At 44.4% G+C, this 48,907-nt stretch carries 50 protein-coding genes, 4 pseudogenes and 1 riboswitch (1 of these 55 running past the window's edge); of the genes and pseudogenes, 20 read left to right on the forward strand and 34 right to left on the reverse strand.

Features of this window, described 5'->3' with window-relative positions; all coding sequences use genetic code 11:
• The 5 genes from BpJC4_RS05290 to BpJC4_RS05310 form a co-directional block, all read left to right on the forward strand.
• Positions 1-381 carry the 3' portion of a DUF420 domain-containing protein gene (locus tag BpJC4_RS05290; protein WP_151680513.1) on the forward strand. 180 nt of this gene lie to the left of the window's left edge, so 381 of the gene's 561 nt are visible here — the last part of the coding sequence; its start codon lies off the left edge, out of view; it ends in the stop codon at positions 379-381.
• Between the two features lie 154 nt (positions 382-535).
• On the forward strand, positions 536-919 hold the full coding sequence (locus tag BpJC4_RS05295) for a hypothetical protein (RefSeq protein WP_151697606.1): 384 nt from the start codon (positions 536-538) through the stop codon (positions 917-919).
• Positions 912-1,394, forward strand: a complete 483-nt coding sequence (locus BpJC4_RS05300) for an aminodeoxychorismate lyase (RefSeq protein WP_151680559.1) — start codon at positions 912-914, stop codon at positions 1,392-1,394. Before BpJC4_RS05295 ends, BpJC4_RS05300 begins: the two co-directional genes overlap by 8 nt.
• 170 nt (positions 1,395-1,564) lie before the next feature.
• On the forward strand, positions 1,565-2,548 hold the full coding sequence (locus BpJC4_RS05305) for an L-lactate dehydrogenase (protein ID WP_151697607.1): 984 nt from the start codon (positions 1,565-1,567) through the stop codon (positions 2,546-2,548).
• 145 nt (positions 2,549-2,693) lie between these two features.
• Positions 2,694-3,518 carry a Cof-type HAD-IIB family hydrolase gene (locus BpJC4_RS05310; RefSeq protein WP_151680516.1) on the forward strand — a complete coding sequence of 275 codons (825 nt, stop codon included), beginning with the start codon at positions 2,694-2,696 and terminating at the stop codon, positions 3,516-3,518.
• 2 nt (positions 3,519-3,520) lie between these two features.
• Here BpJC4_RS05310 and BpJC4_RS05315 read toward each other — a convergent pair whose 3' ends face one another.
• Complete coding sequence (locus tag BpJC4_RS05315) at positions 3,521-4,489, reverse strand: LacI family DNA-binding transcriptional regulator (protein WP_151680517.1); 969 nt, start codon at positions 4,487-4,489, stop codon at positions 3,521-3,523.
• A 108-nt stretch (positions 4,490-4,597) separates the two neighbouring features.
• On the opposite strand from BpJC4_RS05315, the gene BpJC4_RS05320 reads away from it, so the two are divergent.
• On the forward strand, positions 4,598-5,938 hold the full coding sequence (locus BpJC4_RS05320) for a 6-phospho-beta-glucosidase (protein ID WP_151697608.1): 1,341 nt from the start codon (positions 4,598-4,600) through the stop codon (positions 5,936-5,938).
• Between the two features lie 104 nt (positions 5,939-6,042).
• On the opposite strand, the gene BpJC4_RS05325 is transcribed toward BpJC4_RS05320, so the two are convergent.
• On the reverse strand, positions 6,043-6,261 hold the full coding sequence (locus BpJC4_RS05325; protein ID WP_151680519.1) for a hypothetical protein: 219 nt from the start codon (positions 6,259-6,261) through the stop codon (positions 6,043-6,045).
• 492 nt (positions 6,262-6,753) lie between these two features.
• Between BpJC4_RS05325 and BpJC4_RS05330 the strand changes: the two genes are divergently transcribed.
• Entirely contained in the window at positions 6,754-7,128 is a 375-nt protein-coding gene (locus tag BpJC4_RS05330) for an ArsR/SmtB family transcription factor (protein WP_371862154.1), read from the forward strand.
• 23 nt (positions 7,129-7,151) lie between these two features.
• Complete coding sequence (locus BpJC4_RS05335; RefSeq protein WP_151697609.1) at positions 7,152-9,515, forward strand: heavy metal translocating P-type ATPase; 2,364 nt, start codon at positions 7,152-7,154, stop codon at positions 9,513-9,515.
• A 230-nt stretch (positions 9,516-9,745) separates the two neighbouring features.
• On the opposite strand, the pseudogene BpJC4_RS05340 reads toward BpJC4_RS05335, so the two are convergent.
• Positions 9,746-10,180 (reverse strand): annotated as a pseudogene (locus tag BpJC4_RS05340) (IS3 family transposase); the annotation flags it as partial.
• A pseudogene (locus BpJC4_RS05345) lies at positions 10,180-10,679 on the reverse strand (DUF4158 domain-containing protein); the annotation flags it as partial. The pseudogenes BpJC4_RS05340 and BpJC4_RS05345, both read right to left, overlap by 1 nt.
• A gap of 73 nt (positions 10,680-10,752) precedes the next feature.
• On the opposite strand from BpJC4_RS05345, the pseudogene BpJC4_RS05350 reads away from it, so the two are divergent.
• The 3 genes and pseudogenes from BpJC4_RS05350 to BpJC4_RS05360 all read left to right on the forward strand — a co-directional run bounded on the left by BpJC4_RS05350 (position 10,753) and on the right by BpJC4_RS05360 (position 12,224).
• A pseudogene (locus BpJC4_RS05350) lies at positions 10,753-11,328 on the forward strand (recombinase family protein).
• 166 nt (positions 11,329-11,494) lie between these two features.
• Positions 11,495-11,830, forward strand: coding sequence for an iron chaperone (locus BpJC4_RS05355; RefSeq protein ID WP_253724290.1), 336 nt, complete (start codon positions 11,495-11,497; stop codon positions 11,828-11,830).
• Positions 11,831-11,852: 22 nt separating this feature from the next.
• On the forward strand, positions 11,853-12,224 hold the full coding sequence (locus tag BpJC4_RS05360; protein WP_151680522.1) for an iron chaperone: 372 nt from the start codon (positions 11,853-11,855) through the stop codon (positions 12,222-12,224).
• Between the two features lie 404 nt (positions 12,225-12,628).
• Here the strand turns inward: BpJC4_RS05360 and BpJC4_RS05365 are convergent, their stop codons facing one another.
• The gene (locus BpJC4_RS05365) at positions 12,629-14,194 is read right to left on the reverse strand and encodes an alpha/beta hydrolase (protein WP_151697610.1); all 1,566 of its coding nucleotides are present in this window, start codon (positions 14,192-14,194) and stop codon (positions 12,629-12,631) included.
• 138 nt (positions 14,195-14,332) lie between these two features.
• Between BpJC4_RS05365 and BpJC4_RS16075 the strand changes: the two genes are divergently transcribed.
• From BpJC4_RS16075 to BpJC4_RS05375, 3 genes are all read left to right on the forward strand, one after another.
• The gene (locus tag BpJC4_RS16075) at positions 14,333-14,500 is read left to right on the forward strand and encodes a hypothetical protein (RefSeq protein WP_172967421.1); all 168 of its coding nucleotides are present in this window, start codon (positions 14,333-14,335) and stop codon (positions 14,498-14,500) included.
• A gap of 225 nt (positions 14,501-14,725) precedes the next feature.
• Complete coding sequence (locus BpJC4_RS05370; protein ID WP_151680524.1) at positions 14,726-15,472, forward strand: SDR family NAD(P)-dependent oxidoreductase; 747 nt, start codon at positions 14,726-14,728, stop codon at positions 15,470-15,472.
• A 401-nt stretch (positions 15,473-15,873) separates the two neighbouring features.
• Entirely contained in the window at positions 15,874-17,064 is a 1,191-nt protein-coding gene (locus BpJC4_RS05375) for an MFS transporter (RefSeq protein ID WP_151680525.1), read from the forward strand.
• Here the strand turns inward: BpJC4_RS05375 and BpJC4_RS05380 are convergent.
• Entirely contained in the window at positions 17,061-17,489 is a 429-nt protein-coding gene (locus tag BpJC4_RS05380; RefSeq protein ID WP_151680526.1) for a cell wall hydrolase, read from the reverse strand. The genes BpJC4_RS05375 and BpJC4_RS05380 overlap by 4 nt on opposite strands.
• Before the next feature lie 210 nt (positions 17,490-17,699).
• On the opposite strand from BpJC4_RS05380, the gene ade reads away from it, so the two are divergent.
• Positions 17,700-19,436, forward strand: coding sequence for an adenine deaminase (ade, locus tag BpJC4_RS05385; RefSeq protein ID WP_151680527.1), 1,737 nt, complete (start codon positions 17,700-17,702; stop codon positions 19,434-19,436).
• Between the two features lie 38 nt (positions 19,437-19,474).
• Here ade and BpJC4_RS05390 read toward each other — a convergent pair whose 3' ends face one another.
• From BpJC4_RS05390 to BpJC4_RS16080, 9 genes and pseudogenes are all read right to left on the reverse strand, one after another.
• Positions 19,475-20,230 carry an exodeoxyribonuclease III gene (locus tag BpJC4_RS05390; RefSeq protein WP_151680528.1) on the reverse strand — a complete coding sequence of 252 codons (756 nt, stop codon included), beginning with the start codon at positions 20,228-20,230 and terminating at the stop codon, positions 19,475-19,477.
• A 19-nt stretch (positions 20,231-20,249) separates the two neighbouring features.
• Positions 20,250-20,755, reverse strand: a pseudogene (locus BpJC4_RS05395) (mismatch-specific DNA-glycosylase).
• Between the two features lie 17 nt (positions 20,756-20,772).
• Entirely contained in the window at positions 20,773-21,687 is a 915-nt protein-coding gene (locus tag BpJC4_RS05400; protein ID WP_151697611.1) for an NAD(P)-dependent oxidoreductase, read from the reverse strand.
• A gap of 299 nt (positions 21,688-21,986) precedes the next feature.
• The gene (glgA, locus tag BpJC4_RS05405; protein ID WP_151697612.1) at positions 21,987-23,414 is read right to left on the reverse strand and encodes a glycogen synthase GlgA; all 1,428 of its coding nucleotides are present in this window, start codon (positions 23,412-23,414) and stop codon (positions 21,987-21,989) included.
• Between the two features lie 13 nt (positions 23,415-23,427).
• Entirely contained in the window at positions 23,428-24,537 is a 1,110-nt protein-coding gene (gene glgD / locus BpJC4_RS05410; protein WP_151680530.1) for a glucose-1-phosphate adenylyltransferase subunit GlgD, read from the reverse strand.
• 17 nt (positions 24,538-24,554) lie between these two features.
• Positions 24,555-25,712 (reverse strand): glucose-1-phosphate adenylyltransferase, encoded by a 1,158-nt coding sequence (locus tag BpJC4_RS05415; protein WP_151680531.1) that lies wholly within the window; start codon positions 25,710-25,712, stop codon positions 24,555-24,557.
• Complete coding sequence (gene glgB / locus BpJC4_RS05420) at positions 25,709-27,649, reverse strand: 1,4-alpha-glucan branching protein GlgB (protein ID WP_151680532.1); 1,941 nt, start codon at positions 27,647-27,649, stop codon at positions 25,709-25,711. The genes BpJC4_RS05415 and glgB overlap by 4 nt, the downstream gene beginning before the upstream one ends.
• Positions 27,650-27,909: 260 nt before the next feature.
• Complete coding sequence (locus BpJC4_RS05425) at positions 27,910-28,905, reverse strand: glycoside hydrolase family 15 protein (protein ID WP_151680533.1); 996 nt, start codon at positions 28,903-28,905, stop codon at positions 27,910-27,912.
• On the reverse strand, positions 28,883-29,035 hold the full coding sequence (locus BpJC4_RS16080; RefSeq protein WP_172968293.1) for a hypothetical protein: 153 nt from the start codon (positions 29,033-29,035) through the stop codon (positions 28,883-28,885). Before BpJC4_RS16080 ends, BpJC4_RS05425 begins: the two co-directional genes overlap by 23 nt.
• 483 nt (positions 29,036-29,518) lie before the next feature.
• Between BpJC4_RS16080 and BpJC4_RS05430 the strand changes: the two genes are divergently transcribed.
• Complete coding sequence (locus BpJC4_RS05430; protein WP_151680534.1) at positions 29,519-29,671, forward strand: YpzG family protein; 153 nt, start codon at positions 29,519-29,521, stop codon at positions 29,669-29,671.
• 243 nt (positions 29,672-29,914) lie between these two features.
• On the opposite strand, the gene BpJC4_RS05435 is transcribed toward BpJC4_RS05430, so the two are convergent.
• The 3 genes from BpJC4_RS05435 to BpJC4_RS05445 form a co-directional block, all read right to left on the reverse strand.
• Complete coding sequence (locus tag BpJC4_RS05435; protein WP_151680535.1) at positions 29,915-30,445, reverse strand: DsbA family oxidoreductase; 531 nt, start codon at positions 30,443-30,445, stop codon at positions 29,915-29,917.
• Between the two features lie 40 nt (positions 30,446-30,485).
• The gene (locus BpJC4_RS05440) at positions 30,486-30,986 is read right to left on the reverse strand and encodes a GNAT family N-acetyltransferase (RefSeq protein ID WP_151697613.1); all 501 of its coding nucleotides are present in this window, start codon (positions 30,984-30,986) and stop codon (positions 30,486-30,488) included.
• Positions 30,987-31,117: 131 nt separating this feature from the next.
• Positions 31,118-31,735, reverse strand: coding sequence for an NUDIX hydrolase (locus tag BpJC4_RS05445; RefSeq protein WP_151680537.1), 618 nt, complete (start codon positions 31,733-31,735; stop codon positions 31,118-31,120).
• Between the two features lie 340 nt (positions 31,736-32,075).
• Between BpJC4_RS05445 and BpJC4_RS05450 the strand changes: the two genes are divergently transcribed.
• Positions 32,076-33,371 carry an Nramp family divalent metal transporter gene (locus BpJC4_RS05450; protein ID WP_151680538.1) on the forward strand — a complete coding sequence of 432 codons (1,296 nt, stop codon included), beginning with the start codon at positions 32,076-32,078 and terminating at the stop codon, positions 33,369-33,371.
• Between the two features lie 208 nt (positions 33,372-33,579).
• Here BpJC4_RS05450 and BpJC4_RS05455 read toward each other — a convergent pair whose 3' ends face one another.
• The 3 genes from BpJC4_RS05455 to BpJC4_RS05465 form a co-directional block, all read right to left on the reverse strand.
• Positions 33,580-33,798, reverse strand: coding sequence for a spore germination protein (locus BpJC4_RS05455; protein WP_151680539.1), 219 nt, complete (start codon positions 33,796-33,798; stop codon positions 33,580-33,582).
• A gap of 255 nt (positions 33,799-34,053) precedes the next feature.
• Positions 34,054-34,146 (reverse strand): YjcZ family sporulation protein, encoded by a 93-nt coding sequence (locus tag BpJC4_RS05460; RefSeq protein WP_151680540.1) that lies wholly within the window; start codon positions 34,144-34,146, stop codon positions 34,054-34,056.
• Between the two features lie 108 nt (positions 34,147-34,254).
• A complete protein-coding gene (locus tag BpJC4_RS05465; protein WP_151680541.1) occupies positions 34,255-35,160 on the reverse strand; it encodes a Gfo/Idh/MocA family protein in 906 nt (301 codons plus the stop codon).
• Between the two features lie 171 nt (positions 35,161-35,331).
• Positions 35,332-35,433, forward strand: a riboswitch (purine riboswitch).
• A gap of 194 nt (positions 35,434-35,627) precedes the next feature.
• On the opposite strand from BpJC4_RS05465, the gene BpJC4_RS05470 reads away from it, so the two are divergent.
• Positions 35,628-36,923 carry an NCS2 family permease gene (locus tag BpJC4_RS05470; RefSeq protein WP_151697614.1) on the forward strand — a complete coding sequence of 432 codons (1,296 nt, stop codon included), beginning with the start codon at positions 35,628-35,630 and terminating at the stop codon, positions 36,921-36,923.
• Positions 36,924-36,939: 16 nt separating this feature from the next.
• On the opposite strand, the gene BpJC4_RS05475 is transcribed toward BpJC4_RS05470, so the two are convergent.
• From BpJC4_RS05475 to BpJC4_RS05500, 6 genes are all read right to left on the reverse strand, one after another.
• Positions 36,940-37,413, reverse strand: coding sequence for an NUDIX hydrolase (locus BpJC4_RS05475; protein WP_151680543.1), 474 nt, complete (start codon positions 37,411-37,413; stop codon positions 36,940-36,942).
• A gap of 83 nt (positions 37,414-37,496) precedes the next feature.
• On the reverse strand, positions 37,497-37,946 hold the full coding sequence (locus BpJC4_RS05480; RefSeq protein ID WP_151680544.1) for a Dps family protein: 450 nt from the start codon (positions 37,944-37,946) through the stop codon (positions 37,497-37,499).
• Between the two features lie 102 nt (positions 37,947-38,048).
• Positions 38,049-38,519 carry a VanZ family protein gene (locus tag BpJC4_RS05485; RefSeq protein WP_151680545.1) on the reverse strand — a complete coding sequence of 157 codons (471 nt, stop codon included), beginning with the start codon at positions 38,517-38,519 and terminating at the stop codon, positions 38,049-38,051.
• A 36-nt stretch (positions 38,520-38,555) separates the two neighbouring features.
• Entirely contained in the window at positions 38,556-39,776 is a 1,221-nt protein-coding gene (locus BpJC4_RS05490; RefSeq protein ID WP_151680546.1) for a cation:proton antiporter, read from the reverse strand.
• Positions 39,777-39,928: 152 nt separating this feature from the next.
• Positions 39,929-40,876, reverse strand: a complete 948-nt coding sequence (locus BpJC4_RS05495; RefSeq protein WP_151680547.1) for an ABC transporter permease — start codon at positions 40,874-40,876, stop codon at positions 39,929-39,931.
• Entirely contained in the window at positions 40,873-41,811 is a 939-nt protein-coding gene (locus BpJC4_RS05500) for an ABC transporter ATP-binding protein (RefSeq protein ID WP_151697615.1), read from the reverse strand. Before BpJC4_RS05500 ends, BpJC4_RS05495 begins: the two co-directional genes overlap by 4 nt.
• Before the next feature lie 194 nt (positions 41,812-42,005).
• Between BpJC4_RS05500 and BpJC4_RS05505 the strand changes: the two genes are divergently transcribed.
• Positions 42,006-42,347, forward strand: a complete 342-nt coding sequence (locus BpJC4_RS05505; RefSeq protein ID WP_151680549.1) for a hypothetical protein — start codon at positions 42,006-42,008, stop codon at positions 42,345-42,347.
• 42 nt (positions 42,348-42,389) lie between these two features.
• Here the strand turns inward: BpJC4_RS05505 and murB are convergent, their stop codons facing one another.
• The 3 genes from murB to BpJC4_RS05520 all read right to left on the reverse strand — a co-directional run bounded on the left by murB (position 42,390) and on the right by BpJC4_RS05520 (position 44,136).
• Positions 42,390-43,301, reverse strand: coding sequence for a UDP-N-acetylmuramate dehydrogenase (murB, locus tag BpJC4_RS05510; RefSeq protein WP_151680550.1), 912 nt, complete (start codon positions 43,299-43,301; stop codon positions 42,390-42,392).
• A 22-nt stretch (positions 43,302-43,323) separates the two neighbouring features.
• The gene (locus tag BpJC4_RS05515) at positions 43,324-43,824 is read right to left on the reverse strand and encodes a DUF1189 family protein (RefSeq protein WP_151680551.1); all 501 of its coding nucleotides are present in this window, start codon (positions 43,822-43,824) and stop codon (positions 43,324-43,326) included.
• Positions 43,825-43,890: 66 nt separating this feature from the next.
• Positions 43,891-44,136 (reverse strand): DUF1450 domain-containing protein, encoded by a 246-nt coding sequence (locus BpJC4_RS05520; protein ID WP_151680552.1) that lies wholly within the window; start codon positions 44,134-44,136, stop codon positions 43,891-43,893.
• A gap of 249 nt (positions 44,137-44,385) precedes the next feature.
• Between BpJC4_RS05520 and gnd the strand changes: the two genes are divergently transcribed.
• The gene (gene gnd / locus BpJC4_RS05525; protein WP_151680553.1) at positions 44,386-45,798 is read left to right on the forward strand and encodes an NADP-dependent phosphogluconate dehydrogenase; all 1,413 of its coding nucleotides are present in this window, start codon (positions 44,386-44,388) and stop codon (positions 45,796-45,798) included.
• Positions 45,799-45,836: 38 nt separating this feature from the next.
• Here the strand turns inward: gnd and BpJC4_RS05530 are convergent, their stop codons facing one another.
• From BpJC4_RS05530 to BpJC4_RS05545, 4 genes are all read right to left on the reverse strand, one after another.
• Positions 45,837-46,241 carry a MaoC/PaaZ C-terminal domain-containing protein gene (locus tag BpJC4_RS05530; RefSeq protein ID WP_151680554.1) on the reverse strand — a complete coding sequence of 135 codons (405 nt, stop codon included), beginning with the start codon at positions 46,239-46,241 and terminating at the stop codon, positions 45,837-45,839.
• Positions 46,238-46,687, reverse strand: a complete 450-nt coding sequence (locus BpJC4_RS05535; protein ID WP_151680555.1) for a MaoC family dehydratase N-terminal domain-containing protein — start codon at positions 46,685-46,687, stop codon at positions 46,238-46,240. The genes BpJC4_RS05530 and BpJC4_RS05535 overlap by 4 nt, the downstream gene beginning before the upstream one ends.
• A 20-nt stretch (positions 46,688-46,707) precedes the next feature.
• Entirely contained in the window at positions 46,708-47,469 is a 762-nt protein-coding gene (locus BpJC4_RS05540; RefSeq protein WP_151680556.1) for an SDR family NAD(P)-dependent oxidoreductase, read from the reverse strand.
• Positions 47,470-47,788: 319 nt separating this feature from the next.
• On the reverse strand, positions 47,789-48,508 hold the full coding sequence (locus BpJC4_RS05545; protein WP_151697616.1) for a metallophosphoesterase family protein: 720 nt from the start codon (positions 48,506-48,508) through the stop codon (positions 47,789-47,791).
• Between the last annotated feature and the right edge of the window lie 399 nt (positions 48,509-48,907).

Below are 48,907 nucleotides of genomic sequence, written 5' to 3' on the forward strand. Positions count from 1 at the left end.
AACAGCTTTACGTTTATTTTTCTCATCAGCGCTTTGTTTGCTATTAAACGTAAAAATATTCAAGTCCATAGGGGATTCATTTTAGCGGCGTTTACGTCTACTTTCCTGTTTTTGCTTTCTTATTTAACATTCCATTATTTTGCTCCTAAAGATATACACTATGGCGGTACAGGAGCCATCCGCACCATTTACTTTTTCATTTTGACCACACACAGCATCCTCGCTGCAATCATTGTGCCGCTAGCTTTGTTCGCACTTGTATGGGGATGGACAATGCAGGTGAAAAAGCATAAAAAAATTGTCCGCTGGGCGATGCCGATCTGGCTGTACGTCAGCATCACCGGTGTCATTGTTTATTTAATGATGGCGCCTTATTATTAATAGAAAAACACCAACCATTCCTTGCGGGTTGGTGTTTTTTAGGTGCGGATCCATACAACTTTCGTCACAAATCCTTGATTTTTATCGAAAATTAAGGATTGTACATGTATAATAGGAAACTGGGTGAAAACTTTTAAGAAGGAGGAATCAACTGATGGGATGGATATTGGCGATACTATTTGCAGTATCCGCGGTGTTGTTTATCATGTCGATGGCAAAAGCGCGCAGCCATGCTAAAGATGAGCATCGGGAAGTTGAAATGGTCCATTTATCCTTAATGGATGAAATCAATAGTTTAAAAGACAGCATCCGGAATGTTGAACTGGATATGGAAATTCTTGAAAAAGAATCCGGTATCCAGCTTTCTATGGCAGAAAAACAATTTAAGCGTGAAGTGCTGGATTTATATAGACGCAACTACTCCATTGAAAGCATTGCAGGGAAAAAACAAGTATCTGTAAGCCAAATCCAGGACATTTTGGCACCATATATGGCGGAGAAAAACGAAAGGAGCAAGGTTGCCGGTGGGAATGAATAAATTGAGCAGCTTTGCCGCTGGAATTTTGATCGCCACGGCCATTACAGGAGCCGTTTATTTTTCCGGAACAGGTGAAGCAGCGAACAAAACGACTGACAAAACAAAAACAACAGCAAGCACGCAGCTTACCGAAAAACAAATGAAGGATAAACTGGAAAGCGCCGGTTATATTGTGCAGACAAAAGCTGAATATGACAAAAACTTGGCAGATGCCAAATCATCTGCACAAAAATCTTCTGCTACAAATCATCACACAAAAACAGTAAACCGTGTCGTCTTCAAAGTGACGGACGGCATGACAAGCATTGATGTCGGCAGACTGCTTGAGAAAGCGAAAATTGTGGACGATGCTTTTAAATTCTCCAAAGATGTGGAAAAGAAGGGCGTTGAAAACAATTTGCGCCCGGGCACTTATGTTGTCGACAGTACAATGTCTTATAATGAAGTGATTTCAACAATTTTCAAAAATCGGTAAAATAGGCTGCCAAATGCCTGAAAAAAGGCTTATGGCAGCTTTTTTGTGCTTTGATGCCCTTAGCAAAAATGGTTTTTCGTAATCTTTCTCCTGATACTGCGGTTCACGAAATTTTCTTTACAATTTTATGGTTTAAAATGTTAAAATTAAATAAACAAGGAGGGGATACCATGAAAAAGAATAAATTAGCCATTGTCGGCGTCGGTCATGTTGGTTCATATGTACTGGCAGATGCCATGAAACTGGGTCTCTTTTCTGAGATTGCGGTGATCGATAAAGATGAAGGGGTGGCTTTTGGCGAAGCGCTCGACCAGCAACATGCCACAGCACTTACATATATGACCAATATAACCGTTAAAGCAGGGGATTACGCGGAATGTGGGGATGCTGACGTTATTATTTGCGCAGCAGGGCCGAGTGTGATCCCTTCGGATGAGGAGGAAATGCCGGACCGGGCAGGGCTTGCTGTGACAAATGCCGCAGTAATCCGCGAAGTGATGGCAGGCATTACGAAATATACAAAAGAAGCCGTCATTATTTTTATCACAAACCCGCTCGATACGGTTGTCTACATTGCCGAAAATGACTTCGGCTATCCTAAGGGACGGATTTTCGGCACAGGAACTATGCTTGACTCGGCCCGTCTCCGTCAAATTATTGCCGCTAATTACGGCATTGATCCGAAAAGCGTGACCGGTTATATGATGGGGGAACACGGGTTCACGGCTTTCCCGGTATTCAGCCGCTTAAATGTGCAAGGATTCGGAGAAAAAGAACTGGATAAGGTTTTTGGCGGAAAAGAACCGCTGGATAGGGAAACTTTCCGGCAAAAAGTCATCAAAACCGCTTTTGACGTCTTTAACGGAAAGGGCTGGACAAATGCCGGCGTTGCCCAAGCCGCTGTAACGCTGGCAAAAGCCGTCATGCTTGATGAAAAAAGCGTTTATCCGGTTTCAACAACCTTGCATGGCCAATACGGCTATAACGGGGATGTCGCCCTCAGCATCCCTTGTGTGATTGGCCGGAACGGGGTAGAACGGCAGCTCGAAATTGGGCTCGATGAGCAGGAAACAGCATGGCTGCATGAATCAGCAAAATCCATACAGGAAACGATGAAAACGGTGAAAACCGGAAAAGCCTTTATTGGCGCTTAATCCGGAACCAAATCCGCTGCTAGACAGGGCAGCGGATTTTACAGACCATTGCTTTTGTGAAAAATTTCATAAACTTTGTATCCTGCTCCGTTTTTATCGATTATAATAGATTTTATAAACCTATTTTCATAGAGGAGAAAAATACATGGCATTTAAACTGATCGCATTCGATATGGACGAAACACTTCTAAACGACAACCATGAAATTTGCCAACGAAACATTGAGGCTATCAAAAAAGCAAAAGAACAATACGGTATCAAATTTGTGCCGGCAACGGGAAGGGGCTATTTATCGATCCAGCACGATTTAAAAACGCTTGGCTTATATGATGAACCGGGAGAATATGTCATATCTTTTAACGGAGGTGCCATAACCGAAAACAAAGGAAACCGCCTGCTGCAGTTCAGGGGGCTTGATTTTTATAAAATGAAAGAAATTTTTGAGTTCGGCCTGAAAAAGGATGTATGCATGCACGTGTACACGAAAGATAAGCTTTATGTATACCAGTTGTCGGAGAGCGAAAAGTTACGCCTTTTAAACCACAAACTGGAATACACCGTGATGGAGGAAAACACCGTCGATTTTCTTGAGCACGAACCGATTTCAAAAATTTTATATCAAAATTTAAATATACCGTATCTTCGGTCTCTGGAACCGGAAATGGCCCATATTACGGACGGATATTGCACCGTCAGCTATTCCTCAAACCGCTATATGGAATTTAATGCGATTGGCGTGGACAAGGGGCAGGGGCTGAGAGATTTGGCAAAAATACTCGGGATCGATTTAAAAGATACCATCGCTGTCGGGGACAATTACAATGATTTGGCGATGCTCAAAACGGCCGGATTGCCGGTTGCCGCTGGAAATGCTGTCGAGGAAATCAAAAAGGTGTGCAGCTACACGACGAAAGCCGACAATAATGAAGGGGTTGTCGCGGAACTGATTGAGAAATTTATTTTCCGCTGAATTTATGTTGTCTTTCGCTCAATCAGTTCAAATTTTAAGCCCGTAAGTGGTATTGTTTTTCCTTCAAGCCGGTTTTGGATAATGGAAAAAGCATTTCTAGCCTGCCCGCCGATCGGGTAATTGATCGTGGTGATATCCAACAAACGGGCAATATCCGTATTATCAAATCCGCAGACGGCAAAATCCCCGGGCACGTTTAAGCCAAGCCTTTTCGCTTCGGATACAAGGCCGGCAGCAAAACGGTCGTTCGGCGCCATAAAAGCATCCGGTTTGTCGGCGGTATTTTTCCACCAGTGCGCCATCTCTTCGCCATCTCGGATTGATCCTTTATGATAAAAATGGGGAAGGGCGTGTTCATTTAAACAGTATTTCCGGCAGAAATCACGGAAAGCTTCCATTCTGCCTATTGTGTTTAAATGGCCGGGGTTTCCGTAAACATTTGAAATTTTGCGGTAACCTTTTGCATGGAGGTGTTCAAGGCCGAGCATATATCCTTCGTACTGATCCATAAAAACGGAAGGAATTTCTTTCATGATGACCCGCTGCCAGGTGACAATCGGCCCGTATTTTGAATACTGGGCAATCGTGTCCCAGTCATTTGCCCGAATGACGACCGCCAGCGCGTCTATTTGTCTGCGGCGGAGCGACTCAAGCGCATCCCGTTCTTTTTTTGGATCTGCGTTTGTCAAAAATAAAGTAATATTATAGCCTTTCTCCTGGGCTGCCTGCGCAAAATTGCCCAAAAAAGTATTAATCTCGTCTCCTAAATAAGGTGCTGCGATGCCGATTAGCTTCGTTGCGCCTTTTTTTAATGAAACGGCGTTCAGATTCGGGACATAATCCAATTTTTCCATAACCGCCTGCACTTTTTTTCTCGTTTCCCAACTGACATAGCCGCTGTTGTTCAGCACCCTTGAAACCGTGGAAGGTGATACCCCGGCAAGTTTGGCAATCTCTCTTATATTGGCCATCTGTTGCCACCCCTTTTTGTTTCTAGTATAGCAAAGAAAACGCTTGACATGGAATGCATTCCACCAATTAAGCTAAATTATGAAAAAACTTAACTGGAGGGTGCGCACATGAAAAAAGGAATTAAAATTGCAACGATCGGCGGCGGTTCCAGCTATACGCCGGAACTGGTAGAAGGTTTTATTAAACGCTATGATGAACTGCCTGTGAAAGAACTTTGGCTCGTTGATATAGAAGAGGGGAGGGAAAAACTTGAGATTGTCGGCAATATGGCGAAAAGAATGGTCAAGGCAGCAGGCATTGACTGCGAAGTTCATTTAACGCTAAACCGCCGTGAAGCGTTGAAAGATGTCGATTTTGTCACAACCCAATTCCGCGTCGGGTTGCTCGATGCTCGCATTAAAGATGAACGGATTCCGCTCAGCCACGGGATGATCGGCCAGGAAACAAACGGCGCCGGCGGAATGTTTAAAGCGTTCCGTACGATTCCAGTGATTTTGGATATTGTAAAAGACATGAAAGAACTTTGCCCGGATGCATGGTTGATCAATTTTACCAATCCATCAGGCATGGTGACGGAAGCTGTTCTTCGTTACGGAAAATGGGAAAAGGTGATCGGCTTGTGCAATGTGCCAGTTGGTGCCGTCAAAAGTGCGGCCGAGGTTTTAAATAAAAAAGAAGAAGACCTGTTCTTTAAATTTGCCGGGATCAACCATCTGCATTGGCACCGGGTATTTGACAAGGATGGAACGGAACTTACGGAGAAAGTCATTGACGCGCTGTACGGGCCGAATGTCGACCCGGCCGTAGTTGTCGAAAACATTAAAAACATGCGTTTCTTATACGAACAAGTGAAAAATTTAAAAATGCTGCCATGCCCGTATCACCGTTATTACTACATGACGGATAACATGCTGAAAGAGGAGCTGGAAGCCTTCCATAACGAAGGAACGCGCGGGGAAGTCGTTAAAAGGATAGAGGCCAAATTGTTTGAACTTTATAAAGATCCGAATCTCGACCATAAACCGGAAGAACTGTCCAAAAGGGGCGGGGCGCATTACAGCGATGCAGCATGTGAAATCATTAATTCCATCTACAATAATAAAGGGACCGTAATGGTCGTGTCGACAAGAAACAACGGTGCCATCGATGACCTTCCTTATGATTGTGCGGTCGAAGTTTCAAGCATTATCCGGGCACACGGGGCAGAACCAGTCAACTTCGGTAAATTTCCGCCGGCCCAGCGCGGTCTCCTGCAATTGATGAAAGCGATGGAGGAATTAACGATTGAAGCCGCTGTGACCGGAGATTACGCAACGGCATTGCAGGCGTTCACGCTCAATCCGCTCGTACCCAGCGGCGATATCGCCAAAACTGTTTTGGACGAAATGTTGGAAGCGCATAAAGATTACTTGCCGCAGTTTTTCCCGAAAGAAGCTGCCGTACATTGAGTTGAATCAAATCATGTAAAAGGGATGTCCTGCCTGGGTCATCCCTTTTACATGTCAAGCGTAAGAGGAGAAAAACCTTCCGCCGATTTAGGAAAGTTTTTGTTTTACCGCCTTTTCTTTTTATTGTCCGAAAGAAGCGCTTGTCTTTTCACTACCGGTTCGAATGTGACCTGAACATGAAAGATGTTTTCTCCTTTTTCTGATACACCGGCCACTTTTCCTTTCCGGCCTTTTATTTTAATATCCTGGCCAGCAGTGGGAATTTCATCCATCAGCCGGCTCAGCACAAGCAGCCGGCCTTCAAAATAATGCACGACAGCCATTAAAATCTCTCCCATAAACTGTTTCTTTATACATATGAATGAGACAACATTTTGATTCATGGAACAGCATTTTGTGATGGATAATTGAACAAGTGGTCAAAGCATGCTAATTTGAAAGAAGCCGGATCAGGACTTTGAAAGCAGGATTTTCGTGTCAAACCATAACTCATTATACTTGGTTATTTTGCTATAACTGATCCCAAATCTTATTCAGTATGGAATATGACATCAGATAAAGAACCTTTAATTAATTTATTGACTTTTTATCTAAAATCAATCTGCCTTCAGCAACTAAATATGAATGTAAATCAGTTGTATCTCGTTATCATTGTGATGTAAATGAGTAGATTGTTGATTTGTTCCCAAATATTTCCTCTGTAATAGCGGATATTTATTGACATTACGTAGATATGCTTCATATAATTAAAACAATCGTATGAACATATGAATTATTGTTCATATATAAAAGGGTGTGACAAAATGAAAAACAAAATGATAACAGTAGAAGTATGTGAAGAAACTTGTGGCAGAACGATTATTCATGCAGAAGTCGTAGCAAAAGTTAAAGAAAAGATCCCAAGTATAGAAATCTTAACTGAGATGGCGGATCTATTTAAAATACTTGGGGATCGAACAAGAACACGTATTCTATACGCTTTATTTGAATCGGAAATGTGTGTATGTGATTTAGCGTATTTACTCGGTATGTCGCAATCTTCTATTTCTCATCAGTTGCGGGTATTAAAGCAAGCCAAGCTAGTAAAAAATCGAAAAGAAGGAAAAGTAGTGTATTATTCACTTGCTGATAGTCATATCATTCAGATTTTTGATCAAATATTGCAACACGTTAATGAAGATAAAATATAAAAGGGAAGAGAGACGAGAAACGGATGGAAGAGCAAAAACAGAAGATAAAGCGAGAATTTACGTTAGAAGGATTGGATTGTGCGAATTGCGCCATGAATATTGAAAATGGTGTAAAAGGAATAGCAGGTGTTTCAGCTTGCTCTGTTAATTTTGCAACCAAAACACTTACGTTGGAAACAGAACAAACAAAAGAGGAAACTGTTGTATCCGAAGTAAAGAAAAAAGTAAAATTGTTAGAACCGCATATTAACCTACAAGAAAAAGGAAGCATTACTCGAACTTTATACTTAAAAGGATTAGATTGTACGAATTGTGCTGCAAAAATCGAACAAGAAGTGGGACAGCTAGAGGGTGTTACATCATCCATTGTTGATTTTGTTTCCAAAAAACTAATTTTTGTAAGTTCTAATCCATCTAACATAGATCGATTAGAAACAGAAGCGACAAAGATTATTAAACGATTAGAACCGGAAGTAGAAGTCTTGTCAGAATCGCACGATCATGAACGTGATCATTGCAATGATACCGGAAGTGAAGACACGAAAAAATTGTTAGTTCGATTAGGAATTAGTGCCATAATAGCCGGAATTGGGATGTTCGCACCTGTTTCCAGTACTGTACAGCTCGGATTGTTTCTTATTGCCTACATTATTATAGGGGGAGACATTGTTCTTAAAGCGGTTAAAAATATTCTGAGAGGGCAAGTGTTTGATGAGCACTTTCTAATGGCTCTAGCAACTATCGGAGCATTTGCCGTCAAGCAGTACCCAGAGGGAGTAGCTGTTATGCTATTCTATCAAGTAGGCGAATTATTTCAAGGGATCGCGGTTAATCGTTCCCGCAAGTCTATCAGTGCATTGATGGATATTTGGCCAGACTATGCTAATGTAAAGGTCGGTAATGATATTCAACGAGTGTCTCCAGAAGAAGTGAGAATTGGAGATCTCATTGTGGTAAAACCCGGTGAAAAAGTTCCATTAGACGGAAAAGTCGTAGAAGGTAGCTCTATGGTGGACACATCTGCTTTAACAGGAGAATCAGTCCCACGGGAAGTGGAAGCTGGAAGTGATGTGTTAAGTGGTTTCATTAATAAAAATGGAGTCTTAACGATTGAAGTTTCAAAAGGATTTGGAGAATCAACTGTATCTAAGATTTTAGACCTTTTCCAAAATGCAAGTAGTCGAAAAGCACCAACAGAAAACTTTATTACTAAATTTGCTCGTTATTATACACCTGTAGTTGTGATCGTTGCAGTTGCATTAGCCTTCATTCCACCACTTGTAATAAGTGGAGCGACGTTTTCAGATTGGGTGTATCGGGCATTGGTATTCTTGGTTATTTCGTGTCCATGTGCGCTTGTTGTTTCCATCCCACTCGGATTCTTCGGGGGAATTGGTGCTGCATCCAAAGCGGGTATCCTTGTAAAGGGTAGTAACTATTTAGAAGCTTTAAATGATGTGAAATATGTTGTATTCGACAAAACGGGTACGTTAACCAAAGGTGTATTTAACGTAACAAGTATCCATCCAACGGGTGCAATGTCTAAAGAAGAATTGTTGGAATATGCAGCGTTTGCAGAAGTTCATTCCGACCATCCGATTGCCCAATCTATTCGAAATGCATATGGACAAGTGATTAAAGAAGAAGCTATCCGAGGTTATAATGAGATCTCTGGACATGGGATTCAAGTAACAGTCAATGGAAAAGAAATCTTAGTTGGAAATGCAAAGCTCATGACAAAAGAACAAATCTCGTTCAAAGAGCCAAATGAAATTGGAACCATTGTTCATGTCGCAGTAGATAAACAATATGCGGGATACATTGTTATTTCAGATGAAGTAAAAGAAGATTCAGCACAAGCTATCCGTTCATTAAAGAAACTAGGTATTAAAAAGACAGTCATGTTGACGGGAGATGCCAAAACAGTCGGAGACATAGTAGGCAAAAAGTTAGGACTGGATGAAGTACATGCCGAATTGTTGCCGCAACATAAAGTAGCAGAAATTGAGAAGTTAGATGTACAAAAATCTCCAAAGGAAAAACTCGTGTTTGTCGGTGATGGTATTAATGACACACCTGTTCTGGCACGAGCAGACGTAGGCATAGCAATGGGGGGATTAGGTTCTGATGCAGCCATTGAGGCGGCAGACATCGTCATTATGACAGATGAACCTTCTAAGATCCCAACGGCCATTGGAATCGCAAGACAAACTCGTAAAATTGTCTGGCAAAATATTATGTTTGCTTTAGGAGTGAAGGGAATTTTCCTTCTATTAGGTGCTTTGGGGATTGCAACAATGTGGGAAGCTGTTTTCTCAGATGTAGGTGTCACAGTACTAGCCGTTCTAAATGCCATGCGGGTGTTACGAGTGAATCAAACTTTATAATAAAAAGCCAACCTGGTTTTAAGTCAATATTTTGGACACCGAAAAATGAAATTTAAATTATGATCCCATTCCATATTTTTCCTTTAATCTTTAGTTGCTTGACATGGAGCCTCTGCGGACGTGGTGTTATGCGAAGGGCGAAAGGGGCAATGATTTCTTTCGCATGGCAAACAAGCCTACCACGCCCGCCACTCCATGTAAAGCGGATGCTTGTAAAATTGTGAAGAGCACTACGCTGCCCCTTTGATACTGTCTTCTGTTTCTTGTGGCGTCATATAGCCCAAGCAGCTATGAATCCGTTTCCGATTGTACCAGCCTTCTATAAATTCGAATAAGGCTCTTCTGGCAGCTTGAAAGTTCAAATAGTTGACTCTGTAGATCTCTTCCTTTTTCAGAATTGCATGGAAAGACTCAATGCAGGCGTTATCGTATGGGCAACCTTTTTTACTGAAGGAGTGTTTAAACTGCTTCTTTTCCATGTATTCAGCAAATTTTTCGCTTGTATACTGGGACCCCAAATCAGAATGCAAGATCAATCCCGGACCTGGCCGTTGTGCTTGATAAGCATTTTCTACTGCCTTAAGGGCCAATTCAGTCGTCATATGGCGGTCAAAAGAGTAGCCGATAATCTTTCTGGTATGCAAGTCCATGACAGAAGCCAGGTAACTTTCAAGTGTAGTGATAGCAGGTAGGATGATTTTGTTTTTTCTTAGAAAATCTATGCATTCATGTAGTAGATGAATAGCACCCCCATTTTCCAAAGCTAATTGATGAAGATGCTTAAATGACATTCAATATTCTTTTAGTGTAAAAGTTACAAAGTCGTATTCATTACGAATTTCTTTCAAATGATCCCAAAGTGTATTTTCTCTTTGAGGATAAAGACTAAGCAAAGATGGAGTGGCACCGATTTGTTCGATATATAATGTATGATGAATCTGGGATGCTTTTGATATGAGTGTATGGCCAACCGGGATGCCGAAGAACGGCTAATTGAACGGCGAACCCTAAACGGTTTTCTTCTCTCCTTCGCTTATTTATAATTTCTAAATCTCGTTTGGAAAAAGTGTAGTAGGTTCCTTGTACCCACTAATCTTTAGGAATTTGCATAAAGGCCTGTCGCTGTTCCGGTGTAAGCAATTCTTTACCTCTCGCAATTTTCATACAGTATCATCTCATTCTGCAATTATTTTATATATCAATAGAGTGTAGTAGACTGATAAAATCATAGTTAAGAGTGTCTCATAAGACTTGTCTCAAAAACCGTGTCAGTTCGACTAGCCAAAATCCTTCAAGGCAATTTCAGCAATTGAACTAAATCGGAATGGATATTATTTTTGAAGAAAAAATTTCTGGAGCAACAAAGGATCGTGAGCAACTTCAAAAATGTTAGAGGATTTACAGGAAGGTGACATTATTTATGTTGCAGACTTAACTCGGATCACTCGAATTACGCAGGATTTATTTGGATTGATTACATACGGGGGAAAAAGGCCAGTTTAAAATCATTAAAGGATACCTGGTTAGATTTATCAGAAGATAATCCAAACAGCCAATTCTTAATTACGATAATGGCTGGTGTTAACCAATTAGAACAAGATCTTATTCGTATGCGTCAACGTGAAGGGATTGAACTGGCCAAGATAGAAGGAAAGTTTAAAGGCCGATTAAAGAAATGTCATAAAAATCAGCAGGTATGAATTATGCAGTAAAGCTATATAAAGAAGGGAGTACGACTGTAAAGCAAATTTGTGAAATTACAAATGGATCTAGAGCTTCATTATATAGAAAGCTACCGGAAGGGAACAAATAATCATTCCTTATTCCATTAAAGGGCCAGATTGTTGAGTAACATTTTGACTTTATTAAAGTATTTGGTGCCTTTATTACTGGCAATTCTGATAGAATATGTTTATAGAGGACGTGGCAGTGCTTTCAGTTCCGGGGGAGTCAACGAAGCACTATCCGTAAAGGAAGGTGTGTTTGCTCAAAAAGAGAGAGCCGAGCAGATTTTTGCGTGGATGCTTGAGAAATTGCCAAACCTGGAGCCGCAAATCAAGTGGAACAAACCCACGTTTACCGATCGCGGCACATACATCATTATGTTTGCCACAGCAAAAAATCATTTGAGCATTTTACCCGAAAAAGAGACAATGGTGCATTTTGCCGATGAAATCGCCCAAGCTGGCTACAGCGCTTCTTCACGCTTGTTCCGAATTCAATGGACTGAACCAGTTAATTACGAATTGCTAGAGAAGATAATTGAATTTAATATCAAGGATAAGGCAGAGAATTCGAATTTTTGGCGGAAATAGCATAATATCGAAGGAGGAAGACATGGAAGTTTTTGAAAAATATTTAGCAGGTATCGATAACCCCGACCACCGCGACCGAACAGAGGAAATTTTGGCGTGGGTTGCTAATAAATTCCTAAATTTGGAACCGCAAATCAAATGGAATACACCAATGTTTGCCGATCACGGCACATTTATCATCGGCTTTTCCACAGCGAAGCATCATTTGAGCGTTTCACCCGAAGAAGTAGGCATTGCGCACTTTGCCGATGACATTGCACAAGCTGGCTACACCGCTACCAAAGGCTTGTTTCGAATTCCGTGGAATGAGCCGGTAAATTACGAATTGCTTGAGAAAATGATTGAATTTAATATTCAGGATAAAGCAGAATATACGAATTTTTGGCGGAAATAATACATCACGCCTTATCAAAAAACGCATGACACGAAAAAATGTCATGCGTTTTTGCAACTCAATTAAGGCGCCAACCGCTGATAATAAACGATTATTGATAACTAGTTCAAAAGATGTTCATTATCGTCTAAAAAATAGATAATTTGTTCAACAAAAAACTGGCGAAAAATTATGAGGAACTTAGAAGAGGAAGTGCCTAATAATTTTTTTATAGGAACTTGAAGGGAAGAACCCCTAACATTACGAAGAAATAAATTAGTTTACATAATATATATTATAAACAGTTCTGCAAAAAAGGTTCGTTTCTGTCTCAAAACAAGAGATTACTTTTAATAATGAGACAGAAACGGGTTTTTGCAATAGAACGCATTGTTCGTTCTATTCACTTGATCACACATATAGCATTAATCTTCGAGCCAGAGTACGTCATATTTCATTTTCATCCATTTTTTCATATTTTTATCATCATCCAAGCGCCTGTATTGCTCAATGATCCGGTCATAAATTTTCTCATTTTTATCAATCACCGACATACACTCACTTAAAAATTGGATGCTTTTTTCCGCATCATAATGTTTGTCCAAATAATATTCACACCATAATACTAAATTGATTAAATCGTTTTCAATGGTTTCACGAATTTCCATGAACCAATCATCATAAATGGCCGTTAAAAATCCGGGCTTTAAAATTGTCATAATTTGCTGGCATTTCCGCCATTTTATCCCTTCGTTTGGCTCGTTTTTGGCTTCTTTAATCAAGTCCTGTAAGTCGAGCGTGTCGCTTGTAATATTGCCTGACAGGAAAACATTTTCCCGATCCATTGTAATAAATTGTTCTTTAATGTTTACCAATTTTTTTAAATAAGACAAATATACCCTTAAATTCTTTCTCGCTTGCTGCAGCGGTACATCCGGCCATAACGCCTCGCAAATTTGCTCTCTGGAAGCGGTTTGGTGAAAAACCAAATAAATCAGGATCTGCTTGGCACTTCTGCGATTCCATCCGTCCACGATTTCTTTCCCGTTAATGAAGACCCGAAAACGGTCTAGAAAGTCGACCCGGATTTGCTTATACCATTGCGCTTTTTTGGCGGCCTGTTTGTATATCACTTTAGTGAATTTTATGGTCTGATCCCTTATGTTTGAAAAAAACGGGCTTGCCGCAACCTTGCTGGTATCCGGCAGAATAAAAGATAAAATGCGGGATGCGGTTGTTTTCGGGTTGTCTAATGTGACCAGCATTTTAGCGTCATTTACTGTTTGAAAAAATATATTTGGCTTCGCATATAAATGGAGGAACAAATAATGCGGCGGAAATATGCAATCCATGTCGCCGGATAAAATCAATACCGGAATTTTGATGGCACGCAAATCTTCCACCGGCGAAGCTTCCGCAATAATAGCGGCCAGACGGATGAATAGTTCCGGCTTTTGTATTTCCAGACAGTTTTTCAGTTTTTGGACTGCGGGATCTTCCGGGAAAAGCATGGTCATGTTTTCGACGAAATACATGGCAGGGAAAAAACGTCCGTTATTGCTGATTTGTACTTGGAACTGCCTTACCTGCTTTCCGATATGCGGCGGATAGCAAGGCAGTGACATCAAAACCAGGTGTTCAACGGACGATTCGTATAATCTGGCGTACTTTGCTGCAATTAATGCCCCAAAGCCGATGCCGGCAAGCCGGATTTTGTTTAATTGGAGGGTTTCCAATAAAACCTTTAAATCTTCCACAAATGTATCAAGTGTATAATCTTCCGCCCCCCTTTCCGCCTGCGTTTTCCCATGCCCTCTTAAATCATATAAAATCAATTGGAAATGCTGTTCTAAATGCGGAATAAGGTCATCGAATAGATGGTGGTCGCACATTGCCGCATGGACAAGGACCATGACACCGTCGCTGCTGTTTGGCTGTTTCTGTCTAATTGAGCAATAGACCTGCCCGTATCCGGTTTGAACGTACGGCATACACAAGCACCCTCCAACCTGATTGTGTAATGTAAGTGTAACGATGGGATTGCTACAATGTTTTTAAATAGCTTACATGATGCATCAATTTTGCATCTGTTTGCACCCAACTATGAATGTGTCACAGGAGTTTTCAACATGTATTCATTGGAACAATTCGAAAAGGATATTCAGGAAATTCTCGATAAATATAATGGCAATCAATGGATTCTTGACCGCCTCTTATTACATATTTTAGAAGATGAGTCGTTATCCCTCCAACAAAAAGCGTCTTATTTAAGAATTTTATTGAAGTATAAATCATAATTGCCGCCGGAATGACAAAAGGACGGCCCTCTTTTATATCCTTTCTTACGCTTTTACACTTTATGGATGTTTTAAAAACTGGAAATTGATGTAAGGCATTTTTTTGAAAAGTACCCTCTTATATTGTAAACCTTTTTTTGTGGTGCTACACTAAAGATTGCAAAGAATGGTAAGCGCTTACTAATCTTTGGGGTTTTTAATCTTTAAGACCAGGAGGAATGCACCATGTCAGGCAGAGTAGCAGTCATTACAGGCGCCGGCAGCGGGATAGGCCGGGAAACATGTTTAACATTTGCGCGCAAAGGCGAAAAAGTCGTCGTTGCTGATATTAATGAAGAAAAAGGGCTTGAAACGACCGAGCTGGTCAAAGCGGAAGGCGGAGAAGCTGTTTTTGTCAATACAGATGTTTCGAAATTTGAAGAAGTGGAAGCGCTTGTTGACCAGGCTGTGGAAACGTACGGATCTATAGATATTATGTTTAATAACGCCGGGATCGGGAAGATGGGACATGTCCTGAGTTTAAATATAGAAGATTATTTGCACGTGATTGATGTCAATCAGCACGGAGTGGCGTACGGCATTATTGCTGCCGGCAGGAAAATGCGAGACCTTGATATAAAAGGTGTGATCATCAATTCCGCTTCTGTTTTCGGATATTTGGCCAATTTCGGGACGTTCCCTTACCAAGCTTCCAAAGGCGCGGTCCGGATGATGACCCAAAACGCGGCATTGGAACTTTCCCAATACGGCATCCGGGTAGTCGGCATTGCCCCGGGCAGCGTGGATACGTCGATTATCCAGGCCTATAAAGATGCCGGAATGACGCAGAAAATGAAAGAACAGCAAATGCGGAAAGAATTGATCCGGCCGGAAGCAATCGCCAATGCAGTTTACCTGCTGACCCTCGAAGAAGCGGATGTCATCAATGGCAGCGTTGTTATGCTCGATGACGGCTATGCATCGTTTAAATAAACAAATAATATTCCCCTCATCATGCCGTTCAGAAGGACCCGTTTCCCTTTTGGACGGTTGTGTTTTGTTTCAGGCCAGCCGCGGCACACCATATTTTTTGGGGTGAAATCGATGAAAATTAGTGACCCTGCAGTATGGAGAAATGCAAAATCAGCCTTTTGATATTTTTTAACCGGAAAATCCCTTCAGCAATTCATGTACCTCCTACAAGGTACGAAGAGAATAAACGGATGACCTTCCCTCCTGCTTTTCTAAACAACTGTATTCCTGCACCATTTTTGACGTTTTTGTGGCGGTTTATGTTACAATATTCGTACAGCTCTCATTTTTACTTTTTGCCAGGCTGTCGGCCTCCTTGCTTCTGGAGGTTTGGAAGAATTTTTAGGAAAGCGGGAGTATGTATGGGAAGTCAATCTTTTTCTTCGGCGCCGCTACAGGCTGAAAATCTGCTTTACCGGCGTGCGCTTTATACGTTCAGCGGTGCACACTTTTTGAACGACCTGGTCACTACCGGCATGGTGCCCGCTCTGGTCGTCATGTATAAGCATGCGTTGGATTTAAATTATACGCAATCCACGTTAATCGTGCTCGTTTCTTATTTTGCTTCGTCCGTGACACAGCCGGTCTTTGGCATGCTGACAGACCGCAGGCCGCGCGTCTGGCTTTTTTCGCTTGGGGTCTTTTTGTCCATCTCCGGACTTGCCTTTACTGCGGTTGCGCCGTCCCTTGGATGGCTTTTAGTATGCATTGCCGTATCTGGATTCGGTTCGGGTGTTTTTCATCCTGAAGCTTCACGGGGCACGCATTTTGCGTCCGGCTTGAAAAAAGGATTGGCGCAGGCCATTTTCCAGGTGGGCGGAAATGCTGGCCAGGCTGTCGGGCCGTTAATGATTCCGCTCTTTTTGGCCCATACCGGCATCCACGGCCTCATCTGGCTGCTTCCGGTCGCATTTTTATCGCTCATCTTGACAGTTCCGCTGCTCGGCTGGATGAACGGCAAAGTCCAGAATATCAAACGCACTAAAAAAGAAATGGCCGGAAAAAACCATATTCCCGGCGTCATTCTACTCGTCCTTGTGATCATTTTACGTTCCTGGTGCCAGGTTGGCGTCGTTATTTTCCTGCCGTTTTATCTGAAACATGCAAGCTTGGAAACGACTGAACTGCTGAATTTTGTGTTTGTCGGGGCCGGTGCGCTCGGCACGCTTTTTGGCGGGATGATTTCGGACAGGGTCGGGATGAAACGGCTGCTTGTTGTTTCCATGTTCCTAGCCACGCCGTTTGCGCTTTTGCTTCCGCATTTAAGCGGCTGGCTTTCCGTTTTGGATTTGCTCTGTTTCGGCTTCAGCGTCTTATCAAGTTTTTCTGTCGGCGTGGTTTATATGCAGAAGCTTCTGCCGAAAAATATTGCCCTGGCGTCTGGCCTGTCAATCGGCTTTGGCGTTGGCGCGGGCGGAATCGGTTCTGTGTTTATGGGCGGCATTTCCGACCTGTTCGGCGTTGCGGCTGTATTTACCATCCTGTCGTTTTTGCCGATGATCGGGGCCATTCTTTCTTGGTTCCTGCCGAATGAGAAAAAACTTGCTTCTTAAAAAGTCATATAAACATTAACGCATGTTTCTGCAGTGGGCTCGTAAAAACAATGCAGCTTATACCGGTCAACGAACGGCTGGTTGTACCATGTGGGCGGGCAGTCCCCTTCCGGCCTGAAATACCATAAACTGTATTTTGCCGGCCAGTACCTTTCCCCGTTCACAACACGCTTCGCGAGCCGCCGTTCAGTTTCCCTTGCCCGCTGGTAAAAATAGCCATGGATTACCGCCTCAAAAGCGTGCGGCTGATAAACCATCTGCGGGATCGTCCGTATGCCGATAAAATCTGAACAGTTGGCCCTGATCCGGTTAATGCCGACATTGCCGACAAGCAGCATACCTAGCTGCCCCTCCCCTTCTGCTTCTGCCCTTAAGAGCCGCGCCAATAAATCGATATCTGCACTCGTTGCTTTTACAACTGCCATTTTGAACCTCCCTGTTGCTTTAAGCTGTTTTATCACTGCACAGGTTCCGTTTTTTATCCTATTCCGGCTGGAACATGAATAGAACCAAAAATAGAAAGTTTATCTTCGGTATCTTTTCTTACAATCTGCTTGCTTCCGCAGTTTCCTGTTTCTATAATAAACTACTAAATAAATGCAACAAACGCCATGCATTCGCGAAAGAAAGGGGTAATGGCGGTGGAAATGGAACTATTGAAAAAAAGGATACTGGTGGCGGTCGGGGAAATCCCTGCAGATACAGTCATTAAAAACGGAAAAATCATCGATGTGTTTAACCTTGAAATTTTATCCGGGGATATTGCCATTACCGATGGGACCATTGCCGGAATCGGCACTTATGAAGGCAAAGAAACAATTGATACGGGGGATTGCTTTGTCGTACCGGGGCTGATTGACGCCCATGTCCATATTGAGTCTTCTATGGTATGCCCTTCTGAATTTGAAAAAGTCGTTTTGCCGCACGGTGTGACTGCAGTTGTGGCGGATCCGCATGAAATCGCAAATGTGCTCGGGGAAGCCGGCATTACTTTTATGCTGGAAAATTCCGAAGGGCTGGATTTGGATGTGTTTTTTATGCTCCCTTCATGCGTGCCCGCCACACCTTTTGAACATGCGGGCGCCGTTTTATTGAACGAACAGCTCTCCCCCTTTTACAAACATCCGAGGGTGCTCGGCCTTGCAGAAGTAATGGATTATCCAAGTGTGAAAAATTTGGATCCGCAAATGCTCGAAAAACTTGTTGCTGCTTCCCCGTATAAAATTGACGGGCATGGTGCCGGGCTGGACCGGGCCGGTATCAATGTTTTTGCTGCAGCGGGTATACAAACGGACCATGAGTGTGTCACGCCGGAACAGGTGAAAGAAAGGCTCTCCAACGGAATGTACGTCATGCTCCGACAAGGTTCCGCAGCGAAAAATTTAAAAGACCTGCTTGTTGCGGTGAATGACAGTAACCGCAGCCGTTGTATGTTTTGCACAGATGATAAACATTTGGACGATCTGATTGCAGAAGGGAGCATTGACCATCATATCAGGCTAGCTGTGGAACAAGGATTTAATCCATTGGCAGCCGTGCAGATGGCAACCATTAATGCGGCACAATGTTTCGGCCTGAAACATAAAGGCGCCGTCGCCCCCGGCTATGATGCAGACTTGATATTTGTGGAAGACTTGGACCGGTTTACGGTCAAAGCCGTGTATAAAGCCGGAAAGTGCGTGGCGAGAGATGGAAAACTGTTAAAAGAAGTTAGCCTGGATCAACTGGCCGGAACTATTTCCTCGTCCGTTTTTATCCGGGAAATCACGGAGGAAGATTTGTGCATCCCGGTCAGGAAAGGCCGAAAAGCCAATGTGATTGAAATTATACCGAATCAGATTGAAACACGCAAAAAGGTGATGGAAGTTCCATCAGCAGGCGGGGCTTTTATGCCATCAACAGAACAGGATCTTGCAAAGCTGGCGGTGATCGAACGCCACCGGGCAACCGGGCATATCGGCCTGGCCATCTGCAAAGGGCTTGGCATCAGGACAGGTGCGGTTGCTTCCACCATCGCCCATGACTCCCATAATCTCATTGTGGCGGGTGTGAATGATGAAGACATCCTGCTCGCCATTGGAACGTTGAAAAAAATCGGCGGCGGGCTGGCTGTGGCGGATCAAGGGAAGCTGCTTGCTGCGATGCCGCTTCCAATTGCCGGGTTAATGTCCGGACAAAGCACCGAAAAGGCAGCCGCGCAATTTGCCGCGGTCAAGGAAGCCTTACGGGAAATTTGTGAGGACAAGGGATTTGATCTGCTGCTGACGCTATCATTTTTAAGCTTGCCGGTGATCCCGGAATTGAAAATCACTGATTTGGGGCTGTTTGATTCTGTCACTTTTCAGCATATCGCCGTTTCTGCCCCAAGCTAAAAACGGAACCGGCCGGAATTTGCGGCCGGTTCCGTTTTTCAAAATTTCGTTTTCAAAAAAACTGGGCAGTGGTCGCTCCCCATTACTTCCGGATAAATGCCGGCATCTTTTAAATCATCGCACAACCTTTCCGAAACGATAAAATAATCAATCCGCCATCCGATGTTCCGTTCCCTGACTTTATTCATGTACGACCACCACGTATAGGCCCCCTCAAGATCAGGATAAAAATAACGGAACGTATCGATAAAACCGCTGTTCAGCAAATCGGTCATTTTTTCGCGTTCTTCATCCGTAAATCCTGAATTTCCGATGTTTGTTTTTGCGTTTTTTAAGTCAATTTCCTGGTGGGCGACATTCAAATCCCCGCACATGATCACCGGTTTACGGCAGTCAAGGTCCTTTAAATACGTTCGCATCTGATCTTCCCATTGCAGACGGAAACCGAGGCGGGACAAATCACGCTGTGAATTGGGTGTATATACATTAACCAAATAAAAGTTTTCATATTCCAGCGTCAGGATCCGGCCTTCCGGTTCCGTATCTTTTTCCCCGACGCCGTAATGCACTGACAGCGGTTGTTTTTTTGTAAAAACAGCTATCCCCGAGTAGCCTTTCCGTTCAGCGTAATTCCAATATTGAAAATATCCATTCAAATCAAGGCTGATCTGCCCTTCCTGCAACTTCGTTTCCTGTACGCAAAAAATATCGGCATCCGCCTGTTCAAAAAAGTCTAGAAACCCTTTTTTGACGCAGGCGCGCAGCCCGTTCACATTCCATGAAATAAGTTTCATCCCCTGTTTCTCCCCTTCTTTATCTGTTTTTTAATTGTACAAGCGGCCGGTATATCTTAACCATTTCCTCTAATTTCATCCGGACGAGGCCGCTTGATGAAGGGGCGACAAAATCGATCGTTCCCGGCACAACGAGCGGATTTTGGCCCCCCCAGCCCGCCGCCTTTTTTTGCTGAACTGCTGGTAAACGCCTTTTTCGACATAGCAGACGATTTTAGGCTGGTACTGTTCAATTTTCTTTTTCAAGATGCTGCGGCCTTCTTCATATTCTTTCTTAGTAATTTCATCAGCAGCTTTCGTCGGGCGTGCAACGATATTCGTTAAGCCGTATTCCAACTCGAGAAGCCCAGCATCTTCTTCCAGTTTGTATTGTTTCGGCATCAACCCGGAATAATAGAGGATTTTCCAGAAACGGTTATTCGGGTTGGCGTAATGGTGGCCGTTTTTCCCCAATTTTAAACTTGGGTTGAATCCGACGAATAAAATATCTAAATTTTTGGAGATATAATCCGGCACCACTCCCAATAAACTCCCTCCTGTTTTTAAAAATTGAGGTGTTTTAATTCCCGGTAAACAGCAGCAACATCTTCTTTTCCGGCGCCGTTAGCTTTTGCATTACGGTATGTTTCTTCAACTGCACCGGCAAGCGGAAGCGACATGGCGTTTTTTTCGATTTCCGCCTTGGCAAGGCCAAGGTCTTTTGACATCAGTTCCAGCATGAAAGCGGCAGGGAACGTTTCGTTAAGGAAAGCATTCTTCTTCATTTGGAAAATCGGCGTGTTGCATGCGGAAGCCGAAATCATTTCAATGATATTTTCTTTTTTCAGCCCGAGTTTTTCCCCGAGCAGGAGCGCTTCAGATGCGCCCTGGATAATCAGCCCGAGCAACAAATTGATCGATAATTTCGCGGCGCTGCCTTTCCCGTTTTCTCCAAAATGAATGACCGTTTTTCCAAGTACATCAAAAATCGGGCGGCAAACATCTACTTGTTCTTTTTCGCCGCCGACGAGAATCACGAGGTTACCTTCTTTCGCCGGCTGGACAGAGCCCGAAACAGGCGCATCCATGAAGTGGCCGCCTTTTGCTTTAACCCATTCGGCAAAACGAACGGAATCGTCGGGGCTAACAGTGCTCATATCGATCACCGTTTTTCCTTCCGATAAACCGGAAAGAATACCGTTTTCTGCCCGCAACACTTCTTCCACCGCCGCATTATCCGTCAGCATTGTCACAATGACATCCGCTTTTTCTGCAATTTCTTGCGGTGACGTACATACCGTTGCCCCAGATGAAGCCAGCTCTTCCGTTTTGGATTGCGTGCGGTTGTATACAAATAACTCGAACTTTGCATTTAAAATACGTTTGGCCATTGGGCTTCCCATATGGCCCAGTCCGATCCAGCCAATTTTCATTTCAAAAACCTCCAAATATGGACACGATTGGCCCCAAAACAGCATGCTTCGGGGAATATTCCTTTCTTATTCTAATGTTTGCAGAAAAAGAGGGCAAGAAATACGCAATTTTTGTAGATGTTTTCCGTGTTTGTAAATAGGAAAAAGTGGTACTATCCAGATGCAATTACGGTAACGCCACCATAAATCATCCTATTGGGAGTGATCATGATAATAATCAAAGCAGGAAGCTGGAAAATGTTAACTTTTTAAGATATGATGTCAATTATAAAAGCAATCAGCCGGAGAAATATGCTGAGAAAACAGTAAAAGGCGCCTTTAGAACTGGGCGTCTTTTCCCATGCTTATGAAAGTATTTCTTGATACAGCTGAACATACTCATTTGCGGACGCTTTCCAGCTGAAATCAAGGCTCATCGCCCTTTCCGAAAGCGAACGCCATCTTTTCGGCTGGTAACGGAAAAACCAGACCGCCCTTTCGACCGTATACAGCATATCGTGGGCGTTATAATTCGCAAATGAAAAACCATAGCCTTCGTCCGTAAATTCGTTGTAAGGCTGAACGGTATCTTTTAGCCCCCCCGTTTCGCGCACGAGCGGCAAAGTGCCGTATCGCATCGCGAGTAATTGCCCGATGCCGCACGGTTCAAATTTGGAAGGCATTAAAAACAAATCACTGCCTGCATAAATTTTATGGGATAACGGTTCATCAAAATAAATATGTACGGACACTTGATCCGGATACTCGCCGGCAAGATGCCGGAATGCTTCTTCATAATGCCATTCCCCAGTGCCGAGGAGCACAAACTGGACGTTCTGCCCCAATATTTCATGGATGACGCGCAGCACCAGGTCAATCCCTTTTTGTTCCACGAGCCTCGTAACCATTGATACAACGGGGATATTGGCATCAACCGGCAAATGTAGCGCTTCCTGCAGTGCTTTTTTATTCTCCAATTTGCCCGTATAATCATTGTATGTAGAAAACAACGCCGGATCGGTTGCCGGATTGTATGTATCCGTATCGATTCCGTTTACGATCCCTTTCAGCCGGTTGCTTTTCATCCGCAAAAAGCCGTCAAGATGCTCCCCGTAATACGGCATCTGGATTTCGGAAGCATATGCCGGACTGACGGTCGTAATATAGTCCGAATAGGCAAGCCCTGCTTTTAAATAGCTTGCATTGCCGTAAAACTCGAGCCCGTCAACATGGAAATACAACTCGCTCAAATCAAGCAGATCAGACAGCACACTTTTCGGAAATACACCCTGGTAGCGCAAATTATGGATTGTAAACATCGTTTTGATTCCTTTATAAAAAGGGTGGCTGTTGAAATGTGCTTTTAACAGGACGGGAATCGGCCCCGCCTGCCAGTCATGGCAATGGATGATATCCGGTTTTTGCTGCAGATACGGAAGGGCTTCAAGCACCGCCCGTGAAAAAAATGCAAACCGTTCGCCGTCATCAAAAAATCCGTAACTGCCGTGCCTTTTAAAATAATACTCGTTATCCAAAAAATAATAACGGATCCCGCCTTCTTCCAGCGTTTCAATGCCGCAATACTGGTTCCGCCAGCCGACTGGGACCGTGATGCTGGTCATGAAAGAGAGGCGTTCTTTCACTTCCGGTTTTAGATCTTCGTATTTCGGCAGGATGACAGATGTGTTCACGCCGAGTTTTTTCAGGGATTTAGGCAATGCGTGAATCACATCGCCCAACCCCCCTGTTTTAATAAATGGTGCGCATTCTGATGCTGCAAACAATACGTTCATGGCTGATCCTCCGTCAAATGATTTCTTTTTTTCTCAAAACTTTAGGGTGCGACGGTGTTCCGACAACAACTTTATGCTGGGTGACGGCCACCTGTTTGTCGGCGATGACATTTTCCAGCACTGCGTCATCCTCCACTTCTGTTTTTTGCATGACGATGCTGTTTTTGACAACCGCACCTTTTTTGATTTTTACGCCGCGGAATATGATGCTGTTTTCCACGGTCCCTTCAATATCGCTGCCGTTCGCGATAAAAGAATTTGTGACACGGGCAGCTTGTCCGTATTTTGTCGGCGGTTCATGTTTAATTTTTGTATACACTTCCCAATCTTCATAAAAGAAAGCGCGGATCGTATCCGGATTGAGCAGGGCCATGTTAGCGGCATGGAAACTGTTCATCGAGTGGATGAAAATCATATTTCCTTTATGATTAAAAGCTTTTATGTTGTATTTATGGACATTCGCTTTAATCGCGTCTTTTAAAAAGTCGACTTCGCCGTTTTCATAGCAGGTTTGGATCAAGTCCATGAGCAATGATTTCGGCAGCACATATGTCTCGAGGCAAACACAGTCGCCTTTTTGCGGCGCCGTGAACATATCAATATCCAGGATGTTCCCTTTCTTGTCCACAGTAACCTGGTGGTAATTCGGCTTTTGGATCGGATCCCCGTCATATTCCCTGTAGACGATCGTGATATCCGCCTGCGTTTTTTCATGAAACTCTAGTAAAGCGGCTACATCCAGTTTGCTGACTTGGTGCCCTGGAGAAATAATGACAAGATCTGCCGATGTCCGTTCAAAAAATTCCCTGTGGTCATAAAACCCTTGGATATCGCCCCTTAGTTTGGCATCATCTGAAACGGGCGGCAAAATAAACAGCCCGCCATTATGCCGGTCCAGATCCCATTCTTTCCCTGAACCGAGATGGTCCAAGACCGATCTGCCGTTATCTTTCGTAAAAACGGCAACTTGCGAAATTTCGGCATGAATAAAATTGGAAAGCACAAAATCAATGAAACGGTAGCGCCCCCCAAAAGGAACGGAAGCGAGGCAGCGGTGAAGCGTCAATTCTTTTAAAATCGGTTTTTCGTTGATTAAGTTGATAACCCCTAGCACATTCGTCATATCCATCGTCCCTTTTCTTATAAAACTTCTTTTATGTCTGTTTCTTCCATCGTTTGCGGGCAGCTGTAGAGCCGTACTTCGTTTGCTTTTAACGGCGCGATTTTTTTTCCGCTTTCGATAATCGTATTGCTTGCGATAATGGCATGCTCTATTGTGACATTATTTCCGATTGTGACATTCGGCATAATCACCGAGTCTTTAATAAAGCTGTTTTTTCCGACATAAACAATGTGCGAGATCACCGAGTGGCATATATTTCCGTATATCCAGCTGCCCTCGTTGATTAAAGAATTTTTGATATTCGCTTCCGGCGCAATATACTGGGGCGGATGGTTCGCATCCCCGGTAAAAATCCTCCAATCCGGGTCGTCCAGTTCAAAAGCCGGCTCGTCTTCCAATAAATCCATATGGGCTTCCCAGAAGCTTTGTACTGTGCCGACATCTTTCCAGTAGCCGCTGAACTGATATGCATATATTTTATTTTTATCTTTCAGCATTTTTGGAATAATATCTTTTCCGAAATCATTAGATGAACCACTGTTTTTCTCGTCCTGGACCAAATATTGGCGCAAAAGCTTCCAATTAAATAAATAGACGCCCATAGAAGCGAGATTACTTTTTGGGAACTGCGGTTTTTCCTCAAACTCTACGATTTTTCCTTCGGAGTTGGTCACCATAATGCCAAAGCGGCCAGCTTCCTGCCAAGGGACTTCGATGACAGCGATGCTCACCTGTGCCCCTTTTTCAATATGGTATTTCAATAATTTACGGTAATCCATTTTATATATATGGTCGCCGGAAAGGATCAGCACGAATTCCGGGTTGTAATGGTCAATATAATGGATATTTTGGTAAACCGCATTGGCCGTGCCTTTATACCATTTTCCGCCGTCTTTTCCCACATACGGGGGCAATACGGCTGCCCCGCCGTAATTCCGATCCAAATCCCATGCCCTGCCGTTCCCGACATAGGAATTTAAAATATGTGGTTCATACTGCGTCAGCACCCCGACCGTGTCAATACCTGAGTGCATGCAGTTGCTTAACGAAAAATCTATAATTCTATATTTTCCTCCAAAAGGTACTGCAGGTTTTGCAAGCTGGGAAGTCAAATCGCCAAGCCTTGTCCCCTGCCCGCCTGCTAGTAACATTGCCATCCATTTCTTTTCCATTATTTTTTGCCACCCCTTCGCCGTTTTGCTGTTAGTTTTTTGAATATGACCGCACTTAATGGGGGAATGCTGATTTCCATGCTGTAAGGCTGATTGTGGAAAGGCTTTTTATCCACTTGAATTGCATTTTTATTTAGCAGCCCCCCGCCACCAAACCGTTCGTCATCCGTGCTAAAAATTTCAATATATTTTCCATACGAAGGGACGCCGATCCTGAATTTTTCATATGCTACTTTTGAAAAATTACATAAAACAATGCAATAGTCACCTTTTCGTTTCCCTCTCCTAATAAAAACTATGATGCTTTGCCGGCTATTATTCGGGTCTATCCATTCAAAGCTTTCCTGCTCGTGGTCCAGCCGCCACAAACTTCTCATTTCTTTATAAAAATCATTAAAATCTTTTGTAAACCGGAAAAATTTCTGATGGGTTTCGAATTCAAACAAGTTCCAATCCAATTGCGTCAAGTCTTTCCATTCATCAAACTGGCCGAACTCACTGCCCATGAATAGTAATTTTTTTCCCGGATGCGTCATAAAGTAAGCGTATAATAGGCGCAAGTTTGCAAATTTTTGCGAAAAATCTCCTGGCATCTTGTTTAGCAGCGATCTTTTCCCGTAAACCACTTCATCGTGCGAAAAAGGCAGCACATAGTTTTCGGAAAAAGCGTAATGCATGGAAAATGTCAAAAAGTCATGGACTTCCTGCCGTTTTTCCTCCGCCGTCTGCATATAGCGGAGCACATCATGGACCCAGCCCATATTCCATTTAAAATTAAAGCCGAGGCCGCCTGCGTATGTAGGCGCTGTGACGAGCGGCCAGGCCGTCGCTTCTTCCGCCATCATCAGCGCGTGGGGGAATTTCTTAAAAACGGCTTCGTTTAATTTTTTCAAAAAAGCGACAGCTTCTAAATTTACATCGCCGCCGCATTGGTTGGTGATTTTTTTCGCGTCCCCCCTGTCATGGTTTAAATAAATAAGAGACGAAACAGCATCCACCCGAAATCCATCAATATGGTAAACATCCATCCAAAAAATGGCATTTGAAATTAAGAAGCTGGATATTTCGGGTTTTTGAAAATCGAAGTTATATGTACCCCAAATCGGCCTTTCCGCTTTATCGGGATCAGCGGGCTCATAAAGCGGCGTCCCGTCAAAACGCCCCAAGCCGTGTGCATCTTTGCAAAAATGGACAGGAACCCAATCCAAAATCACCCCAATGCCGTTTTGATGGCATTTGTCGATGAAATACATGAAATCATCCGGTTTCCCGTAGCGGCTTGTAGGCGCATAGAACCCCGTGATTTGGTAACCCCAGGAACGGTCAAAAGGATGTTCCATGATCGGCATGAGTTCAATATGTGTGTAGCCGTGATCCGCAACATAGCCAATTAACATGTCCGCTATTTCGCGGTAGGTGTAAAAATCGCCGTTTTCCTTCTTTTTCCATGAGCCGAAATGCATTTCGTAAATCAACATCGGTTCATGGTACGGATCGTATTTCGCTTTATGGGCCATCCACCTGTGGTCGTGCCATTTATACTTTCCAAGGTCGTGAACAATGGAAGCGGTGCGCGGACGGACTTCTGAATAAAAAGCATACGGGTCGGCTTTTAAAAATTTCTCCCCTTTTGGCCCGGTGATTTCATATTTATACAGTTCGCCCGCCCGGAGCCCGGGAACAAACAATACCCAAATACCCGAATCCTTTACTTTCTGCATCCGGTGCTTGCTGCCGTCCCAGTCGTTAAAATCACCGGCAACGGACACAGCTTTCGCATGCGGGGCCCAGACTGCAAACCGTACGCCTTTTTCTCCGCCCACTTCCGCCACATGCGCACCAAGCATGTGGTAACTTTCATAAAGTGTTCCTTCATGAAACAAATAAAGCTCAAAATCAGTAGGAGCGATTTGTTGCGAATCTTTCACTGTCTTTACCAATGTCACACCTCCGCCTAATCAGCATATTTGTTTATATTCGTTAGGAATTTTATGAATCCTGCAAAAAAAAGCAGTCTAGTTTTGTCGAATTCATGATATTTACAAATTTATTCAAATATTTCCGTTTTCACATTTTTTTGGGGGATTGTTGGGAAAAATAAAAAAGCTGTTTTAAATTCCGCGCCGCATTTTCAATGTAAAAGAATATGCAGGCACTTTTAAAACAGCTTTTTTATTTTTCCCGGAATTGTGGTTTTTTTTTAGTTAACATTCATTGTTTTTAAAAACTGATACGCTAACGAAACCGACCAGGCGAGCGGGTTGTTCGCATTCGGTTCGTATTTTCCGCCAATGTACAACTCCGGCACTTCCCAATTTTCCGTAATGACGCTTTTCGTTTTTTCCACATATTCATTCGCTTTATCATACATACCCAATTCGTAGAAGCACAAACCGAGCCATGGAAATCCGAAGCACCACTCGGCTTCGCTGCCTTCGTTGTAATATTTGTCATTCACATAGCGTATGCAGCCGTATTTGCGTTCAAGCGTCGTTGTAATATCTTCCAGTATCCTGAGCGCCATTTGCCGGTCAACAAGCCGGTAAGGATAGATCAAGGACAATAAGGCCAGGTCGGTCGGTTTAGTGGCGCTTTCCCGCGGCAACAGCTTTTCGAGCGTTTCTTCCCCTTTTTCGATCAGTTCGTCTTTCACATTAACAAGCATTTTAACAGCTTTTAAACCGGCTACACATGCCCCGACACTCGAAGCATGGACTTCCATGTTTTCTTCCCACATACCATTGTCTTCTGCCTGCCAATACTGCAGGCATTCCAAATAATCGACAAGTTTTTGGATCACATCCAGGTCTTTTTGGCTGCGGATGATTTTCTGGCCGTGGTGGATGCCCTCGCCCACCCCCCAAAGGAAAGCGCCGACCGCATCGTTTTGCGCATGGCCCCATTCCTGCGGGAGTTCCTCAAGGTCTGTGGAATAGCGTGCATGGATATATTCGAACAAATAACGCGGTTTTTTCTTCGTATGGATATCGAGTTTCCATTCGTAGCGGATAAACATATCCAGCAATGCATGGTAAGCTTTTTCATAATACGGGGATGGCGTAGCTAAAAAAGGCAGTACGGTATAAACAACATCTCTGATCCACACATAATGGTATTCCGGAGACAGGCTGGCGGTAAAGGCGCCGTTCGGCAGTCGCATGCGTTCAATGACCTTAACGGCTTTCTCGATGTTCACTGTTTTTCACCTCCAAAAGTTGATCCATACCATTAGTGTTGGCAAGAAAGTTACCATTTATAACCATTTCAAAATCTGCGTCACTCCCCCTATGTAAAGCGCTTTCAAAAATAAGAATTTTTTCCGCCATACCTCTTTTCACCCATCAGTCCGCCGGAAAAGGTGTCGATGTCGAGGTACTTCCCTTCCTTTAAACCGGCTGTTTTTTTCTATATATTATGTTTGAACTTATTGGATGATTATTTTGAATGCCTAATCGGGCCCGATTTTGTGCCAATTCCGTAGCAATTTTTATGTGTGTTTCCTTGATTTCATTCAACGTCTGGGGAATGAAAACCGTATTCCGTATCAATGTTCTTTCATTTCGCCTTTATCCTTAACTGTTATATATATTTATATGTGTTATCAGCACATTGTGTTATAAGTATGATGACGTGTTTTGTACCAAGAGTTTAGTGTGATAATTCTCTTTTAGCGCAATGTGTAAGATGATTGTTATTTTGCACATTGTGATTAGTAAGATGTGTAATTTTTCTCACATCTGTACAACCTAAATTTGATATTCGTTAAAGAATATCAATAGGGTATCCAAATCCTTCCAAGAGGTGATGGTATGAGCTACAAAGATCAGCTGGACCCGCATTCCGAGTTGTTCCACCATAATTGGACGCGGCGCAAGCATACAAAATCCCAGGTGAACGGACAAACGGAAGTCACCCAAAACACGATCATCTTGAGGAGCAATGCAAAAGCGCATCGCTGGTGAGGATACAAAAAAAGCCGGGTGGTTTGCCCGGCTTTTTTGTTTGGGACGGAAAAATCCGGTTTTTTAATTTGTCCCCTTGTTTTTCTTTGTTTGTCATGATATAGTAGTGAAGCGATGAGCTGAAATGCGTAAGCCGGCAAGGCCCTGTTACAGGGTGCATAATGTGGAGTGCAGTCTTTGCCGCCGCATCGAATGTTTAAAAAAGCGCCCCGGATCGGGCGCTTTTTTGTTCTGCAATACACGTTAAGCCTGCTTTTCAAGAGCCGGCACGTAAGTTTCTTCCCTCCACGCCTGGTAAAGGGACTGAAGAATAATGTCAACGGTACGCACTCCTGAAATGGCATACTTCCGGTTAATGACAATGACCGGTGCACTGTCGATACCGAGCATGTTTGCTTCCGATTCATCTTGTTTCATGTTCTCCATGTATGCGTCCGAGTTTAATAACTGTACCATTCCAGCCTGATCGAAGCCGGATTTTTGGAGAACTTCTACCAAAAATCCCCTGTTTGGCGCAGGATGTCCGGCATATACTTCGAATAAGGCCCTCGCCATTTCAAATTGCTTTCCATTTTCTTGTGCAAAATGCAAAAGCCTGAGGCTGTCCATGATATGCCTGCTTCTCTCTTTTTCCCCATCCAAGATGGATATGGAACTGCGGATTTCAAACTGTACTTTTTCCTGATGGCCAAATTGTTCCAGTGCCTGTCCCAGCCTTAAGAAAGCAAGATAACAGTCCCGGGAAGAAAAATCCGACCATAATTCAACTTTCATATCTCCATTGCTCCCTTTATTGCCTCTTTTATTACCAGATTTATACTTTTTTACCAACAATCAACAAATCATGCATGCGCCCGCCGAGTTCTGCGACTTTCGGGAGACTTCCCCATTCTTCAAAACCAAAATGGGCAAACAGTTTTAAACTGGCTTGGTTTTCCCTGAAAATAAAGCCGAGCAATGTTTCAACCTGTAACTTGGGGCAGGCATTCACCATTTTTTTCATCAAAAATTTTCCGATTCCTTTTCCCCTATATTTTTCGGCGATATAAATGCTCACTTCGGCAGTTGACCTATAAGCGGGCCTTCCGTAAAAATCGCTTAAACTGATCCATGCTGCAATTTCGCCGCCCAATTCCATCACCCAAAGCGGCCGGGCATCCGGGTTATGCTGCTTAAACCACGGCATTCTTTCTTCCACTGTTACCGGAACTGTATCGGCAGTGATAATGCCGTTTCCGATGTATGCATTATATATGTCTAAAATCGCTGGCAAATCCCGGACATCCGCGTTTCTGACGATGCTGTTATGTATCATAGCCCAAAAACCTCTCAACTGAAATAAAGCACGGCCCCGCCGCAAGCAGGTTGGATCTATGAGGGGCCGGCTATAAACACCATTCTATAATAAATTACCTGAAAAGAACAGAATTAATTTTCCGTGAAGGCTTACCGCTTTACCGTATCCAAGAAATTTTTCAGGATGCTTGCGGTCAACCCCCATATGACATAATCTTTATAATAATAAAAATATTCATCCATCTTATGCGTATTCCATTTATACGCTTTTCCGCCCCGGATAAGATGAAATGGAAAATCCTGGTCCGGTTCCACCTTGAATTGGAGACGGTAGCACTCCGGCTCCGTTTCTGCCAAATACGAAAGCGGTACAGTGAATAATTTTTTCACTTCGTCCGAGTTCGGATGAAATTCCGTATGGGGTAAAAATCCTGCATACGGGAAAACGACGCGGTTCCCGTAAGATGAGACGACATAGTCAAGCGGCACCACATCCCGGATCATCGACCCATCAATCCGCAGTTCTTCGGCTGTTTCCCGGATGGCGGCCGCCTGCGCATCTTTATCAGTCCTTTCAATCCTGCCGCCGGGAAAACAAATTTCCCCCGGTTGTTTTTTTAAATGTTCCGCCCTTACTTCAAATAAAACATGGAGCCCGTCGCCCATCTTGATAAGCGGCAGCAGTACTGCAAACCGGGATAAACGCTCCATCCCCAATACAGATGGCTGCCGGTTCTTAAATTTCGCCAAAATCTTTTCTTCATCCAAAGCATTCCCCCCTTTTTGTATCCGTGCCGGCAACATTTCCGGCATGGTAAAGCCGTTTATTTCTTTACTATTATATATACCATAGTTTTCAGCATAACGCGGAAAAAATTGCCTCCCTGCATGTATATTAATGCCCCTAAGTTTCCGCTAATCTTTCCGGCTGTGTCGGCTGAAAAAAGCGAATAACTAAAATAACGTTTTCAACAAAATATTTAGTGAAAAATGCATTTTAAATAGTTTACTTTTTTGTGTTCATTGAATACAATAATACCAGATAGAATTTTCCCTATGGAAACTTTTTTGATTCAGGTTTAAAATCCAAGGAGGGGGAAACATTTATATGAGCGATAAAACAATCAGCAAAAAAATGGTAAATCATACACCTTCGAATACGTTAAGCGCCCAGGCAGTGCTGAGGGGGGACGTGAAGGGATTAAAAAAAATTCTGCCTTTTTTGGGGCCGGCATTTATTGCGGGCGTTGCCTATATTGATCCCGGCAACTTTGCTACAAACATAACGGCGGGGTCAAAATACGGCTATATGCTTCTTTGGGTAATCGTATTTTCGAATTTAATGGCCGTTTTGATCCAATCCCTTTCCGCTAAACTCGGCATTGCGACGGGGCAAAATCTGCCGGAAGTTGCCCACGAACGGTTTCCAAAGGCTGCCTCCATTTTTTTGTGGATACAAAGCGAGATCGTGATTATCGCGACAGATTTGGCAGAATTTATCGGGGCTGCTTTAGGGCTGTATTTAATTTTCGGGATTACGATGCTGCCGGCTGCACTGATCACGGCCGCGGGGTCTTTTGCCATCCTTGAGCTGCAGCGCCGCGGTTACCGTTCGTTTGAGGCCGCCATTTCCGCCCTCGTTATGATTGTCGTGCTTGCTTTTGCCTTTCAGACTTTTTTGGCAAAACCCGATATGAGCGCAGTATTCGGCGGGATGCTCACACCGAAATTCAACGGTATCGAAAGCATCTTACTTGCTGCCGGTATTCTTGGTGCAACCGTCATGCCCCACGCCATTTATTTGCACTCTTCATTAACGCAAAGCAGAATTATCGGCAGAAATGAGCGGGAAAAAAGAGAAATTTTCAAATTTGAATTGATCGATATCGTTATCGCGATGGTCATTGCCGGCGCTATCAACATCAGCATGCTCGTGATCGCTTCCGCCGTATTTTTCAAAAACGGCATGGTTGTCGAAGACCTCAGCGTGGCATTCCGCCGGTTCCATGAACATCTCGGACCAGCCGCCGCGCTATCTTTCGGGCTGGGCCTGCTGATAGCAGGGCTTTCGAGTTCATCTGTCGGCACGTTATCCGGGGATGTCGTCATGCAGGGGTTCATCAACAAACGGATCAATCTTTACCTGCGCCGGGCTATCACGATGGTGCCCCCGCTTTTAATCATTATATCGGGCGTCAACCCGACAAGCGCGCTCGTCATCAGTCAGGTTATCCTTTCGTTCGGGATTATTTTCGCGCTCATTCCCCTGATTTTGTTCACGAGCAACAAGGAAATCATGGGCGAGCTCGTAAATCATAAAGTAACGAGTGTTGTTGCATGGATGGTCGCAGGATTTGTGATCTGCTTAAATATATTTCTTCTGGTCCATTCATTCATTTCATGAAAGGATATGTTTGTGATTCATGTTGATGATCGCGAAATCCACTTCTCTCATGAAGCATCCATGCGCCTTCTCGCTCGATACCTCAGCACGGGGAGCTCTACTTGCCCGCTATCCCGCAGGAGTCTCAAAAATTAGACATTATCAACAAAAATTGAACAGAGCCAATTGAAAAAAGCAGCCTCTCTCGGACATTGGAAGGCTGCTTTTATTACCTGACCACATATGGCTGATCTGCCATGCTTATGGTTCCGGTGGTATTCATGCTAAAATAGTTGTTGTTCATCATAAACGCACCATTGCTTCCGCTTCCTGATCCATGCGTAGTCTTTGAAACATTCATTGGGGAAATCGCTGCCGCATCTCCAAAAATAACAGTTGCGGTGCCTGCCACATTCCATATTTTCACGTCTCCTAAAAAAGCCGGCAAAGTCAACATCCTTTTCTATTTTTTTGAACTGATATTTTTGTATGCAAAGCGCAGCATTTCTGCCTCCCACGGCTCCATTTCGATCGTCCAAACGGGGATGGTTGGACCCCGCTGTGATACACCGTCCAATACCGCGTCCATATTTAAGCGCATATAAACCGGCTTTCCCGGCCCCCCCGAAACGTTCACCCGTAAACTTTCCGGCTTGGAAAAAAACGCTCCGTTTCAAAGTGCTTCTATTTTTTCTACGCTGCCTTAATAGACATATGCAGACCCGACAATAATCAGCAAAATAAACAGTATAACAATTAACGGAAACATATTGTTGTTTCCACCGCCTCCGGACATTTTTTCACCCCCCCAATGGTCACTAATATAAAGTATGAGAGGGTGAAAAAATTGCAAAGGACAAATCCCCCCGGAGCATGCAAAATGAGAGATGAAACTATCAGAATTTTACCCTTCAAGATTTTTGACAATATATTCACACAGATCGTGGGTCCTAAGGGCATCGTCCAACGTGATTTTCGGTTGTGCTTTGCCGGATGCGACATCGATAAAATGGGAAACAATTTGTTCGAATCCCCTTTTGCACAATGTCGGTTCCCAATCATTTGCGGCAATTTGCGTAATCGTTTTATTTTGTTGGATTGTGAGGCTTGAAACCTGGCGGGCGGTCCGTTTTTCATCCGTACCCATTACTTCAAGGATTTCTTCCGATGTACCGCTGTCCCGGTTCATGATACCGATTGCGACAACGCCTGAAGGAAAAATTAACTGGACATTTGCATGGTACAGTAAATCGCCTTCTTTCCTCCCATTTACAACCACTTTTTCATACGGTTCATCTGCCAAATACAACAAAGTATCGATGACGTGGATGAAATCGTCGTATACAAATGTACGGACATTTTCCGGATGCTTGAACCGGTTTTTTTGCATCAAAATCAGATTTGGTTTTTTAAGTTCCCGGCATCTTTGATAGACGGGGGAAAAGCGCCGGTTAAAGCCTGTGAAAAGATGCATATTTTTCTCTTTTGCCAAATCCGCCAATGCTTTTGTCTGTCCATAATGATAAGTCACCGGCTTGTCCACATAAACATGGATGCCGTTTGATAAAAGTTTTTGGACAATTTCGTAGTGGGATTCTGTTGCAGTATGTACAAAAGCCGCCTGAATGCCGCTCTCCATTAACGCTTCCAGGCTTGGATACAGATGTTCAAACCGGTAATGGTCTTTGACATACCGCAAACTTTCCTGATTTCTCGTAAAAAAATGGAATTCCGCTTCTTTCGTATGGGCATAAACAGGTAAGTAAGCCTTCTTTGCAATATCCCCGATACCAATAACGCCGATTTTCATAGACATAACCGCCTTCCTTTTTTCAACCGGCTCTGCTGCAGAAAACCCGTGTATTGTCCGCAATAGAGCTTTTCAACCAAATTATACGCGATTTACGCTAAAGTTGCCCACATTATATCCATTACGAAATCTATTGATTTTGGAATGCAATTCTTGTATAATAGTAACCATTCGTTTTTATACCGTGTACCTTGTATAAGTTTAGAAATATGGCCTAAACGTCTCTACCAAGCTGCCGTAAAAAGCTTGACTACAATGGTAAACCTAAGACATTCCGTCATGCTTGCCATTCATACATACACCCGGGCATTTCCGCAGTGTTTGGAGGGACTTTTTGCCTTTTTCACTTGCGGATTGCCCGATTTTTTGATATTGGGGAAAAGAAAAGGGAAAACTGGACAAAGACCAAAGAAAAACACGGGCGGATTCATCCTATGATTTTTCAACTGGAATAGTGAGGGAAAATGATGCAGAGATTTTTTCAATTTCATTCGCGCGGCACTTCTTACAGCCAGGAAACCATTGCCGGGGTCACCACTTTTTTGTCGATGGCGTATATTTTGATCGTCAACCCGCTGGTGTTAAGCCAGTCGGGGATGGATAAAGGCGCCGTTTTTACCGCGACGGCGTTGGCGTCAATCATCGGGACGCTTTTGATTGGCCTGCTCGCCAATTTCCCGATCGGGATTGCGCCGAGCATGGGACTGAACGCCTTTTTCACCTTTTCCGTCTGCCTCGGCTTGCATATTCCATGGCCTGTTGCATTGGCGGGGGTTTTTGTTTCCGGCGTATTATTCGTGATCTTGAGCCTGTTAAAAATACGCGAAAAAATCATTAATATGATACCGGAAGATTTAAAGCACGCAATTGTAGCCGGAATCGGTTTTTTTGTTGCTTTTATCGGCTTAAAAAATACCGGCATAATCATTTCCAACCCGGATACGTTTGTTGCGCTCGGAAATATTACTTCTCCAAAAGTATTGCTTGCGGTATTCAGTTTTATCGTGATGATGCTTTTGCTTGTACGCGGCGTCCAGGCCGGGATTTTCTTCGGCATCGTCATCGCGACCATCATCGGCATGATTTTCGGACTTGTGCCGGTGCCGCATGCCATTGTCGGATCCATTCCAAGCCTCGGCCCGACTTTCGGGAAAGTGTTCTTCCATTTGGATGACTTGTGGAACCCGGATATGCTTGCCGTTATTTTTACATTTTTATTTGTTGCTTTCTTTGATACAGCCGGTACATTGATTGCTGTCGCCGGACAGGCAGGGCTCATGAAAAATAATGAAATCCCGAATGCAGGCCGTGCCCTTTTGGCTGATTCGCTAGCCGGCGTGATCGGCAGCATCCTCGGGACGTCCACCCCGGCAACAATGGTGGAATCGAGCTCCGGCATTGCAGCAGGCGGCCGGACAGGATTTACTTCAATCATTATCGCTGCCGGATTTACAGTTGCCCTGTTCTTTTCTCCACTGTTATCGGTGATTTCGACGGAAGTCACTTCCCCTGCGCTCATAATTGTCGGGGCGATGATGGCGATGCAGGTGAGATCGATCAACTGGAGCCGGCTTGAAATTGCGATCCCGTCTTTTGTGATTATCATGATGATGCCGCTCACCTACAGCGTCGCAACCGGGATCGCCCTCGGGTTTATTTTATATCCCATTGCCATGCTCGTGTGCGGGAAAGCAAAACAGATCCACCCGCTCATGTATGTATTATTTGTTGCCTTTATCGCTTACTTTATTTATCTGGCTTAAGGAAACCCCCAACTGCCTATTTTGAAGGCGGATGGGGGTTTTTTGCCTGCTTATATTCTTCGATCATCCGCCGGTGGCTGCCGACAAGTTTTGCAGGCAATTGGTCTAAAGGGAAAAATCCGATATCCATGCCTTCCTTCAAGTTCACGCTTGGCTCGCCGCTGTATGATCGGGAAATAAATGCCGCAGTAACCGAAAAAAACTGGTCGCCATTTTTAAGCCGCACAAAATAATTTTTTCCAGAATATAAATTGAAAAGGGTTAAATCGTTTAATCGGAGCCCGGTTTCTTCATACACTTCCCTTAATGCGGTTTCCTCCGCCGACTCACCCAGCTCCATCAACCCGCCAGGAAGGCCCCAGACGCCGCGCGGTTCAACCCTTTGCTGCAGTAAAATTTCTTCCCGGCCGTTGAAAATGAGCACGACGCTGCCCGGCAAAATAAGTGGGCGGCTGCCGGCCAATTTCCGGATTTCTTCTATGTACCCCATTTGATCACCTTCAATTCATATTGTCCTGCTGTTAGCTTACCAAAAATTCGGGCGGATTCAAGAAAAAATCAGCGGCAAAGCCTTTACCGCTGATCCATGAATGCATTCAGCATCCAAATATGTTTATCAAACCGTTTCAAGCAGCAGGTTAAATCATTTACCGTGGCGTCATCTTTCCTCTCTTCCGCCAGTGGGATCCCGGTTTCCCGGATTTCATTTGCCATTTGTGCAAAATCATCCTTTAACTGCTTCAGGATTTCGCGCTCTTCATTATCGGCGCTTGCTTCCACAATCGTCTTTTGATCGAGGAATTTGGACATTGTTGCAAGCGGCCTGCCCCCGATTGACAAAATCCTTTCCGCCAGCACATCAATCAGTTCGGAAAATTCGAGGTACAAATTTTCAAAAAACTGGTGGAGCGTAAAAAAGTTTTTCCCTTGGATATACCAATGATAACGGTGCAGTTTGATATAAAGGACTGTAAAATTTGAGAGTTCCCTGTTTAAAAACTGGATCAGTTTCTCATCATCCAATGCGCATCTACCCCCCTGTACGGGACCGTAATGAAGCTATTTTGCGGAAACTGTTATATTTTACCCCGCATATTTAGGTTTTGTGCGCACTTCCGATTCTATTCATGATGAATGCCAAATTTCAATTTTTATTTTTTTTGCGAGTTTCCGCATCTGCGCAAAAGCCCAATAGCCCATCATGCCGCCGAAAGTGTTGAGCAGGATGTCATCCACATCAAATCCGCCGACATGGAAAAACCCCTGGATCGTTTCCGCCACGGCCGATGTGGAAAACGACAGCACCCCGGTTTTCCAACCCTTTCTTAACCGCTGGAAAATAAAAGGCAGGAACCATCCGTACGGCATAAACATCAGTATATTGCCAAACAGATTGAAAAACCAAATGTCGAAATAAAAATAACGGTAATAAAGGATATACATCCGGATCGTTTTAAACGGGATGAAATTATGGTTGGCGGGATTGGGTGTATGGCGGTACGGGATGAAAAACAATAAATCCCCCAAACAAGCAGCATACGCGATAAAGGCGATCCAAACCGCAGCATTGATTTTTTTCCGGTTGCTTTTTCCCATATGCATCCTCCAGCCTTTTTATGGGCTAGCTTGTCCTTACTTGTTCTTATCTATATTATTCGGCGGAAAGCCCGTGTATGCGTCCGCTTGTACATCGCTTTTTTTAAGGTCTTCTACGGAAACAGCTTCCTGCTTACCGCGGAAGAAGAACTTCATCATCACCGGCGTTACGATCGTGGTCACGAGTACAACCATTACCAGAACGGTGAACCAATCCCCGGAAAGCAGTTTTTCCTCCAAGCCGATGCCGGCGATAATGAGTGCCACTTCCCCCCGCGAGACCATCGCGCTTCCAATGCCGAGCGAATCTTCCCATGAAAATTTCGCCCACCTCGCACCGAGTCCACCGCCCGCGATCTTCGTAAGAACAGCAACGATGATGAGGATAGCCATCATGCCTAAAAATGGACCGGTCCCCTCCAATTCGGTCTGGATGCCGATCGAAGTGAAAAAAACCGGCACAAAAATGGAATAGCTGACCGTTTCCGTTTTATGAAATACTTTCTCCTGATATTTTGTCGTACTGATTGCAATCCCGGTAATATAAGCGCCGATGATGGCGGCAACCCCGGCGGTTTCGGAAAAATAAGCAAAAAGAAAGCAAATGATGAACGATCCGGATAGCAGCGGTTCCGTCACTTTCAAATATGGAAGCTTCCCGAGCAGCCACGGCACGACCTTCCAAGCTGCGAAGATGGCAATGAAGAAAAATACCGCTTTTTTCAAAAGGACAATCCCTAGATTCGTGTCCCCACCGGCGAGGCTCATCAAAAAAGCCAATGCAACCATCACAAGCACATCGTCGATGACAGCCGCCCCGAGTACCACCATGCCTTCTTTCGATTTCAGCTTTCCAAGTTCTTTCAATGTCTGGACAGAAATGCTGACGCTTGTCGCCGACAACAGCAGACCTAAAAATGCAGCGCCGAGCCAGTCCAAACCGAGCAAGCGTCCTGCCAGCGCCCCGAAAACGAGCGGGAAAGCAACTCCGACAGATCCGACCAAAATGGAGGATTTCGCTGATTTTTTAAATTCGTCCAAATCTGTTTCAAGGCCTGCCAGAAACATTAATAAAATGACCCCGATCCGGCTCATTTCCGAAAGTAGTTCGGAATCGTGGACAAGACCGAGCACAGACGGGCCGATCACAATCCCTGCTACCAGCTTTCCGACAACGGACGGCTGGCCGAGGCGGACGCTGATGTCCCCGGCGATTTTGGATACAAACAAAATCAAGGCCAATTGTAAAATAAACATCTCCTCAACTCCTTATCGGCCCAATCGATAAGGAGAATGCCGCCACAGCCCCTTAATAGTGAAAAAAGCAAGGAGGAGCCTGTGGTGACAGACTCCTCCATTGACCGACCATATTTAGTTGATTCATATTTTACTTGGATTATTACGATTTGTCAAGAAGCAATGTCGCGCTTTTGGAAATACCAAAACGTCAAGGCCATGAAAACAAGATAGTAAACCGCAAGCACAGCGAGCGAAAACGGCAATGTGACACCCCCTGCCAGTTTATCCTGGTATGCAAAGACGGACAGGTCCAGATGCGGAAAAATCAGGAATTTTACCCAATGGTACTTTTCCATGAGAAACAGGAGAATGCCGCCCACTGTATTGGTTATAAACAAAGCAAAGATCCCAATCCCGACCGCCAATGCCTGGCTTTTAAATAGCGTCGAAAGCATAAACGCAATCGCGCTGACCATCACAAGGCTCGGCAGGTACAGCGCAAATTTCAGAAAAAACTGCGGCCCGATTTCTTTAATTTGATAGTTGTTAAAATCCAGGCTGTCTTCAATAAACTTTGTATGGAAGCCCCCGGCGCCCTGGAAAATTAAGCCGACTACAAATCCTGAAACAAGCAGCACGGCGAGCAGCAAAATGGAATATGCAGTAACGGCAATATATTTGGACAGCAGGATTTTCCACCTTTCATGTGGCCGGATCATAAGCTGCTTGATGGTGCCCGTTGCAAATTCCGACGAAACGTTCGCACTCCCGACGATCACACTGAACAAGGTGACGAAAGATCCGAGCGGAATGACGACATTGTTCATGAAATGCCAGTTAGAATGGGCATCCGGATTGATATTGTACTTTAAATAATCTTGATTTCTCTGTATGTTTTGCGCAAGATCGGCATACTGATCAGGATCTTTTTGCATAAGCCGCTCATCCGCCTTGATTTCCTGCTGGATTTTTGCACGCCAGTCCGGGTCATCTTTACCGTAAATTCTATTGTAAAAAATGGCCGCCACCAGAACAATCGCCACGATGAGGAGCATGTAGACCCATGCGCTTTTCCGGGCAAAAATTTTCATCCATTCATTTTGCACCAATGCCATCATTTGTTCTCCATCTCTTCCCCGTGATTCGTTAATTCAAGGAAACGTTCTTCCAATGTTTTCTTTTCAAAAGCAATTTCATAAACTTTGCAGCCGCTTTTCACCAATGTTTCGTTGATTTTGGCGGCATCTTCATATGCTGCCGAAACCGTTATCCGTGAGGAATCCATAGTGCTTACGGCAAAATCAAATTGTTTTTCAATTGCTTGTATCGCCATCGCACTGTTATCCGTGGTGAAGATGATGTCACGGAGAGAGTTATTTTGTATGCCCGTCGTTTCTTCCATTGTCTCAATGTGGATCAGTTTCCCTTTTTCAATGATGGCATACCGGTCGCACATCAATTCCATCTCGGACAACAAATGCGAAGAAACCAGCACGGAAACCCCGCTTGCCGCAAGCGTGCGCAAATAATCCCTGAACTCCCGGATGCCTTGTGGGTCCAAACCGTTTGTCGGCTCGTCGAGGACAAGTAAAAACGGGCTATGTAAAATGGCCTGGGCAACGCCGAGCCGCTGCCGCATCCCTAAAGAATATGTTTTTACTTTTTGTTTTAAGGCACCTTCCAGCTTTACGAGCCCGGCCACTTCCATGATTTTTTCCTCCGGAATTTCCTTTCTTGACATTCTTTTATAGTGGACAAGATTTTGGTACCCGGTCATATACGAATAAAATTCCGGGTTTTCGACGATCGCGCCGATTTCATTCATGGCACCTTTAAAATCTTCGTCAAGGCTTTTGCCGCTAATATACACTTCCCCGCTTGTCCGTTTGATCAGGGAAACGATCATCCGGATGATCGTTGTTTTACCGGCGCCGTTCGGACCCAAAAGCCCGAAGATTTCCCCTTTTTTCACTTCAAAACTGACATTGTCAACGATTTTCTTTGAACGGATTTGTTTCGTCAGCCCTTTGACCGAGAGAGCAATTTCACTCATATCATCCCTACTTTCTGTTAAACTAGTGTTATATAAATATTTACGGAATTGATCCATAAAGGTTTCAATAAATTTCAAATGGAAAAATATGTTGTGATCCAGTTCCACCGGATATAATCATATTTTTGTTTTATACACAATAATATATTCATAGTAAAAGATGCTTGATGCCCAGGGAATTAGAGGGATGATCCATGTCAAAAATCACGTGGAAAGTTGTTTTATTATCCGTCTGCCTGCTTTTGCTCGCGGTCCTGCTGTTTTATCAACGCCCTGTCAGCTCCTATAAGCGCGTGGAGATTGTAGACAAATTTTATACGCCGAACCGGAAAGAAGTCCCGGTTGCTACAGGCGTGAAAACGAAACGGAAAATAAAATTGGCGCCGACGACGACTAAACCGTACTGCGCCATGGAATTCAGCAATGGTAAAACCCTTTCAATGGATTGCGATACATATTTAAACTATTCCATAGGGGAAAACGTGAAAATCAAATACCGCGGAAATCGCTTAATCGATATCCGCCGGAAAGAATAGAAAAGGCCGGTTCTTTTGATTATGCAAAAGAACCGGCCTTTCTTAGTCTTCCCCGATAATTTTTACTTCTGTTTCGAGATCAACGCCGAATTTTTCCTTGACCGTTTTTTGGACAAGTTTGATCAAATTTATATAATCGGTTGCCGTCCCGCCCCCGACATTGACCATAAAACCGGCATGTTTCTTGGAGACTTCGACGCCGCCGATCCGCGTCCCCTGCAAGCCGCTGTCTTGGATCAGCTTGCCCGCAAAATACCCGGGCGGTCGTTTGAATACACTGCCGCACGAAGGATATTCGAGCGGCTGTTTTGACTCCCGGAGAAAAGTCAGCTCATCCATTTTCGCTTTGATTTCCCGATCGTCCCCCGGCTCCAAGCTGAACGTTCCTTCCAAAACGATTTCCCCATTTTCGGCGATCGAACTCTTCCGGTAATGGAAAGACAAATCGTTTTTTTTGAGTCTTTTCATCCCGCCGTTTTTCGTGAGGACAAGCGCGCTCGACAGGACATCTTTAATTTCCCCGCCGTAAGCGCCCGCGTTCATATAAAGCGCACCACCGACCGATCCCGGAATACCGCAAGCAAATTCAAGACCGGTAAGCTTTTGCTTGAGCGCATAACGGGAAACGTCAATGATGGCCGCCCCGCATTGGGCCGTGATATCATTTCCGGAATGCGAAATTTTTGTTAATCTGGTTAAAATCAGGACGATGCCCCTGATCCCACCGTCTTTGATGATTAAATTGGAGCCGTTCCCCAATATCGTATACGGTACCCCGTTTTCAATGGCAAACCGGACCGTTTTCTGTACTTCTTCATACGTTTGCGGAAAAATCAGGAAATCCGCTTTTCCTCCCGTTTTGGTAAAAGTGTATTTGCTTAAAGGTTCATCCAGCAACACTTCACCCGAATAAACCAGTGAACGTAGATCGTGCAAAATCGTCTTTTCCGCCATTGTCTTCTCCTTCTTCGCTGCATTACACGGGCCCGGGTTGCTGATGGTGGCGTGCCGCAGGGTAATGTCGGATCATCAGCACCAAACAAACAAGCGGATACCCGCCAAGCACAACACCCGAGACGAGCCCGTTTTTTGTCATCCATTCATCGATTATCGTATGTAAAACGAGTGGAACCGTTATGGTGTAGCACGACATTTTCCATAAATGCCGGTATGCAAGTTTTCTTTTCATCAGCTTCCGCAGCACATACCCGCAGCAGGCCAGCAGCGAAATGCCGGCGAGCACGGTACATGCCGCCAAAAGCTCATACACAAACAAAAAATAAAAAACAAACTGGATCATGTTGAGCGATCCGGGCGCCCCGCCTGCAGCGAGATTTGCCGCACGCGGGATGGAAACCGCAAAAACGAGCAGAAAAATATACATGATTGTCCTGTCCATAGGAATCCGGTTTAATTGGAAAGCTGCTTTTTTGCCCGGCAATAAACAGCTGTATTTAAATGCGTCCCAAATTCCCATACCCATTCCCCCGTACGCTCCATTACACCATTATAATATAAAAAACGGGATAAAACGAGAACCTTTTTAAAGGAGATTCTTTAATTCCGCTTCAATTGCCGCTTTTATTTTTTCCAAGCATGCTCCAGGTGTTTCGGCAAAAACCCTTTTCCCGTTTACAATGGCAAACGGGCTGTATGTGCACAAGCCGCACGACATTAAGCACTCATTTGAAATGACTGCAACTTCGGGATATTGGGATTCCAACTCGGCTTCCACATCAATGGCGTTGATCAGGCTGCCTTCGCAAATTTCAACAAGGATTATGCCCAATCCCAACTCCTCCTCTCATTGCATCCATTATGGAAACACCGTATCATTGTCCATTATACTGTAAACGCGGAAAAAATCCTAACAGGTGCATGCCTTTTCGAAAATACAAATATTTTGCGGAACCATTGTTTTTTCATTTATAATAATGAGGTATATTTGGTACAATAATGTAAGACTTCCATTTTGTATGTCCTTGGAACATTAGAATGGTAAGTTTTTACATAATTAAAAAATGTTGAGGTGTCTAGATTGAGCAAACAGCAAATCGGCGTGGTCGGTTTAGCGGTGATGGGAAAAAACCTTGCTTGGAACATTGAAAGCAGGGGCTACACCGTTTCGGTTTACAACCGTTCCCGTTCAAAAACAGATGCGATGTTGAAAGAATCGGAAGGGAAAAATATTTTCGGCTATTATACGCTGGAAGAATTTGTGTATTCGCTTGAAAAACCACGGAAAATCCTGCTGATGGTCAAAGCGGGCGAGGCAACCGATGCTACGATCGAACAATTAAAGCCGCTTCTCGATAAAGGCGATATTTTAATCGACGGCGGCAATACTTTCTTTAAGGATACACAGCGCCGCAACAGGGAACTAAGCGAACTGGGCATCCATTTTATCGGCACCGGCGTTTCCGGCGGTGAAGAAGGCGCATTGCACGGGCCGGCCATTATGCCGGGCGGGCAGAAAGAAGCTTTCGATCTTGTTGCGCCAATTTTTAAAGATATCGCCGCAAAAGTCAACGGCGAGCCGTGCACAACTTATATCGGTCCGGACGGTGCCGGCCATTATGTGAAAATGGTTCATAACGGCATCGAATACGGCGATATGCAGCTGATTTCCGAATCATACAGCCTGCTGAAAAATATCCTAGGCCTAAACGCGGAAGAACTGCATGAAGTCTTTTCCGAATGGAATAAAGGCGAGCTGGACAGCTATTTGATCGAAATCACAGCCGATATCTTCACAAAAAAAGATCCGGAAACCGGAAAACCGCTTGTTGATGTCATCTTGGATACGGCCGGCCAAAAAGGGACCGGAAAATGGACAAGCCAAAGCGCGCTCGACCTCGGCGTTCCGCTGCCGCTCATTACGGAATCGGTATTTGCCCGTTTTATTTCCGCGATGAAAGAAGAACGAGTTGCGGCAAGCAAATTGTTGAAAGGGCCGCAAAACACTGCCTTTGACGGCGATAAAAAAGCGTTCATCGAATCGGTCAGAAAAGCATTGTACATGAGCAAAATTTGCTCTTATGCACAAGGTTTTGCGCAAATGCGAGCCGCTTCCGAAGAATACAACTGGAATTTGAATTACGGCGAAATCGCGATGATTTTCCGCGGCGGCTGCATTATCCGCGCGCAGTTTTTGCAAAAAATCAAAAATGCGTATGACCGTGACAGCCATTTGAAAAACCTGCTGCTCGACCCGTACTTCAAAGAAATCGTCGAAAGTTACCAGGATGCCCTCCGCGAAGTCATCGCAACGGCTGTGCGTTTCGGCGTCCCTGTACCGGCATTGTCCGCAGCGCTCGCTTATTATGATTCATACCGTTCGGCAGTGCTGCCAGCTAACCTGATCCAGGCACAGCGCGACTACTTCGGCGCCCACACATACCAGCGCATTGATAAAGAAGGCGTCTTCCATACGGAATGGCTCGAATTATAATCCGGAAAGAATCCCGCTGGAACAAGCGGGATTCTTTTTTAAGGAGAAAACAGCTTAAACACCACTTCACCTTTAATGACTTTGACCCCGTCCTGATTAACGGCGTCGGTTTCAAACGTTTGCCTTCCCTCAGCCGAATGTTTCAGCCGGGCGGTTAACGTCAGCCGGTCGCCAAGAAAAACCATGCCCGAAAACCGGACCGTGAACTTTTCTATGTAGCCGGCTTCATAATATGGGGTGAATAGTTTCCCAAGATTGCCCATCGTCCACATCCCGTGTGCGATAATCCCGGGAAGGCCCGCCTTTTTTGCTGCTTCATCAATCGTATGGATCGGGTTAAAATCGCCGGATGCCCCCGAGTACTTAATCAAATCCATTCTTGAAACCGGCGGCAGTTCAGCCGGTTTTAGTCTTTCCCCAGGCTTCAGCGCGCGCAGGCTCATGCTTTCATCCCCTTTCGCACCGTTTCGGAAATGATGATTATTTGCGTAGACGTCATGACGATTTCCCCGCTCTCGTCTTCCGCAACTTTTTTGATAAAAAGAAACCCCATTTCCCCAAGTTTCCCTTTTCTTTCCTGGTATTTTTCAAGCACGCTCCAGCACAGCAGTTCTTCGCCGACATAAAGCGGACGTTTGTATTCGAAGCCCTGCTCCCCGTGGATGAGGCCCGCTTTCGGCAGCTCGAGCCCTTCAATCGTGCCGTAGTCAAACGTAACCGGGAATGTCGGCGGCGCAACGTTGTTTTTCAATCCGGCGTTTGCGGCAAAGACAGGATCAATGTAAATGGGATGCGGATCTCCAATGGCATCGGCAAATTTTTTGACGGCGCCCCTTTCAATCGTATTCCATACGGTGCTCGAACGTTTTCCGATCAGTTCTTCAAACATCTGTATCCCCCCTTCCCCTTTTAATCTTTCGGCCCGCCTGCGACATAAAGCACCTGGCCGTTTACAAATGATGATTCTTCCATGGCAAAGAAAAGCACCGCATTAGCAATATCTTCCGGCTTTCCCGTCCGGCCCACCGGGATCATCGATTGGTTATATTGGATAAAATCGTTGAAATCGACGCCAATCCGCTCTGCTGTTGCTTTTGTCATATCGGTTTCAATAAATCCAGGCGCAACTGCGTTTGTCGTAATCCCGAATTTTCCAAGCTCGATTGCCAATGTTTTCGTAAAACCCTGCAGGCCCGCTTTTGCGGCAGCGTAATTTGCCTGGCCGCGGTTGCCAAGCGCGGACGTGGAAGAGGTGTTAATGATTCTCCCGTATTTGTTTTCCACCATGTTTTGCTGGACTGCCTTTGAGAAAAGAAACGCCCCTTTTAAATGGACATTCATGACCGTATCCCAGTCCTCGTCCGTCATTTTAAACAGCAGGTTGTCCCGGATCACACCCGCATTGTTGACGAGAATATCGATTTTGTCGTATTGCCCGAGCACCGCCGAAACCGCCGCTTCCACCTGTGCACGTTTTGAAACGTCGGCTGTTTGCGCCATCACGTCATACCCTTTTTCCTTTAATCCTTTTACGGTTTCTTCCAAGGCTTTTTCATTAATATCGACGAGGCAGACTTTTGCCCCTTCTTTCGCAAAAGCAGATGCAACCGCTTTACCGATCCCCCTGCTTGCACCCGTGACGACCGCAACCCTGTTTTCAAACCTTTTCAACTCCGGATTCCCCCTTTTCCGCAGAAATTTGGCAGCGTTTTCAATATCCACAAAAAAATAAACGCTGTTTATATTTTAGACTCATTGCACTCTTTTGTAAATATTCTGTTTTTCTTTCGGCATCGAAACATTTACTTTCCTGAAAAAATCCCGATTGAGCTACCGTTTGTCGATTTTAAAACTACGGGGACCTGCTCGTGCTCACCCCTTTACCACGAAGCGGAGCATATCGGGCAGATGAAAGCAATGAAGCGGAACATTGATGCCGGGTAAACAAAACTCCGGCGCTTGCCCGGCGCCGGAGTTTTTCCAACCAAATTTAATCGTTTTTTGCCCGCGTTAAAATATCGATCAATTTTTCCTTATTCGGATAATCGGAGTTTTTAAACTGCTTGATCGTTTTCCCCACATCATATGTGACGCGGACAATGGAAACTTGGAAGCCGTTTTCTCCAATTTCGACAATCGCGTAAGAAGCTTTCGGAACGCCGTCAAACGGCAGCCCGACACTTCCCAGGTTGACGACCGTTTTGCCGCCAAAGGTGCGGATATACGGCGTATGGATATGACCATACAAGTATATATCTGCTTCTTCCTGCATTAATTTTTCTTTCAGCTTGCTGTTTCCGCTGTCCGGCAGCACATTTTCAAACAAGCTGTAAGGCGTGGCGTGGAACCCGTGGATTTTGATTCCTCCGTACTCATATTTCACTTCCTCAGGCAGTCGGTGCAGCGCTTCTACTGCATTTTGGCCCATTTGGGATACGACCCAGTCCCTCTCCTTGTTCATGATTTCGTAAGCGGCTTCCGGAACTTCGCCCATGCCGACGCCCCTGTACACCCATTCATCGGCATTGCCTTTGATCACATCTGTTTGCAATGACTGGACCAAATCATACGCCCGCTGCGGCTCCGGGCCACGGAAACAAAGATCCCCGAGCACAAAGATTTTATCCGCCCTTTTTTGTTCAATATCTTCCAGCACTGCCTCAAGCGCATTCGCATTGCCGTGAATATCGGAAATAAATGCCAGTTTCAATACAATCACCTCAAAAACGCTGTTTCCTCTATTATATCATAACGGTTTCCGGCTATACCCGGGGAAGAAATGAACATACTGCCGCTTTTGCGCTGTCACAATGGCGGCTCCTGCACAGGGGAACAAGTCGCAGATTTCGGAAAAGCAAAATCCCAACAGAAAGAGCACAGCCCTGTTTATGATGTCATGAAAAAAATCAATGAAATGCTCGACCTGAACCATATCTTAAACCCGAGTAAAGTTTTTTGTTTAACGCCACGATTTATCCGCGGACTTCCCCGTTCAAAAAAGGCAGCCGTTTTCCAATACAGGCTTCTGCCCGGAATTTTTTTGTCTGGTTGGGGCAAACGTCTATATCCAAGGGCAGTAATCCACATACCCTAATGTTGAACATTGAAA

The organism is Weizmannia acidilactici (genome assembly GCF_008974185.1).
Classification (GTDB): Bacteria; Bacillota; Bacilli; order Bacillales; family Bacillaceae_C; genus Weizmannia; species Weizmannia acidilactici.

What these genes read in the sequence shown, in the direction of transcription:
- BpJC4_RS05295 (WP_151697606.1), top strand. Translation starts at nt 536, where the DNA reads ATGGGATGGATATTGGCGATACTATTTGCAGTATCCGCGGTGTTGTTT.
- BpJC4_RS05300 (WP_151680559.1), top strand. Translation starts at nt 912, where the DNA reads ATGAATAAATTGAGCAGCTTTGCCGCTGGAATTTTGATCGCCACGGCC.
- BpJC4_RS05305 (WP_151697607.1), top strand. Translation starts at nt 1,565, where the DNA reads ATGAAAAAGAATAAATTAGCCATTGTCGGCGTCGGTCATGTTGGTTCA.
- BpJC4_RS05310 (WP_151680516.1), top strand. Translation starts at nt 2,694, where the DNA reads ATGGCATTTAAACTGATCGCATTCGATATGGACGAAACACTTCTAAAC.
- BpJC4_RS05315 (WP_151680517.1), bottom strand. Translation starts at nt 4,489, where the DNA reads ATGGCCAATATAAGAGAGATTGCCAAACTTGCCGGGGTATCACCTTCC.
- BpJC4_RS05320 (WP_151697608.1), top strand. Translation starts at nt 4,598, where the DNA reads ATGAAAAAAGGAATTAAAATTGCAACGATCGGCGGCGGTTCCAGCTAT.
- BpJC4_RS05325 (WP_151680519.1), bottom strand. Translation starts at nt 6,261, where the DNA reads ATGGCTGTCGTGCATTATTTTGAAGGCCGGCTGCTTGTGCTGAGCCGG.
- BpJC4_RS05330 (WP_371862154.1), top strand. Translation starts at nt 6,754, where the DNA reads ATGATAACAGTAGAAGTATGTGAAGAAACTTGTGGCAGAACGATTATT.
- BpJC4_RS05335 (WP_151697609.1), top strand. Translation starts at nt 7,152, where the DNA reads ATGGAAGAGCAAAAACAGAAGATAAAGCGAGAATTTACGTTAGAAGGA.
- BpJC4_RS05360 (WP_151680522.1), top strand. Translation starts at nt 11,853, where the DNA reads ATGGAAGTTTTTGAAAAATATTTAGCAGGTATCGATAACCCCGACCAC.
- BpJC4_RS05365 (WP_151697610.1), bottom strand. Translation starts at nt 14,194, where the DNA reads ATGCCGTACGTTCAAACCGGATACGGGCAGGTCTATTGCTCAATTAGA.
- BpJC4_RS16075 (WP_172967421.1), top strand. Translation starts at nt 14,333, where the DNA reads ATGTATTCATTGGAACAATTCGAAAAGGATATTCAGGAAATTCTCGAT.
- BpJC4_RS05370 (WP_151680524.1), top strand. Translation starts at nt 14,726, where the DNA reads ATGTCAGGCAGAGTAGCAGTCATTACAGGCGCCGGCAGCGGGATAGGC.
- BpJC4_RS05375 (WP_151680525.1), top strand. Translation starts at nt 15,874, where the DNA reads ATGGGAAGTCAATCTTTTTCTTCGGCGCCGCTACAGGCTGAAAATCTG.
- BpJC4_RS05380 (WP_151680526.1), bottom strand. Translation starts at nt 17,489, where the DNA reads ATGGCAGTTGTAAAAGCAACGAGTGCAGATATCGATTTATTGGCGCGG.
- ade (WP_151680527.1), top strand. Translation starts at nt 17,700, where the DNA reads ATGGCGGTGGAAATGGAACTATTGAAAAAAAGGATACTGGTGGCGGTC.
- BpJC4_RS05390 (WP_151680528.1), bottom strand. Translation starts at nt 20,230, where the DNA reads ATGAAACTTATTTCATGGAATGTGAACGGGCTGCGCGCCTGCGTCAAA.
- BpJC4_RS05400 (WP_151697611.1), bottom strand. Translation starts at nt 21,687, where the DNA reads ATGCTGTTTTGGGGCCAATCGTGTCCATATTTGGAGGTTTTTGAAATG.
- glgA (WP_151697612.1), bottom strand. Translation starts at nt 23,414, where the DNA reads ATGAACGTATTGTTTGCAGCATCAGAATGCGCACCATTTATTAAAACA.
- glgD (WP_151680530.1), bottom strand. Translation starts at nt 24,537, where the DNA reads ATGACGAATGTGCTAGGGGTTATCAACTTAATCAACGAAAAACCGATT.
- BpJC4_RS16080 (WP_172968293.1), bottom strand. Translation starts at nt 29,035, where the DNA reads ATGGCGGAAAAAATTCTTATTTTTGAAAGCGCTTTACATAGGGGGAGT.
- BpJC4_RS05430 (WP_151680534.1), top strand. Translation starts at nt 29,519, where the DNA reads ATGAGCTACAAAGATCAGCTGGACCCGCATTCCGAGTTGTTCCACCAT.
- BpJC4_RS05435 (WP_151680535.1), bottom strand. Translation starts at nt 30,445, where the DNA reads ATGAAAGTTGAATTATGGTCGGATTTTTCTTCCCGGGACTGTTATCTT.
- BpJC4_RS05440 (WP_151697613.1), bottom strand. Translation starts at nt 30,986, where the DNA reads ATGATACATAACAGCATCGTCAGAAACGCGGATGTCCGGGATTTGCCA.
- BpJC4_RS05450 (WP_151680538.1), top strand. Translation starts at nt 32,076, where the DNA reads ATGAGCGATAAAACAATCAGCAAAAAAATGGTAAATCATACACCTTCG.
- BpJC4_RS05460 (WP_151680540.1), bottom strand. Translation starts at nt 34,146, where the DNA reads ATGTCCGGAGGCGGTGGAAACAACAATATGTTTCCGTTAATTGTTATA.
- BpJC4_RS05465 (WP_151680541.1), bottom strand. Translation starts at nt 35,160, where the DNA reads ATGAAAATCGGCGTTATTGGTATCGGGGATATTGCAAAGAAGGCTTAC.
- BpJC4_RS05470 (WP_151697614.1), top strand. Translation starts at nt 35,628, where the DNA reads ATGCAGAGATTTTTTCAATTTCATTCGCGCGGCACTTCTTACAGCCAG.
- BpJC4_RS05475 (WP_151680543.1), bottom strand. Translation starts at nt 37,413, where the DNA reads ATGGGGTACATAGAAGAAATCCGGAAATTGGCCGGCAGCCGCCCACTT.
- BpJC4_RS05485 (WP_151680545.1), bottom strand. Translation starts at nt 38,519, where the DNA reads ATGGGAAAAAGCAACCGGAAAAAAATCAATGCTGCGGTTTGGATCGCC.
- BpJC4_RS05490 (WP_151680546.1), bottom strand. Translation starts at nt 39,776, where the DNA reads ATGTTTATTTTACAATTGGCCTTGATTTTGTTTGTATCCAAAATCGCC.
- BpJC4_RS05495 (WP_151680547.1), bottom strand. Translation starts at nt 40,876, where the DNA reads ATGATGGCATTGGTGCAAAATGAATGGATGAAAATTTTTGCCCGGAAA.
- BpJC4_RS05500 (WP_151697615.1), bottom strand. Translation starts at nt 41,811, where the DNA reads ATGAGTGAAATTGCTCTCTCGGTCAAAGGGCTGACGAAACAAATCCGT.
- BpJC4_RS05505 (WP_151680549.1), top strand. Translation starts at nt 42,006, where the DNA reads ATGTCAAAAATCACGTGGAAAGTTGTTTTATTATCCGTCTGCCTGCTT.
- murB (WP_151680550.1), bottom strand. Translation starts at nt 43,301, where the DNA reads ATGGCGGAAAAGACGATTTTGCACGATCTACGTTCACTGGTTTATTCG.
- BpJC4_RS05515 (WP_151680551.1), bottom strand. Translation starts at nt 43,824, where the DNA reads ATGGGAATTTGGGACGCATTTAAATACAGCTGTTTATTGCCGGGCAAA.
- BpJC4_RS05530 (WP_151680554.1), bottom strand. Translation starts at nt 46,241, where the DNA reads ATGAGCCTGCGCGCGCTGAAGCCTGGGGAAAGACTAAAACCGGCTGAA.
- BpJC4_RS05535 (WP_151680555.1), bottom strand. Translation starts at nt 46,687, where the DNA reads ATGTTTGAAGAACTGATCGGAAAACGTTCGAGCACCGTATGGAATACG.